57 protein-coding genes and 2 tRNA genes (1 of these 59 cut by a window edge) are annotated in these 55,250 nt (G+C 59.5%); 43 read left to right on the top strand and 16 right to left on the bottom strand.

Features of this window, described 5'->3' with window-relative positions; translation table 11 throughout:
• Positions 1-45, bottom strand: the beginning of a protein-coding gene (gene hemB / locus AC5YUO_RS01970; protein WP_269343950.1) for a porphobilinogen synthase. 969 nt of this gene lie to the left of the window's left edge; 45 of the gene's 1,014 nt are visible here — the first part of the coding sequence; the start codon lies at positions 43-45; the stop codon falls past the left edge of the window.
• Positions 46-169: 124 nt separating this feature from the next.
• On the opposite strand from hemB, the gene AC5YUO_RS01965 reads away from it, so the two are divergent.
• The 13 genes from AC5YUO_RS01965 (at position 170) to AC5YUO_RS01905 (ending at position 14,013) form a co-directional block, all read left to right on the top strand.
• Positions 170-1,267 (top strand): serine hydrolase domain-containing protein, encoded by a 1,098-nt coding sequence (locus AC5YUO_RS01965; RefSeq protein WP_496154890.1) that lies wholly within the window; start codon positions 170-172, stop codon positions 1,265-1,267.
• Positions 1,268-1,450: 183 nt separating this feature from the next.
• Positions 1,451-1,888, top strand: a complete 438-nt coding sequence (locus tag AC5YUO_RS01960; RefSeq protein WP_400812066.1) for a DUF6163 family protein — start codon at positions 1,451-1,453, stop codon at positions 1,886-1,888.
• Positions 1,889-2,122: 234 nt separating this feature from the next.
• Entirely contained in the window at positions 2,123-2,632 is a 510-nt protein-coding gene (ldtR, locus tag AC5YUO_RS01955) for a transcriptional regulator LdtR (RefSeq protein ID WP_026363448.1), read from the top strand.
• Positions 2,633-2,996: 364 nt separating this feature from the next.
• On the top strand, positions 2,997-4,328 hold the full coding sequence (locus AC5YUO_RS01950; protein ID WP_496154065.1) for a L,D-transpeptidase family protein: 1,332 nt from the start codon (positions 2,997-2,999) through the stop codon (positions 4,326-4,328).
• Positions 4,329-4,721: 393 nt separating this feature from the next.
• Positions 4,722-6,011 carry a serine hydroxymethyltransferase gene (glyA, locus tag AC5YUO_RS01945; RefSeq protein ID WP_496154064.1) on the top strand — a complete coding sequence of 430 codons (1,290 nt, stop codon included), beginning with the start codon at positions 4,722-4,724 and terminating at the stop codon, positions 6,009-6,011.
• Positions 6,012-6,023: 12 nt separating this feature from the next.
• The gene (gene nrdR / locus AC5YUO_RS01940) at positions 6,024-6,503 is read left to right on the top strand and encodes a transcriptional regulator NrdR (protein ID WP_003502218.1); all 480 of its coding nucleotides are present in this window, start codon (positions 6,024-6,026) and stop codon (positions 6,501-6,503) included.
• Between the two features lie 2 nt (positions 6,504-6,505).
• A complete protein-coding gene (gene ribD / locus AC5YUO_RS01935; RefSeq protein ID WP_496154063.1) occupies positions 6,506-7,750 on the top strand; it encodes a bifunctional diaminohydroxyphosphoribosylaminopyrimidine deaminase/5-amino-6-(5-phosphoribosylamino)uracil reductase RibD in 1,245 nt (414 codons plus the stop codon).
• Positions 7,750-8,361, top strand: a complete 612-nt coding sequence (locus AC5YUO_RS01930; RefSeq protein ID WP_496154062.1) for a riboflavin synthase — start codon at positions 7,750-7,752, stop codon at positions 8,359-8,361. Before ribD ends, AC5YUO_RS01930 begins: the two co-directional genes overlap by 1 nt.
• 295 nt (positions 8,362-8,656) lie before the next feature.
• Positions 8,657-9,289 (top strand): LysE family translocator, encoded by a 633-nt coding sequence (locus AC5YUO_RS01925; protein ID WP_496154061.1) that lies wholly within the window; start codon positions 8,657-8,659, stop codon positions 9,287-9,289.
• Positions 9,290-9,464: 175 nt separating this feature from the next.
• A complete protein-coding gene (locus AC5YUO_RS01920; RefSeq protein ID WP_020809943.1) occupies positions 9,465-9,911 on the top strand; it encodes a 6,7-dimethyl-8-ribityllumazine synthase in 447 nt (148 codons plus the stop codon).
• A gap of 4 nt (positions 9,912-9,915) precedes the next feature.
• Positions 9,916-10,413 carry a transcription antitermination factor NusB gene (gene nusB, locus AC5YUO_RS01915; RefSeq protein WP_010971444.1) on the top strand — a complete coding sequence of 166 codons (498 nt, stop codon included), beginning with the start codon at positions 9,916-9,918 and terminating at the stop codon, positions 10,411-10,413.
• A gap of 21 nt (positions 10,414-10,434) precedes the next feature.
• Positions 10,435-11,658 carry an MFS transporter gene (locus AC5YUO_RS01910; protein ID WP_496154060.1) on the top strand — a complete coding sequence of 408 codons (1,224 nt, stop codon included), beginning with the start codon at positions 10,435-10,437 and terminating at the stop codon, positions 11,656-11,658.
• Positions 11,659-11,874: 216 nt separating this feature from the next.
• A complete protein-coding gene (locus tag AC5YUO_RS01905; protein ID WP_400812081.1) occupies positions 11,875-14,013 on the top strand; it encodes a sodium-translocating pyrophosphatase in 2,139 nt (712 codons plus the stop codon).
• A 76-nt stretch (positions 14,014-14,089) separates the two neighbouring features.
• On the opposite strand, the gene AC5YUO_RS01900 is transcribed toward AC5YUO_RS01905, so the two are convergent.
• Entirely contained in the window at positions 14,090-14,620 is a 531-nt protein-coding gene (locus AC5YUO_RS01900) for an outer membrane protein assembly factor BamE (protein WP_400812082.1), read from the bottom strand.
• Between the two features lie 271 nt (positions 14,621-14,891).
• Here AC5YUO_RS01900 and AC5YUO_RS01895 point away from each other — a divergent pair, with 271 nt between their 5' ends.
• From AC5YUO_RS01895 to AC5YUO_RS01820, 16 genes are all read left to right on the top strand, one after another.
• Positions 14,892-15,431, top strand: coding sequence for a ubiquinol-cytochrome C chaperone family protein (locus AC5YUO_RS01895; protein WP_496154059.1), 540 nt, complete (start codon positions 14,892-14,894; stop codon positions 15,429-15,431).
• 8 nt (positions 15,432-15,439) lie between these two features.
• On the top strand, positions 15,440-16,003 hold the full coding sequence (locus AC5YUO_RS01890) for a YceD family protein (RefSeq protein WP_496154058.1): 564 nt from the start codon (positions 15,440-15,442) through the stop codon (positions 16,001-16,003).
• A 99-nt stretch (positions 16,004-16,102) separates the two neighbouring features.
• Positions 16,103-17,164 (top strand): phosphate acyltransferase PlsX, encoded by a 1,062-nt coding sequence (gene plsX, locus AC5YUO_RS01885; RefSeq protein WP_400812088.1) that lies wholly within the window; start codon positions 16,103-16,105, stop codon positions 17,162-17,164.
• 4 nt (positions 17,165-17,168) lie between these two features.
• Positions 17,169-18,140, top strand: a complete 972-nt coding sequence (locus tag AC5YUO_RS01880; RefSeq protein ID WP_003520812.1) for a beta-ketoacyl-ACP synthase III — start codon at positions 17,169-17,171, stop codon at positions 18,138-18,140.
• A 243-nt stretch (positions 18,141-18,383) separates the two neighbouring features.
• Positions 18,384-18,722 (top strand): integration host factor subunit alpha, encoded by a 339-nt coding sequence (locus AC5YUO_RS01875; protein ID WP_035260182.1) that lies wholly within the window; start codon positions 18,384-18,386, stop codon positions 18,720-18,722.
• A gap of 274 nt (positions 18,723-18,996) precedes the next feature.
• Positions 18,997-19,530, top strand: coding sequence for a MerR family transcriptional regulator (locus AC5YUO_RS01870; protein WP_400812090.1), 534 nt, complete (start codon positions 18,997-18,999; stop codon positions 19,528-19,530).
• Positions 19,531-19,693: 163 nt separating this feature from the next.
• The gene (locus AC5YUO_RS01865; RefSeq protein WP_496154057.1) at positions 19,694-20,422 is read left to right on the top strand and encodes a nuclease; all 729 of its coding nucleotides are present in this window, start codon (positions 19,694-19,696) and stop codon (positions 20,420-20,422) included.
• A gap of 232 nt (positions 20,423-20,654) precedes the next feature.
• Positions 20,655-20,740 (top strand) — tRNA-Leu (locus AC5YUO_RS01860).
• 163 nt (positions 20,741-20,903) lie between these two features.
• The gene (locus tag AC5YUO_RS01855) at positions 20,904-23,408 is read left to right on the top strand and encodes a heavy metal translocating P-type ATPase (protein ID WP_496154056.1); all 2,505 of its coding nucleotides are present in this window, start codon (positions 20,904-20,906) and stop codon (positions 23,406-23,408) included.
• A gap of 12 nt (positions 23,409-23,420) precedes the next feature.
• On the top strand, positions 23,421-24,431 hold the full coding sequence (locus tag AC5YUO_RS01850; RefSeq protein WP_496154889.1) for a 2Fe-2S iron-sulfur cluster-binding protein: 1,011 nt from the start codon (positions 23,421-23,423) through the stop codon (positions 24,429-24,431).
• Positions 24,432-24,442: 11 nt separating this feature from the next.
• Complete coding sequence (gene cueR / locus AC5YUO_RS01845; RefSeq protein ID WP_003520818.1) at positions 24,443-24,931, top strand: Cu(I)-responsive transcriptional regulator; 489 nt, start codon at positions 24,443-24,445, stop codon at positions 24,929-24,931.
• Between the two features lie 72 nt (positions 24,932-25,003).
• Positions 25,004-25,948, top strand: a complete 945-nt coding sequence (locus AC5YUO_RS01840; RefSeq protein WP_496154055.1) for an ABC transporter permease — start codon at positions 25,004-25,006, stop codon at positions 25,946-25,948.
• Positions 25,938-26,843, top strand: coding sequence for an ABC transporter permease (locus AC5YUO_RS01835; RefSeq protein WP_400812102.1), 906 nt, complete (start codon positions 25,938-25,940; stop codon positions 26,841-26,843). The genes AC5YUO_RS01840 and AC5YUO_RS01835 overlap by 11 nt, the downstream gene beginning before the upstream one ends.
• A 139-nt stretch (positions 26,844-26,982) precedes the next feature.
• The gene (locus AC5YUO_RS01830; protein ID WP_496154054.1) at positions 26,983-28,050 is read left to right on the top strand and encodes an ABC transporter ATP-binding protein; all 1,068 of its coding nucleotides are present in this window, start codon (positions 26,983-26,985) and stop codon (positions 28,048-28,050) included.
• 12 nt (positions 28,051-28,062) lie between these two features.
• The gene (locus AC5YUO_RS01825; protein WP_496154053.1) at positions 28,063-29,073 is read left to right on the top strand and encodes an ABC transporter ATP-binding protein; all 1,011 of its coding nucleotides are present in this window, start codon (positions 28,063-28,065) and stop codon (positions 29,071-29,073) included.
• A 230-nt stretch (positions 29,074-29,303) separates the two neighbouring features.
• On the top strand, positions 29,304-30,797 hold the full coding sequence (locus AC5YUO_RS01820; RefSeq protein ID WP_496154052.1) for an ABC transporter substrate-binding protein: 1,494 nt from the start codon (positions 29,304-29,306) through the stop codon (positions 30,795-30,797).
• Positions 30,798-31,274: 477 nt separating this feature from the next.
• Here AC5YUO_RS01820 and AC5YUO_RS01815 read toward each other — a convergent pair whose 3' ends face one another.
• The gene (locus tag AC5YUO_RS01815; protein WP_003521591.1) at positions 31,275-31,529 is read right to left on the bottom strand and encodes a heavy-metal-associated domain-containing protein; all 255 of its coding nucleotides are present in this window, start codon (positions 31,527-31,529) and stop codon (positions 31,275-31,277) included.
• 106 nt (positions 31,530-31,635) lie between these two features.
• Complete coding sequence (locus tag AC5YUO_RS01810; protein ID WP_496154051.1) at positions 31,636-33,093, bottom strand: TrkH family potassium uptake protein; 1,458 nt, start codon at positions 33,091-33,093, stop codon at positions 31,636-31,638.
• An 80-nt stretch (positions 33,094-33,173) separates the two neighbouring features.
• On the opposite strand from AC5YUO_RS01810, the gene ilvA reads away from it, so the two are divergent.
• The 3 genes from ilvA (at position 33,174) to AC5YUO_RS01795 (ending at position 36,316) form a co-directional block, all read left to right on the top strand.
• Positions 33,174-34,448 carry a threonine ammonia-lyase gene (gene ilvA, locus AC5YUO_RS01805; RefSeq protein WP_400812112.1) on the top strand — a complete coding sequence of 425 codons (1,275 nt, stop codon included), beginning with the start codon at positions 33,174-33,176 and terminating at the stop codon, positions 34,446-34,448.
• A gap of 74 nt (positions 34,449-34,522) precedes the next feature.
• Entirely contained in the window at positions 34,523-34,834 is a 312-nt protein-coding gene (locus AC5YUO_RS01800; RefSeq protein WP_020811123.1) for an HlyU family transcriptional regulator, read from the top strand.
• Between the two features lie 216 nt (positions 34,835-35,050).
• Entirely contained in the window at positions 35,051-36,316 is a 1,266-nt protein-coding gene (locus tag AC5YUO_RS01795) for a GGDEF domain-containing protein (RefSeq protein ID WP_496154050.1), read from the top strand.
• A 40-nt stretch (positions 36,317-36,356) separates the two neighbouring features.
• Here AC5YUO_RS01795 and AC5YUO_RS01790 read toward each other — a convergent pair whose 3' ends face one another.
• On the bottom strand, positions 36,357-36,974 hold the full coding sequence (locus AC5YUO_RS01790) for an FMN-dependent NADH-azoreductase (RefSeq protein WP_400812117.1): 618 nt from the start codon (positions 36,972-36,974) through the stop codon (positions 36,357-36,359).
• A gap of 149 nt (positions 36,975-37,123) precedes the next feature.
• On the opposite strand from AC5YUO_RS01790, the gene AC5YUO_RS01785 reads away from it, so the two are divergent.
• Both AC5YUO_RS01785 and AC5YUO_RS01780 read left to right on the top strand, forming a co-directional pair.
• Positions 37,124-38,092, top strand: a complete 969-nt coding sequence (locus tag AC5YUO_RS01785; protein ID WP_400812119.1) for a LysR family transcriptional regulator — start codon at positions 37,124-37,126, stop codon at positions 38,090-38,092.
• Positions 38,093-38,481: 389 nt separating this feature from the next.
• On the top strand, positions 38,482-39,024 hold the full coding sequence (locus tag AC5YUO_RS01780; RefSeq protein ID WP_400812121.1) for a DUF2087 domain-containing protein: 543 nt from the start codon (positions 38,482-38,484) through the stop codon (positions 39,022-39,024).
• A gap of 166 nt (positions 39,025-39,190) precedes the next feature.
• On the opposite strand, the gene AC5YUO_RS01775 is transcribed toward AC5YUO_RS01780, so the two are convergent.
• The 3 genes from AC5YUO_RS01775 to AC5YUO_RS01765 form a co-directional block, all read right to left on the bottom strand.
• Positions 39,191-41,179, bottom strand: coding sequence for a bifunctional 2',3'-cyclic-nucleotide 2'-phosphodiesterase/3'-nucleotidase (locus tag AC5YUO_RS01775; RefSeq protein WP_496154049.1), 1,989 nt, complete (start codon positions 41,177-41,179; stop codon positions 39,191-39,193).
• Between the two features lie 215 nt (positions 41,180-41,394).
• Positions 41,395-41,730, bottom strand: coding sequence for a PilZ domain-containing protein (locus AC5YUO_RS01770; RefSeq protein ID WP_400812125.1), 336 nt, complete (start codon positions 41,728-41,730; stop codon positions 41,395-41,397).
• Between the two features lie 97 nt (positions 41,731-41,827).
• Positions 41,828-42,295: a DUF1203 domain-containing protein gene (locus AC5YUO_RS01765; RefSeq protein ID WP_496154048.1), complete on the bottom strand. Its 468-nt coding sequence runs from the start codon at positions 42,293-42,295 to the stop codon at positions 41,828-41,830.
• A gap of 163 nt (positions 42,296-42,458) precedes the next feature.
• Between AC5YUO_RS01765 and AC5YUO_RS01760 the strand changes: the two genes are divergently transcribed.
• On the top strand, positions 42,459-43,343 hold the full coding sequence (locus tag AC5YUO_RS01760; RefSeq protein ID WP_496154047.1) for a DUF4344 domain-containing metallopeptidase: 885 nt from the start codon (positions 42,459-42,461) through the stop codon (positions 43,341-43,343).
• Between the two features lie 52 nt (positions 43,344-43,395).
• Positions 43,396-44,040 (top strand): dihydrofolate reductase family protein, encoded by a 645-nt coding sequence (locus tag AC5YUO_RS01755; protein ID WP_496154046.1) that lies wholly within the window; start codon positions 43,396-43,398, stop codon positions 44,038-44,040.
• 247 nt (positions 44,041-44,287) lie between these two features.
• On the opposite strand, the gene sseA is transcribed toward AC5YUO_RS01755, so the two are convergent.
• The 4 genes from sseA to AC5YUO_RS01735 form a co-directional block, all read right to left on the bottom strand.
• Positions 44,288-45,709, bottom strand: coding sequence for a 3-mercaptopyruvate sulfurtransferase (gene sseA, locus AC5YUO_RS01750; protein ID WP_496154045.1), 1,422 nt, complete (start codon positions 45,707-45,709; stop codon positions 44,288-44,290).
• Between the two features lie 16 nt (positions 45,710-45,725).
• Positions 45,726-46,463, bottom strand: a complete 738-nt coding sequence (locus AC5YUO_RS01745; protein WP_496154044.1) for an alanyl-tRNA editing protein — start codon at positions 46,461-46,463, stop codon at positions 45,726-45,728.
• A 12-nt stretch (positions 46,464-46,475) separates the two neighbouring features.
• Entirely contained in the window at positions 46,476-47,513 is a 1,038-nt protein-coding gene (locus AC5YUO_RS01740) for a cysteine synthase A (RefSeq protein ID WP_496154043.1), read from the bottom strand.
• 122 nt (positions 47,514-47,635) lie between these two features.
• A complete protein-coding gene (locus AC5YUO_RS01735) occupies positions 47,636-49,090 on the bottom strand; it encodes a cryptochrome/photolyase family protein (protein WP_496154042.1) in 1,455 nt (484 codons plus the stop codon).
• A gap of 188 nt (positions 49,091-49,278) precedes the next feature.
• Between AC5YUO_RS01735 and AC5YUO_RS01730 the strand changes: the two genes are divergently transcribed.
• The 3 genes from AC5YUO_RS01730 (at position 49,279) to AC5YUO_RS01720 (ending at position 50,812) form a co-directional block, all read left to right on the top strand.
• Positions 49,279-49,560 (top strand): DUF982 domain-containing protein, encoded by a 282-nt coding sequence (locus tag AC5YUO_RS01730; protein WP_496154041.1) that lies wholly within the window; start codon positions 49,279-49,281, stop codon positions 49,558-49,560.
• Positions 49,561-49,697: 137 nt separating this feature from the next.
• Positions 49,698-50,255, top strand: coding sequence for a methylated-DNA--[protein]-cysteine S-methyltransferase (locus tag AC5YUO_RS01725; RefSeq protein WP_496154888.1), 558 nt, complete (start codon positions 49,698-49,700; stop codon positions 50,253-50,255).
• 113 nt (positions 50,256-50,368) lie between these two features.
• Entirely contained in the window at positions 50,369-50,812 is a 444-nt protein-coding gene (locus AC5YUO_RS01720; RefSeq protein WP_400812140.1) for a TIGR02594 family protein, read from the top strand.
• Positions 50,813-50,869: 57 nt separating this feature from the next.
• Here the strand turns inward: AC5YUO_RS01720 and AC5YUO_RS01715 are convergent, their stop codons facing one another.
• Entirely contained in the window at positions 50,870-51,109 is a 240-nt protein-coding gene (locus AC5YUO_RS01715; protein WP_400812142.1) for a hypothetical protein, read from the bottom strand.
• Between the two features lie 170 nt (positions 51,110-51,279).
• Here AC5YUO_RS01715 and AC5YUO_RS01710 point away from each other — a divergent pair, with 170 nt between their 5' ends.
• Complete coding sequence (locus AC5YUO_RS01710) at positions 51,280-51,684, top strand: DUF2934 domain-containing protein (RefSeq protein WP_496154887.1); 405 nt, start codon at positions 51,280-51,282, stop codon at positions 51,682-51,684.
• A gap of 86 nt (positions 51,685-51,770) precedes the next feature.
• Here the strand turns inward: AC5YUO_RS01710 and AC5YUO_RS01705 are convergent.
• Positions 51,771-51,845: transfer RNA gene (locus AC5YUO_RS01705), tRNA-Asn, on the bottom strand.
• Between the two features lie 176 nt (positions 51,846-52,021).
• On the opposite strand from AC5YUO_RS01705, the gene AC5YUO_RS01700 reads away from it, so the two are divergent.
• On the top strand, positions 52,022-52,300 hold the full coding sequence (locus tag AC5YUO_RS01700) for a hypothetical protein (protein WP_496154040.1): 279 nt from the start codon (positions 52,022-52,024) through the stop codon (positions 52,298-52,300).
• A 4-nt stretch (positions 52,301-52,304) separates the two neighbouring features.
• Here the strand turns inward: AC5YUO_RS01700 and AC5YUO_RS01695 are convergent, their stop codons facing one another.
• A complete protein-coding gene (locus tag AC5YUO_RS01695) occupies positions 52,305-52,949 on the bottom strand; it encodes an exopolysaccharide biosynthesis protein (RefSeq protein WP_400812144.1) in 645 nt (214 codons plus the stop codon).
• A 526-nt stretch (positions 52,950-53,475) separates the two neighbouring features.
• Here AC5YUO_RS01695 and AC5YUO_RS01690 point away from each other — a divergent pair.
• Together AC5YUO_RS01690 and AC5YUO_RS01685 are read left to right on the top strand one after the other, a co-directional pair.
• Positions 53,476-54,063: a YqaA family protein gene (locus AC5YUO_RS01690; protein ID WP_003502297.1), complete on the top strand. Its 588-nt coding sequence runs from the start codon at positions 53,476-53,478 to the stop codon at positions 54,061-54,063.
• A 138-nt stretch (positions 54,064-54,201) separates the two neighbouring features.
• On the top strand, positions 54,202-54,750 hold the full coding sequence (locus AC5YUO_RS01685) for a dual specificity protein phosphatase family protein (RefSeq protein ID WP_496154039.1): 549 nt from the start codon (positions 54,202-54,204) through the stop codon (positions 54,748-54,750).
• Between the two features lie 215 nt (positions 54,751-54,965).
• Here the strand turns inward: AC5YUO_RS01685 and AC5YUO_RS01680 are convergent, their stop codons facing one another.
• Positions 54,966-55,169 (bottom strand): hypothetical protein, encoded by a 204-nt coding sequence (locus tag AC5YUO_RS01680; RefSeq protein ID WP_496154038.1) that lies wholly within the window; start codon positions 55,167-55,169, stop codon positions 54,966-54,968.
• Between the last annotated feature and the right edge of the window lie 81 nt (positions 55,170-55,250).

Below are 55,250 nucleotides of genomic sequence, written 5' to 3'. Positions count from 1 at the left end.
GCGATGACCGGTGATCTCGTCGACCAGATGCGTTTTGTCCTGCATGTCAGAATGTCCTTCGATCAAATTTGGAAAGCTGCATAACACAGAGGAGGCGCGATGCGAATGCGGCAATTTTCCTGCGCAATTTTCCTGCAATGGTGCTGGGGGACAATGCCTCTTGGCCGGGATGGATCAGCTGTCGGTGATGGCGGAAACGAGCTTGGGCCCAGCGGGACGACAGATGCAAAAACCCAAACTTGAACGGATCGCGACGCGGTTTGCCAACGCGCCCGGCATAACCGGACTTTCCCTGGCAATCGAGCAACCATCTACTGGTTTCTCATGGCGATGCGGCGTAGAGCGACAGCCCTACTTCATCGCCAGCATTACCAAATTGTTCACCACGGCTCTGATCATGCAGTTATGCGAAGAGCAGGTGCTTTCACTGGATACCCGCGCCGCTGATGTGCTCGGATGGGAGGTGATGTGTGGTCTCAATATTTACAAGGGACATGATTTCGGATCGAAGGTCACGATCGGTGACCTTCTGGCCCACACATCGGGCATTCCGGACTATTTCGAGGAGACGCAACCGGATGGACGCATTGTCCTTGCCGATCTTCTGGAGGCAGACAGGAGCTGGAGCTTCGATGAGCTCCTGTCGATCTGCCGGTCCATGAAGGGGCATTTTGCTCCCTCCACGCCGGGAAAGGCATTCTACAGCGACACCAACTATATGCTTTTGGGTCGCATCATCGAGGTCCTGTCCGGTTGCAGTTACGAAGATGCGCTGCGTGAGCGTCTGCTTGAGCCGCTGGCGTTGAAGGATACCTGGCTCTTTACGGCGGCGACACTCCACCGCTTCTGCGAGGTCACGGCGGTCATGTATCGAGACAGGCCTCTGTATACGCCGAGGGCCTTGTCCTCTTTTGCGGCCGAAGGCGCCATTGTCTCGACTATCTCGGACCAGATACGCTTCCTGCGCGCTTTCGTGACGGGAGAGCTGTTTCCCAAGGCAGGCTTGGCGAGGATGACGGCACGGTGGCACTCGATTTTTTCACCGTGGGTTCCTCTTTCTTATGGTGTGGGTGTCATGCGGTTCAGCATTCCACGCTGGCAGTCGCCCTTTTTTCCTGTCCCGGCGATGATTGGGCATTCCGGCGCCTTCGGCACGATGCTCTTTTATGTGCCGGATCGTGATCTTTATATTGCCGGAACCATAAACCAGATGGTGCCTCGCAGTCTTCCCTATCGCCTGCTTCTGGGTCTTGCCCTGGCCATTTAAGAAGGAACCGCCTGCGCGGTGCCCATATCGCCAAAACGTGCCGGCGCTCGGGGCACCCATTTGCGCAGCTTCGTTTGATTTCAGCGGGTTTGCCAGTCTGGCTGACGATGATGTTTTGACAAGGCAGGCGGCGGGATTCAATATGGACTGGTCGCCCGCCCACCGAGACCGTATCTTCCGGCCATGGAACCTGATTCTCAACCTTTGCCGAAACGCCCGCTTACGGAAATCCTCTTTCTGGTCTTCATGAGGCTGGTCGCGGTTTCCTGTTTCTGGTTCGGCCTGCAATATTGGGCAATGCTGACGGGCTATTCGCTTGGAGGCCATGGACGCTTCGATATGCTGAACCTGCCATGGCGCGTGGCGGGCACCGCGCTGGCGGTTATCTTCCCGGTCGCGGCTCTCGGTCTCTGGCTTGGCGCCTCCTGGGGCGCCGTCATGTGGGTCATGGGCGCGGGCGCGCAGATCGCCATGTACAAGGTGTGGCCGCATATCTTCGGCGCCAACACGCTGGTCCCCGTCATGCACGGCCTTGTGGCAACCATTTATATACTATTCCTGGTCGCTTTCTGGCTGGATCACCGCCAGAATGAAGAACGCGCAAGAATTGATTTACCATAAGAATAAAGCAATTCGGCCTGATTTGCGGCCATATTTCGCGGCTAAGCTATTGATTTGTAATGGGTGACGTTGAGCCGTTCCCGCTTCGCCACAAGTTGGGCCCTCCAGGGAAAATGCACGTAACCATTTGTTAATCGTAGCTTTTAAGTAGAATTTTATGCGCATTGATTAGGTTCTCACTCAAGGCGGGAGACAAACAAACACACCGCCAAACAAAACAGTGAGGCAGTCATGATCAATAGCAAAGTTAAGCCGCAGGCCGTTGTTGCCGATGCACATGAAGATACCATCCGCTCGCTCTACATGGAGTCGCTGCATCTGGTGGAGCGTCTCCACCGCCGCCTCCTCGATGTCATCAAGGATGAGTTCGACCGTCAGGGTCGCGATGACGTCAACGCCGTTCAGGCCCTGCTGCTGTTCAACATCGGCAATTCCGAACTGACGGCCGGCGAGCTTCGTTCGCGTGGTTATTACCTCGGCTCGAACGTCTCCTACAACGTCAAGAAGCTGGTCGACCTCGGTCTCATCAACCACCAGCGCTCGCGTGTCGACCGCCGCTCGGTCCGCATCAGCCTGACGGAAAAGGGCCAGGAAATCGCCGAAACGGTTGCCCGCCTTTATGAACGCCACGTCGGTTCGATCGAAAAGGTCGGCGGCATCGGCACCGGCGAGTTCTCCGAAATGAACAAGCTGCTGCAGCGCCTGGATCGCTTCTGGAACGACTCGATCGCTTACCGCCTGTAATACCGCGACGGTTTCACTGTTTAAGCCGGGGGCATCCTTTGCTCCCGGCTTGCGGATTCCGCGACGCGCGTTTTGCCTGTCAAGCCCGTCCCTTCGTCAAGCCTTCGCCCTGTTTCTCAGGCGAACAAAGCTTCGTGAGGTGAGGGCCGTGACACGAATCGGCCATATTGATATGGGACCGGCAAAGATGAAGGAGCCGGCTGTTTCTCCTGCTGTCGCGGCAAGTCCCGACTGTTCTGCCAGACAAGTGCGCCCAACCGATGGGTGCTGAGTATGACCAGCCGGCAGACACGTTGTACGTGTTTGTTAATCATATTGATTTAGGCATTGTTGAGAATGCCGAAGAGAGTGGCTGGTAGGTAGAATGACAAAGAAATCCGTTTCCGATTCCGTATCGCGCCGCGCGCTTCTGCGTTCGGCCGTTTCCGTTGGTGCAGCAGCACTTGCCGCGCCGGCCTTTGCGCAGGATGCGTTCAACGATCTCATGGGCTCTTCGCGCCGCGGCAACTGGGATGACCAGTTCGACGCCAATACGTCGCGTTCGGCCGTGGGCGTCGTTTCCAACAATCCGGTTCTCGGACGCGAAGCCCCTGTCTACATGCAGCAGGCGATCATGCAATATCAGCAGATCGTGCAGAATGGCGGCTGGCCGGAAGTGCCGGCGTCCCAGCAGCGTCTGCAGATTGGCGTCTCCGATCCTTCCGTGCAGGCGCTGCGTCAGCGACTGATGGTATCCGGCGACCTGCCGCGCGAAGCCGGCATTTCCAGCGCCTTCGATTCTTACGTCGATGGCGCGCTGAAGCGTTTCCAGGCCCGCCACGGCCTTCCGGCTGACGGCGTCAGCGGCGAATACACCACGAAGGCGCTCAATGTTTCCGCGCAGATCCGTCTGGCGCAGCTGCAGACCAACCTCGTGCGCATCCAGTCCATGTCCGGCGATCTCGGCCAGCGTCACCTGATGGTGAATATCCCGGCCGCCGCCATCGAAGCCGTTGAAAACGAACGCGTCGTGCTGCGCAACACCGCCGTCGTCGGCCGCGCCAGCCGCCCGACCCATGTGATCAATTCCAAGATTTACGAAGTCATCCTCAATCCCTACTGGACCGCGCCGCGCTCGATCGTCGAAAAGGACATCGTGCCGCTGATGCAGAAGGATCCGACCTATCTGGAGCGCAATAACATCCGCCTCATCGACGGCAAGGGACAGGAAGTCTCGCCGACCGCGGTCGACTGGTTCGCCCCGAAGGCCCCGAACCTGATGTTCCGTCAGGACCCCGGCAAGATCAACGCCATGTCGTCCACGAAGATCAACTTCCACAATCCGAACAACGAATATATGCACGACACGCCGCAGCAGGGCCTGTTCAACAAGCTGATGCGTTTCGAATCCTCCGGTTGCGTGCGCGTGCAGAACGTGCGCGACCTGACGAGCTGGCTGCTGCGCGACACGCCCGGCTGGTCGCGTCAGGAAATGGAACGCGTCATCGCCACCCGGGTTAACACGCCGATCAAGCTGGCGCAGGAAGTGCCTGTCTATTTCGTCTACATCACCGCATGGTCGGCGAAGGACGGCGTGGTGCAGTTCCGCGACGATATCTACGGCAAGGACGGCAATGCCGAGCTGGCGCTCAACACCACGTCAGGCATGGAGCAGCCGGCCGGTGCGGTGGACGACGATCTGCTGCCGCGCAACTGATAGGGCTTAGCCGTCAGTTTTTCACCCCGGCTGGATGCCAGCGCTCCACCGGGTGCGGCGTGGTCCTCATATGCCGTCACCCCGGACTTGATCCGGGGTCCAGTGCGATCAAGTCCTTGATCGCGAAAAACTCCCTTCACGGCGCAGACGCGCCGTGGCTGGATGCCGGATCTAGTCCGGCATGACGGGAGAAAAGGTCGTAGCCTTTACTCGTAATTCTGGTCTTTCCCGACGGACGCGGCTTTTTTCTCGTCTCACCGCTGCTTTCATAAAAACATCTGTCGTTTTTTGTCGCAACGTCGCAGTTTGACGGGCAAATCTCGCTGCCCGTATTGCTCTTGTCGGGGCAGGGCGCTAAGACGCCATCGCATTACTGTTTCAGGAGCCTTCACCATGTCGAACACAGATGCTTTCTTCTCCCGTCCGCTTGCCGAAGTCGATCCGGATATTTTCGGCGCGATCGAGAAGGAACTGGGTCGCCAGCGCCACGAGATCGAACTGATCGCCTCGGAAAACATCGTTTCCCGCGCTGTGCTCGAAGCGCAGGGTTCGATCATGACCAACAAATATGCGGAAGGTTATCCGGGCAAGCGTTATTACGGCGGCTGCCAGTTCGTTGACATCGCTGAAGAACTCGCCATCGAGCGCGCCAAGAAGCTGTTCGGCGTCAACTTCGCCAACGTCCAGCCGAATTCCGGTTCGCAGATGAACCAGGCCGTGTTCCTCGCGCTCCTGCAGCCGGGCGATACCTTCATGGGTCTCGACCTCAACTCGGGCGGTCACCTGACGCATGGTTCGCCGGTCAACATGTCCGGCAAGTGGTTCAACGTCGTGTCCTACGGCGTGCGCGAAGGCGACAACCTTCTCGACATGGACGAAGTGGAGCGCAAAGCCAAGGAACACAAGCCGAAGCTCATTCTCGCCGGCGGCACCGCCTATTCGCGCGTCTGGGACTGGAAGCGTTTCCGCGAGATCGCCGATGAAGTTGGCGCTTACCTGATGGTCGATATGGCCCACATCGCCGGTCTCGTCGCCGGTGACCAGCATCCGTCGCCGTTCCCGCATTGCCATGTTGCCACCACCACGACGCACAAGTCGCTGCGCGGCCCGCGTGGCGGCATGATCCTCACCAATGACGAGGATCTGGCGAAGAAGTTCAACTCGGCCGTATTCCCCGGCCTGCAGGGCGGCCCGCTGATGCATGTTATCGCCGCCAAGGCCGTTGCCTTCGGTGAAGCGCTGAAGCCGGAATTCAAGGACTATGCCGCGCAGGTCGTCAAGAACGCCAAGGCACTGGCCGAAACCCTGATCGAAGGCGGTCTGGATGTCGTTTCCGGCGGCACCGACAACCACCTGATGCTGGTCGACCTTCGCAAGAAGAACGCCACCGGCAAGCGTGCGGAAGCAGCCCTCGGCCGCGCCTACATCACCTGCAACAAGAACGGCATTCCTTTCGACCCGGAAAAGCCTTTCGTCACCTCCGGTGTCCGTCTCGGCACGCCGGCAGGCACGACGCGCGGTTTCAAGGAAGCGGAATTCCGCGAAATCGGCAAGCTGATCGTCGAGGTTCTCGATGGTCTGAAGGTTGCCAATTCGGATGAGGGCAATGCCGCCGTCGAAGCTGCTGTGCGTGAAAAGGTCGTCGGCCTGACCGACCGTTTCCCGATGTATCCGTACATGTAAGGACAAGAGACGATGCGCTGCCCATTTTGCGGTTCCGAAGACACACAGGTCAAGGACTCGCGTCCGGCGGAGGACAACACCTCCATCCGTCGGCGGCGCATCTGCCCCGATTGCGGCGGCCGCTTCACGACCTATGAGCGCGTGCAACTGCGCGAGCTGATGGTCATCAAAAAAAGCGGCCGCAAGCTGCCTTTCGACCGGGAAAAGCTGGTGCGCTCCTTCGAGATCGCGCTGCGCAAGCGCCCGGTCGATCGCGACCGGATCGAGCGGGCCGTGTCAGGTATTGCCCGTCGTCTCGAAAGCTCCGGCGAGACGGAAATTCCCTCGGAAGAAATCGGTCTGCAGGTTCTGGAAGCGCTGAAGAGCCTCGATGACGTGGCCTTCGTGCGTTATGCCTCGGTCTATCGCGATTTCAGCCATGCCGAGGATTTTGAAAACGTGATTGCCGAAATCAACGCCAAGATCGCCCGTGATACGGATGGTGGAGCATAGATGTGACGAGCCGTGCCGATGACGAAAGATTCATGGCGCGGGCCATCGAGGTTTCGCTTCGCCACCAGGGCCAGACGCTGACCAACCCCTCGGTCGGCTGTGTTCTCGTCAAGGACGGGCAAATCATTGCCGAAGCCGTAACCGCCATTGGCGGCCGGCCGCATGCCGAACGGCAAGCGCTGGAAATCGCCGGCGAGGCGGCGCGCGGTGCTACCGCTTATGTGACACTTGAACCCTGTTCCCACTGGGGCAAGACCCCGCCCTGCGCCAATGCGCTGGTGGAATATGGTGTCGCCCGTGTCGTGGTGGCGGTGGACGATCCGGATGAGCGCGTTTCGGGCCGCGGTTATTCGATTTTACGCGATGCCGGCATCGTCGTGGAAACCGGTCTGCTGCGCGATGAGGGCAAGAGGGCGCTTGCCGGTTACCTCACACGCCAGATGAAAAAACGTCCGCATGTGATTCTGAAGCTTGCTGTTTCCGCCGATGGCATGATTGGCCGGGAAGGCGAGGGGCAGGTGGCGATCACCGGTCCCGAGGCTCGCCATGCCGTGCATGAGCTGCGAGCGCGTTGCGATTGCATTCTTGTCGGTATTCGCACTGCGATCGCGGATGATCCGGAATTGACGGTGCGCATTGCCGGCATGGAGAGCCGCTCGCCGGTGCGGATCGTGCTGGATCGGCAGTTTGAGTTGCCGCTGACGTCGAAGCTGGTGCGGAGTGCGCGTAAAGTTCCGGTAGTGGTTGCCGCTTTACCCCCCTCTGCCCTGCCGGGCATCTCCCCCTCAAGGGGGGAGATCGATGGAGCGTCGGTCCTTCCGGCATCGACCTTCAGAGAGGGTGGACCGGGGTCGCTATTTGAACGAGGGGATAGCCCCTTGCTGATCTCCCCCCTTGAGGGGGAGATGCCCGGCAGGGCAGAGGGGGGTAACCCCGACCACCGCCGCCAACTCCTCACCAACGCCGGCGTCCAGATCCTCGAAGCCCCGTCGCTCGAAAACCTCCTGCACATCCTCGCCGAAAGCGGCATGTCGGAACTTCTGGTCGAAGGCGGCGCCTTTGCCGCAAAATCATTCCTTGAAGCGGGGCTGGTGGACCGTATCATGCTGTTCGAAAGCCCTGTCGTGATCGGTGAAGGCGGCATTGAAACGCCGCTTCGCCGTGCCGATATCACGGGCGATTATGCTTTGGTCAGCGAGATAGCCTATGGGCCGGATCGCTGCTTCGATTATGAAAGGCCGATTTGATGTTTACCGGAATTGTCACCGATGTCGGAACCGTGTCCGAGCTGGAAGCGCTGCCGGAGGGTGTCCGCCTGCGCGTGGCGACCAATTACGATCCGAAGACCATCGATATGGGCGCCTCGATCTCCCATGGCGGCGTGTGCCTGACGGTGACGAAGCTGCCGGAAGATGGCAGCAATGAGCGCTGGTACGAGGTCGAGGCCTGGGAGGAGGCGCTGCGCCTGACAACGATCGCAGGCTGGCAGAAGGGTACGCATGTCAATCTGGAGCGGGCGCTCAAGATCGGCGACGAGCTCGGCGGCCACATCGTCTCCGGCCATGTCGATGGCAGGGCGGAAATCCTGTCGGTCGAATCGGAAGGTGAGGCGGTGCGCATTCGCCTGCGCGCACCGGAGCATCTGGCGAAATTCGTTGCCCCCAAGGGCTCCGTGGCGCTCGATGGCACCTCGCTCACCGTCAATGCCGTTGAAGGCACCGATTTCGACGTGCTGCTGATCCGTCACACACTTGCCGTCACCACCTGGGGTGAACGCCAGCCGGGTGATTTCGTCAATTTCGAGGTCGATACGATGGCCCGTTATGCCGCAAGGCTTGCGGAGTTTCCGTCTGCGTAAGCTGAGAAGGCTCGGCGCTTTATTGTGTTCGCGGACTCTTCCTTCTCCCGTCATTCCGGCCTTGAGCCGGAATCCAGCCAGCCTAAGTCCTTGGGCTGAAACAACTCTTCTCGCCGCGCAGACGCGCGTCGGCTGGATGCCGGATCAAGTCCGGCATGACGGAGGAGGAGCCGCGAGTTTGATCTTATTCGGTGTCGGTCGCCGCCACACTTCCGGTCGAACGTGGAAGGTTATACAGATATCGCTCGGTCGCCTGAAATCGACTGCTGGCCAAACGGGGTAGGGGAATTACATCATGCCGTCTTTTGAATTGCTGACAGCCTTTTTCATCACCACCGCTTTGTTTGCCTATATTCCCGGCCCGGCCATGCTTTATGCGGCCGCGCAAACCATGGCGCGTGGCCGGTTTGCCGGCTTGATGGCGGTGCTCGGTATCCATGTCGGCTGCTATTTCCACATCTTCGCGGCGGCTGCCGGTCTCTCGGTGCTGTTTCAGGCGGTGCCGTGGCTTTACCTCGCGGTGAAGCTGTGTGGCGCGCTTTATCTCATCTGGCTCGGTTTTTCGATGCTGCGCAGCAAGATGGAAGGCGAGGCTGTCAATCTGACCATCGAGCCGAAATCGGCGCGTCGGGCTTTCATCGACAGCATTATCGTCGATGTGCTCAATCCGAAAACCGCCCTGTTCTTTTTGGCTTTCCTGCCGCAATTCGTCGATCCGGCGGCCGCCTTTCCGGTCTGGCTGCAGTTCCTGATCCTCGGCGTCGCCGTCAATTTCATTTTCTCCTCCGCCGATCTCGTCGGCGTGCTTCTGGCGGGCGCCATGGTCGGGCGTTTGAAAAGGTCCAGTGCCGTGCAGGCACTGGCCCGCCGCGCCGCCGGAACGGTATTGATGGGACTTGGCGTGCATCTGGCTTTTCAGAAAAGCTGATTTTTCAGCCTTGCCGCACAGACATTCAGCCTTGCAGCAGCCCGTGCAAACGGGTCATGCTGCGCGGGCAATGCATGAAAATACTTGCCAAAAACGGCCAGCCGTGGTTTGACCGCCGCAAATGCCGGTATGATCCGGCGTAAAGCTTTTCGGGAAAATCCCCAGGAACCCTCACATGTCCAAACCCCATCTTCTTATCGTGGAAGCACGTTTTTATGACGATATGGCGGATGCCCTTCTCGAAGGCGCGAAGTTCGCGCTCGATGAGGCCGGTGCCACCTATGACGTCATCACTGTTCCGGGCGCGCTGGAAATCCCCGCCGCAATCGCCATGGCGCTCGATGGTGCAGACAATGACGGTACCGAATATGACGGTTTCGTCGCGCTCGGCATGGTCATTCGCGGCGAGACCTATCACTTCGATATCGTCTCCAACGAATCCTCCCGCGCCCTGATGGATCTCGCCGTCAGCGAATCGCTGCCGATCGGCAACGGCATCCTCACCGTCGAAAATGACGAGCAAGCCTGGGCGCGCGTGCGCCGCTCCGACAAGGACAAGGGCGGTTTTGCTGCCCGCGCGGCGCTCACCATGATCGAGCTGAAAAAGAAACTGGGTGGCTGAACGCATGTCGGATGTTGAAAACGGCGGCGAACCGCGCCAGCCTTCGGTAAAGCCCGCCAACCAGCGTGGCGCGGCCCGTCTTGCGGCCGTGCAGGCGCTTTACCAGATGGATGTCGGCGGAACCGGCGTGATGGAAGTCGTTGCCGAATATGAGGCGCACCGTCTCGGCCAGGAAGTCGATGGTGACACCTATCTGAAGGCCGATCCTTCGTGGTTCCGTTCGATCGTCTCGGGCGTCGTGCGCGACCAGACGAAGATCGACCCGCTGGTGCGCTCCGCCCTTCTGGAAGACTGGCCGTTGTCGCGTCTCGATGCCACCGTGCGCGCTATCCTGCGTGCCGGCACCTTCGAGATTCTCGAGCGCAAGGACGTGCCGGTTGCCGTCATCGTCACGGAATATGTCGAAATCGCCCGCGCTTTCTTCGAACATGACGAGCCCAAGCTGGTGAATGCGGTTCTGGACCGCATCGCCAAGCAGGTGCGCGGCGAGGCAAAACGCTAATAACAGGCAGGTGAGGAAGAGATGAGCGCGGTTTCCGTCCCCGGACTAGAGGTTCAACTGGACGAGGCGAAGCGCAACGTCTTTCTCCTCACCATGGCGCAGGCGATCATGGGATCGGCCGCGCCTTTGAGCTTCTCGGTCGGCGCGCTCGCGGGTTATCAGCTGCTCGGCGCCGACAAGTCGCTCGCGACGGCGCCGCTCACCGGCTTCAATATCGGCGTGGCACTCGGCGCCATCTGCGTTGCGGCTGCATCCCGTTTCCTGGGCCGCAAGGCCGGCTTCATGGTCGGCGCGCTGATGTGCTCCATCGGCGGCGGCATCGCCGCCGTCGCGCTCTTCCGCTCGGATTTCTGGCTGTTTGCCATCGGCCTGTTGCTGATCGGCATTTCCGGCGGCTTCACGCAGAAAATCCGCTTTGCAGCGGCCGACGCATCGCCGTCCTTTTACAAGCCTAAGGCAATCTCATGGATTCTGGCGGGCGGCATCATCTCCGCCATTGTTGGGCCACAACTGGCGATTCTCGGCAAGGACCTGCTTGCGCCGGTCACTTTTGCCGGCGCATTCATCGCGCTGGTGCCGCTCGGTCTCGTCTCGATCGCCATTCTGTCATTCCTGAAACTGCCCGACCCGAAGGCGGCGTCCGCCCATACGGAAGCGGTGAGACCCCTGTCGGAAATCGTCCGCACCCAGCGATTCGTTACCGGCATGATCTGCGGCATAGGCTCTTACGCCTTGATGACCTTCATGATGACGGGCGCGCCGCTCGCCATGGTGATTGGTTGCGGCTTCCCCACGGAACTCGCCACGCTCGGCATCCAGTGGCACGTTCTGGCCATGTTCGCTCCGAGCTTCTTCACCGGCATGCTGATTTCCCGATTCGGCGCGGAAAAAATCGTCGCGGCTGGTCTCATCGTGTTGATGGCCTGCGCCGTCGTCGCCCATATGGGCATAGAATTGTGGAATTTCTGGGCGGCGCTCATTCTGCTCGGGCTTGGCTGGAATTTCGGCTTCATCGGCGCAACCGCCATCATCACCTCCAGCTACCGCCCGCATGAGGCGGACAAGGTGCAGGGCTTCCACGATATCGTGCTGTTCGGCACGGTGGCGCTGTCGTCCTTTTCGTCCGGCAAGGTGTTCACGGCCTGGGGCTGGTCGGTGATGAACCTCGTCATCTGGCCGGTTGCGGGGCTTTGCCTTGTGCTTGTCCTCTCCCTGCTTCTGACAAGGCGCAAAAAAGCCGCCTGAGTCGCGCGCCGCACTCTACCCCTTTCAAGTTTCAGGCAAATTTGTGGGCTTGACGCGAGACCTCGCGCCAACGCAATCTCCGTGCGAGGACATTTTTCCTTGGGAGGGGAACAAATGCCCAATAGGGGATTTCGGACAGGCCGTCCGTCTCCCTCTGCACATGGTTCGCCGCGCCGGGGAGGGAGTGAGACCCGGCCTTTTGGGAGGTAAGTGCGCATGACCGTAATACCCATAGTAATTTTATGCGGTGTCCTGTCCGTGGTTTACGCGGTATGGGCGACCAAGAGCGTTCTTGATGCCGATCAGGGCAATGAGCGCATGCGTGAAATAGCAGGTTATATCCGTGAAGGTGCGCAAGCTTATCTCACCCGTCAGTATCTCACCATCGCCATCGTCGGCCTGATCGTCGCCGTTCTGGCCTGGTATCTTCTCTCATCCATGGCCGCCATCGGTTTCCTGGTCGGCGCGGTGCTGTCGGGCGTTGCCGGCTTCGTCGGCATGCATGTGTCCGTGCGCGCAAACCTGCGCACCGCGCAGGCCGCCTCGCACAGCCTGTCCGCCGGTCTCGACATCGCCTTCAAGTCGGGCGCCATCACCGGCATGCTGGTGGCCGGCCTCGCGCTGCTTGGCGTCTCGATCTATTATTACATTCTCACCGCGGTGATGGGCCATCCGGCCGGCTCGCGTGAGGTGATCGATGCGCTGGTGTCGCTCGGTTTCGGCGCGTCGCTGATTTCCATCTTCGCCCGTCTCGGCGGCGGCATCTTTACCAAGGGCGCCGATGTCGGCGGCGATCTCGTCGGCAAGGTCGAGGCCGGCATTCCCGAGGACGACCCGCGTAACCCCGCAACCATCGCCGACAATGTCGGCGACAACGTCGGCGACTGCGCCGGCATGGCGGCCGATCTTTTCGAGACCTATGCCGTTTCCGTGGTCGCCACCATGGTTCTCGCCGCGATCTTCTTTGCCGGAACACCGGTGCTGGAAAGCGCCATGGTCTATCCGCTGGCGATCTGCGGCGCCTGCATCCTGACCTCGATTGCCGGTACCTTCTTCGTAAAGCTCGGCACCAATAATTCCATCATGGGCGCGCTTTATAAGGGCCTCATTGCCACCGGTGTCTTCTCGGTGGTGGGCCTTGCGGTTGCCACCTATGCGACGATAGGCTGGGGAACGATCGGCACCGTCGCCGGAATGGAGATCACCGGCACCAACCTCTTCTTCTGCGGATTGGTCGGCCTCGTCGTCACGGCGCTGATCGTCGTCATCACCGAATATTATACCGGCACCAACAAGCGTCCGGTCAACTCCATCGCCCAGGCGTCGGTTACCGGCCATGGCACCAACGTCATCCAGGGCCTTGCGGTTTCGCTGGAATCGACGGCGCTGCCGGCCATCGTCATCGTCGGCGGCATCATCGGAACCTACCAGCTCGGCGGCCTGTTCGGCACCGGCATCGCGGTCACCGCCATGCTCGGCCTTGCCGGCATGATCGTGGCGCTCGACGCCTTCGGTCCGGTGACGGATAATGCCGGCGGCATCGCCGAAATGGCCGGCCTCGATCCGGATGTGCGCAAGGCGACCGACGCGCTGGATGCCGTCGGCAACACCACCAAGGCCGTCACCAAGGGTTATGCCATCGGTTCGGCCGGTCTCGGCGCGCTGGTGCTGTTCGCGGCCTATTCCAACGACCTGTCCTATTTCGCCGCCAATGGTGATACCTATCCCTACTTCAAGGACATAGGCGAGATCTCCTTCAGCCTCGCCAACCCCTACGTGGTTGCCGGCCTGCTGTTCGGCGGCCTTATCCCCTATCTCTTCGGCGGTATCGCCATGACGGCCGTTGGCAAGGCGGCGGGCTCGATCGTCGAGGAGGTGCGCCGCCAGTTCCGCGAAAAGCCGGGTATCATGGCCGGAACGGAAAAGCCCGATTACGGCAAGGCCGTGGATTTGCTGACCCGCGCGGCAATCAAGGAGATGGTCATCCCGTCGCTCCTGCCGGTTCTGGCGCCGCTCGTTGTCTATTTCGGCGTTCTGCTGATCTCGGGTTCCAAGGCGTCGGCCTTCGCAGCACTCGGTGCATCGCTGCTCGGCGTCATCATCAACGGCCTGTTCGTGGCAATTTCCATGACGTCAGGCGGCGGCGCTTGGGATAATGCCAAGAAAAGCTTCGAGGACGGTTTTATCGACAAGGACGGCGTGCGCCACGTCAAGGGTTCGGACGCCCACAAGGCTTCGGTGACGGGCGATACGGTCGGCGATCCCTACAAGGATACCGCCGGTCCCGCCGTCAACCCGGCCATCAAGATCACCAACATCGTGGCGCTGCTGCTGCTGGCGGTTCTTGCCCATTGAGGACATGCGGCATTGAGGGACAAAAAAAGCCCGGGGAGCGATCCCCGGGCCTTTGAATTTTCCACTCTCTCCGACGTTACGGGGTGTTGTCGCCCGAGCCGAGAATGCTCTTGGCGATGTTGGCGCCGGAGGTGCCGCCGGAAAGCAGCTGCTGCAGGAAGGTCAAATCCTTGCCGCCGGTCGGCGTGGTGCGCGAAATCGTGTCGAAGACCTTGCCGTCCTGCAGCGTGTAATTGGCCTTGCGCTCGATCACGCCGTCCTTGTTGAAATAGATCGCGAGAATGTTCTGTTCGACCAGCGCCGGCTTCATGAAGGCGGCGCGGCGCACGCGCTTCTGCGAGATGTAATAGAACACCTCGTTGCCGAAGGTCGCGGTGGTGGAGGGTGTGCCCATGGTCAGCAGAACCTGCTCGCGGCTCGAACCTTCCGGGATCAGCTGGAGCGACTGCTCGTCCATGACGTAGCCGTTATGGAAGACATCGGTGGTGCTGCTGCAGGCGGAAAGCAGGCCGGATGCGAGCACGATTGCGATGGCGGTCTTGCTCAGAATTTTGCCGTGACTTGCGGATTTCTGCTTGCTCAACTGCTTTTCCCCGACTGCGATCATGAATGGCACCTTCCGGCATTGCGTGGTGCACAGTGTCTGTGCACATGATTGTGTCAATCCGGGGACGGAAAACCCCGATCACTCCCCAAATTCAATGCTTTCCCGGTCTTTTGGAACGCCTCCGTTTCTCTTCGACTGTTTCAGGCGAAAGACGAACGTGACCGTGACAGCATTGCAATTCGTGGATGCTTCGGTAAACCAGCTTTGACGATCATGCAACAAGTGCGATGGGCGGTAAGCGCATTCACCCGTCCCGTTCGGAAAAAAAACGATGATATTCGGGCTGTTCAGACAGAAAAACAACAATCGCGCCATAGTCGACCGGCAATATGCGACCTTGACGGCGGCCGCGCGCACGCCCGGCTTTTATCTCGATCTGGGTGTTCCCGATACCGTCATGGGCCGTTTCGAGATGCTTTCGGTCATCATGATTCTCTATTTCCGCCGCACCAAATCATCCGGTGTCAGCGGGCAGGAGATCGCCCAGGAGATCGTCGATGCCTTTTTCCAGGATCTCGATCACTCCATCCGCGAACTGGGGATAGGCGATCAGGGTGTGCCGAAACGCATGAAGAAATTCGCCGGCATGTTCTATGGGCGGCTTGAATCCTATGCGGCGGCGCTGGATGCTTCCGACCGCGCCGCTCTTGCCGCAGCGCTCCGGCGCAATATATATCCGCAGGTAGATGACGAGGCTCCCGGGATGGAAGGGCTGGCGGGCTGGATGATGGAAACATCGCAAGCCCTTGCCGCCCAGTCCGAAGAGACGATAGCAACCGGAAGCCTGACGCTGCCCCTGCCTGGACAATGAGGTTCACGATGAACGCGCGACACCCCGCAAATGACGACCTGCCTTTTTCCTACCCCGTAAAGGTAGGCCATATTTCCGCCAATCCCGTCAGGATTGGTCTCGAAGCCAGTGCCGAGGAACTGAAGGCGCTGGCGAAATTCTGGGATGTGGCCTCCGTCGAATATCTCAAGGCGGAACTGCAGGTTTCCCGCTGGAAGAAGGATGGCGTGAAGGTCAAGGGCGAGGTGCATGCGGCGGTCACGCAATCCTGCGTCGTCACGCTGGAACCGGTCTCGAGCAAGATCGACGAGGCCATCGAGCAGATTTTCGTTCCGGAAGGTTCGAAACTGGCGCGAATGGTCACCAATGAGGAAGGCGAGATCGTACTTGATCCTGATGGACCCGATATTCCCGAACAGTTTACCGGCGACAGCATTGATGTCGGCGCTGTGGTTGCCGAATTTGCGGCGCTCGCGATCGATCCCTATCCTCGCAAGCCGGATGCGGAATTTCCCGAAACGGCCGACACGAAGCCCGAGGAAGAGAAGCGTCCATCGCCTTTTGCCGTGCTGAAAGATTGGAAAAAAGACTGAATGGCCCGACCGGGCTGAAATAATTTTATTGTAACAAGGGCCGGAAAAGGTATTTTCGCGCAAAACCGCCTGAGTGGCGGCAAGAAGGATAAGGGACGAGTGATCAGAATTGCAATTGACGTCATGGGTGGCGATTTCGGCCCAGATGTTGCCATACCCGGTGCCGCCAAGGCGCTTGAACGGCACAACGATGTAACTTTTCTGCTCTATGGGCAGAAGAGCAAATGCGAGCCCATTCTGGCACAATATCCCGCACTTCGGGAAAAATCGGTCTTTCACGATTGTGAAGTCTCGGTCAGCATGGATGAGAAGCCGAGCCAGGCGCTGCGCCGTGGCCGCTATGTTTCCAGCATGTGGCGCGCCATCGAGGCCGTGAAGCTTGGCGAGGCGGATGTCGCCGTTTCCGCCGGCAATACCGGTGCACTGATGGCCATGGCGAAATTCTGTTTGCGCACCATGGCGCGGGTGGAACGCCCGGCAATCGCCGGCATCTGGCCGACGCTGAAGGGCGAGAGCATTGTTCTGGATATCGGCGCGACGATTGGCGCCGATTCCCAGCAGCTTCTCGATTTCGCCCTGATGGGTGGTGCCATGGCGCGCGCGCTTTTCGATATCGACCGCCCGACCGTCGGCCTGCTGAATGTCGGCGTTGAGGAGGTCAAGGGCCAGGAAGAGGTGCGCGAGGCCGGACGGCTGATCCGCGAGGCCGATCTCGGTACCATCGATTATCGCGGTTTCGTTGAAGGCGACGATATCGGCAAGGGCACGGTGGATGTGGTGGTGACCGAAGGTTTCACCGGCAACATCGCGCTCAAAGCCGCCGAAGGCACGGCGCGCCAGATCACGACGCTTTTGCGCGAAGCGATCTCCCGCAGCTTCTTCGCCAAGATCGGTTATGTCCTGGCGAAAAGCGCATTCGATGTGCTCAGGGAGAAGATGGACCCGCGCAAGGTCAATGGCGGCGTGTTTCTGGGTCTCAACGGCATTGTCATCAAGAGCCATGGCGGCACGGATGCCATCGGTTTTGCCTCCGCCGTCGATGTCGGCTACGACATGGTCCACAACGGCCTGACGGCCAAGATTGAAAATGATCTGAAGATTTACCACGCAAGACGGCTTCCGCCCCCGGCGCCCGAAGCTCTCGTGGCTGACGAGGAATAAGGGAATGATCCGCTCTATAGTCCGTGGTTTCGGGGCAGCGCTGCCGAAGCGTGTCATGACCAACAGCGAAATCGAAGGTGTCGTCGAGACGTCAGACGAATGGATCGTGCAGCGCACGGGCATCAGGCAGCGCTACATCGCCGGCGAAGGTGAAACCACCGCGTCTCTCGGCGAGGCCGCCGCGCGTGCAGCGCTCGACAATGCCGGTCTCACGCCCGACGATATCGACCTCATCATTCTGGCCACCTCCACCCCGGACAATACCTTTCCGGCAACGGCGGTGAACATCCAGAACCGTCTCGGCATGACCCATGGTTTCGCCTTCGACATGCAGGCCGTCTGCTCCGGCTTCGTTTATGCCGTATCGACCGCCGATCTCTATATTCGCGGCGGCATGGCCAAGCGCGTTCTGGTGATCGGCTCCGAAACCTTCTCGCGCATTCTCGACTGGAAGGACCGCACCACCTGCGTTCTCTTCGGTGATGGCGCCGGCGCGCTGGTTCTGGAGGCCGGTGAAGGCGAGGGCACCTCTGCCGATCGCGGTATCCTGACCGCGCAGCTGCGTTCCGATGGCTCGCACAAGGAAAAGCTCTATGTCGATGGCGGGCCCTCCACGACAGGCACGGTCGGCCATCTGCGCATGGAAGGCCGGGAAGTGTTCAAACACGCCGTCGGCATGATCACCGACGTGATCGAACAGGCCTTCGAGGCGACGGGTACGACGTCGGATGATCTCGACTGGCTCGTTCCGCATCAGGCCAACAAGCGCATCATCGACGGTTCTGCGAAGAAGCTCAACATCGATCCGGAAAAGGTCGTTATCACCGTCGATCAGCACGGCAATACCTCGGCCGCTTCCATTCCGCTGGCGCTCGCCGTTGCCGCCGGTGACGGACGCATCAAGAAGGGCGATCTGGTGATGCTGGAGGCCATGGGCGGCGGTTTCACCTGGGGCGCGGTGCTGCTGCGCTGGTAATGGCGCATTCCCGCGTTTGACGGGGTGCGGGCGCAAAATCGGTTGTGTTTTTTTGCGCTCATACCCCGGCCAGATGCGCCCGAGTGGTGTGAGCCTGTGTCAAAACCGTATCAGTCGCTCTAAGCCCTTGCACTGATTGCCGAAAGCTCAAATGAATCTGGAACAATCCCTTGACCGGTCGCCACAAGGGAAATAATCTCGGCGGCTCCTAGAGAAGAGTTCAGACACGGTTTGCGGGGAAAAATGGCCGGGAAGACAGTGACACGCGCAGATCTTGCAGAATCTGTGTTTCGTAAAGTCGGGCTGTCCCGCACCGAATCCGCCGAACTGGTCGAGACGATCATCGACGAAATATGCAACGCGATCACCCGCGGCGAGGTCGTCAAGCTGTCGTCCTTCGCCACTTTCCAGATCCGGGAAAAGAACGAGCGTATCGGCCGCAACCCGAAAACGGGTGAGGAAGTTCCGATTTCCCCACGCCGCGTCATGACCTTCAAGGCCTCGAACGTGCTGAAGCAGCGCATTCTGAAGGCCCATACGGCCCGCAAGGCCAAGCAGAAGGGCCAGAAGGCCGGGACGTAATCTCTCTCTCAAGGTCCAGGCGACACGCCTTTTTTGCCGTATCGCAAGCCTTTTTCCCCATTCTTCTTGTGAACATACTTGAATTTCAACGTGCAAGCCGTTGAAATCCGGTCGACTCACATCATAATCAATTTTAGTGATTTGTATCTCGCCGCAACGGTGTCGGCGCGGAGTCTTAACCGACTTTGCGTGGTGTTTGACCGGTGAGTGAAAAGCGTTCTCGTTCAGTGTCCGGCCGGATGCATGGCGCTCCGGTTCGGATGGGAGTGGAAATTTGGATAAAAGCCCCGACGCGTTTCGGACGATCAGTGAAGTGGCGGATGAGCTGAACCTGCCCCAGCATGTGCTGCGTTTCTGGGAAACACGTTTTCCGCAGATCAAGCCGATGAAACGGGGCGGGGGCCGCCGTTATTACCGCCCTGACGATATCGATCTCCTGAAGGGCATTCGTCACCTTCTTTATGACCATGGTTACACCATCAAGGGCGTTCAGAAACTTCTGAAAGCCAATGGCAACCGCTTCGTGGCGGCAATCGCTTCCGGTGATCTCGCGACCATGGAAGCCATCATGGCGGCGAGCGGTGAAAAGGAAGTCGCCGAACCGCGCGTCGTCGATACCGATGGGGACGAGGTCGTCGGCCGCCCGAAGGCGAAGCCAAGCGGCCGTTTTTTCGGCTTCGGCGGCGGCAGCAGCGATGCCGAAATATCGGTCGGCAAGTCGAGCATCGGCAAGGACGATCAGGCGCTGTTGCAGGAAGCCCTGTTCGATCTGCTCGAATGCAAGCGGCTGCTCGATCAGGTTCGCTGACGGTTTATCCACAGCTCATTTGCGTGCCTTCCATTCTGAAATTCGAAAAAACAAGGCGTTAGGGCGTTTTCCCTTTTCCGGGAAAAGCGAAAACGCCAGGCAATGCCAACCTTTCGGAAACTCCTTTGGCCGATAATGCGGCTCCGTAAAAAGGAGTCCGATCGTGAGCAATCGAAAATCGACAGCACGACGCCGCACGGCGAAGAAGTCGGGTGGCGGCAGCGTTTGGCCCTGGGTGCTGATGCTGGGCGTCGTTGCCGGCGGCATTCAGGTTTACGAACATCGCGACAGTCTTCTGCCGCAGCGACATGTTGCGAAGGTGACATCTCCAGCCACGAATTCTCCGAAAGTTGCGACAGCGGCCAAGCGCGATTCCGTCACGCCGGAGAAAGTCGCATCCATTCGCCCCACATCGCCCATTCTGCCCGGCAATGGCCCGGTGCCGCCACGCCCGATCGCCATGCCGTCCGCCTCGCAGCCGAGCCAGGTCGCAGCTACCCTGCCGGAAACGCGCCCTTCGGTCGAAAAAATCTCGCTCGGTGAAAAAAGCGGTACGTTTGCCTTTTGCGGCCGTTCGGGTCTCAACAATTGCGTGGCCGATGGCAACACCTTCTGGATGAAGGGTGTGAAAATGCAGCTCGCCGGCATCGAAGTGCCCCAGATCGACCGGGCGCGCTGCATGGAAGAGCGCCAGCGCGGTTTCGTTGCGAAGGTCAGGCTTCGCGACATGCTGAATGCCGGCGCCTTCGATGTGGCGTCCTCCAGTGCTGCGGGCGGTCAAGCCACGGAAGGCAAACGGCTTTCGCGCTCGGGCGTATCCTTTGCCGATCAACTCGTGCGGGAAGGGCTCGCGCATCCGACATCGGCAAAAAATCAGTCCTGGTGTGGCTAGAGCTTTCTCGCTTTTCTTCGAAGCGTGAAAACGCTCCAGCTCTTTATTTGCCGCATTTCCGGACGGAAAACCGGGTTCCACTTTTCCTGGAAATGCTCCGAGGCCCCGTTGACCGAAACGGTTCGGCCTGTGTAGATGAGGCTCAGTCGTGTTTGGGACCGGCCCCTGTGCCGGATGCCCGAAGCATGACGATTTTGCAGCGCCCGGCCGGAACGGTACGCGGCGCGGCGATGCGGACGTGGCGAAATCGGTAGACGCAGCAGACTTAAAATCTGCCGACCATTGGTCTTGCGGGTTCAAGTCCCGCCGTCCGCACCACCTTTCCTTTGATTTGTCCTTTGTTTCCAGTCCTGAGCCGGCGCAAAACGCCCTTTCACGTGCACGGCATCGTCACTTGAAAATCATCAAAAAGACCCTATTGACCTTGCCACGATGGGAAGCCCTATCTTTTTTTTAACACAAGAAAAGAGGGGTCATACGCATGTCACAAATGGAGATCCGGGCGAGCCATCAGATTGCGATCGATGGCATGACATGCGCCTCCTGTGTGGGCCGCGTGGAAAAGGCGATCGCCAGGGTGCCGGGCGTTCTGAAAGCGTCGGTCAATCTCGCCACGGAACGTGCCGACATTTCCTTTTCCGGGCAGCCGGATGTGCCGGCCGTCATCGAGGCGGTGCGACAGGCCGGTTACAGCGTCGAAGAGCAAACCATCGAACTCGATATTGAAGGCATGACCTGCGCCTCCTGCGTCGGACGTGTCGAAAAGGCGCTGAAGGCCGTCTCCGGTGTTTCCAGCGCAAGCGTCAATCTGGCGACGGAACGCGCCACGGTTCGTGTTGCCGGCAACGCCGCCTCTGCGGCCAACCTCGCGGATGCCATCAAACGGGCGGGCTATAAGGCGAACGAGATTGTCGCCGACAAAGCCAAAGATGGCGAGCAGGACAAGCGCGAGGCGGAACTGCGCAGCCTGAAAATCAGCCTCGCCATTGCCGCTGTTCTGACGCTGCCGGTTTTCGTGCTGGAAATGGGGTCGCATCTGGTGCCTGCCATCCATGATTTGGTGATGGAAACGGTCGGCATGCAGGAAAGCTGGTATCTGCAATTTGCACTGACGACGCTGGTTCTGTTCGGGCCCGGCCTGCGTTTCTTCAAGAAGGGCATACCCGCGCTTCTGCGGCTAGCGCCGGACATGAATTCGCTTGTCGTGCTGGGCACTGCCGCCGCCTGGGGATTTTCGGTTGTCGCGACCTTCATGCCCAAAATCCTGCCGAGTGGCACCGCCAACGTCTATTACGAGGCGGCGGCGGTCATCGTCACGCTCATCCTTCTCGGACGGTTCCTCGAGGCGCGCGCCAAGGGCCGCACCAGCGAGGCGATAAAGCGGCTGGTCGGCCTGCAGGCGAAGTCCGCCCGCGTGTTGCGCGATGGTGAGACCGTCGATGTGCCGTTGCAGGATGTGCGCACCGGCGATGTGATCGTCGTTCGCCCCGGCGAAAAAGTGCCGGTCGACGGGCTGGTCCTCAGCGGCTCTTCTTATGTCGATGAATCGATGATCACGGGTGAACCGGTGCCGGTCACCAAGGCGGCGGGTTCCGAAGTCGTCGGCGGCACGGTCAACCGCAACGGTTCTTTCACCTTCCGCGCCACCAAGGTCGGTGCCGATACGCTGATCGCACAGATCATCCGCATGGTCGAGGAGGCGCAGGCCGACAAGCTGCCCATTCAGGCGCTGGTGGACAAGGTCACCAACTGGTTCGTACCGGCCGTCATGCTGGCCGCGCTCGCCACCTTCACCGTCTGGTTCATCTTTGGGCCTGATCCGGCCTTGACCTTCGCGCTCGTCAATGCGGTTGCGGTGCTCATCATCGCCTGTCCCTGCGCCATGGGCCTTGCCACGCCGACCTCGATCATGGTCGGCACCGGCCGCGCCGCCGAAATGGGCGTGCTGTTCCGGCGCGGCGATGCGCTCCAGACGCTCCGCGATGCCGATGTGATCGCCGTCGACAAGACCGGCACGCTGACACTCGGCAAGCCGAAACTGGTGCATTTTACCACGACCCACGGTTTCGATGCGGATGAGGTGCTGCGTCTCGTCGCCTCGCTGGAGAACCATTCCGAACATCCGATTGCCGAAGCGATCGTCGAGGCTGCGAAACATGGCGGCCTGACGCTTGCCGATGCGGAAGGTTTCGAAGCGACCCCCGGTTTTGGTGTTGCAGCCATGGTCGACGGCCGCAGGGTCGAAGCGGGCGCAGACCGGTTCATGGCCAAGCTCGGTTACGATGTCGCGATGTTCGCAGACGATGCCGAACGGCTGGGCAGGGAAGGGCAGTCGCCGCTTTATGCCGCCGTCGATGGCAGGCTGGCTGCGATCATCGCGGTTGCCGATCCGGTCAAGCAGACGACGCCGGAGGCGATTGCGGCGCTGCATGCGCTGGGCCTCAAGGTCACGATGATCACGGGTGACAATCGCCGCACGGCTGAAGCCATTGCCCGCCGTCTCGGTATCGATGAGGTGGTGGCGGAAGTGCTGCCCGACGGCAAGGTGGAGGCCGTCAAAAGGCTTGCCGCCGGTGGGCGACGTGTCGCCTTTGTCGGCGATGGCATCAACGATGCGCCAGCGCTTGCGGCCGCCGATGTCGGGCTCGCCATCGGCACGGGCACGGATGTCGCCATTGAGAGCGCAGATGTGGTGCTGATGTCCGGCGATCTGCGTGGCGTTGCCAATGCCATCGCGCTCTCCAAGGCCACGATCCGCAATATCGGCCAGAATCTGTTCTGGGCCTTCGCTTACAATGCCGCTCTCGTTCCCGTGGCGGCCGGAATATTGTATCCTGTCAATGGCGTTCTGCTGTCGCCTGTCCTTGCCGCCGGAGCCATGGCGCTTTCCAGCGTCTTCGTATTGACGAACGCGCTGCGCCTGAAAAGCTTCCGCGCGCCGCTGGTGGACAGATCGTCCGGCATGCAGCTCGCAGCGGCCGAATAGGAGGCGGACATGATGACGCCTGGCAACACAATCTATCTGCCGCAGATCGGACGCAGCATCATGGCGGCTGAGGGTGAGACCGTGCTTCAGGCCGCATTGGCCGCAGGGGTCACCTATCCGCATGGCTGTCGCATGGGTCGTTGCGGCGCCTGCAAATCGCATCTCATTTCCGGCGAGATCGACCTTCTCAAGCATACGCCCTTCTCCTTGACCGAAGAGGAAAAAGCCGATGGCCTGACGCTCGCCTGCCGGGCCGTGCCGTTGGGCGATATGACGATCAGCTGGCTCGACGGGGCGGATGAGATCGCCGATATTCCGACCGGCCGATTTGAGGGCGTGGTTGCGGAAGTGCTGGATGCCACGCATGATATCAAGCTCATCCGCATCCGGCTTGACGATCGCGGGCAGTTTACCTTCAAGCCCGGACAATATGTGCGCCTGCTTTACGCGGACTGTTCTCCGCGCGATTATTCCATTGCGAGCCGGGTGGATGAGGAACTGATTGAATTCCACATCCGGCATGTTCCCGGCGGCATGACGAGCGGCCGCATCTTCTCGCTCGCCAGCGCGGGTGACCCCGTCACGATCGTCGGGCCTTTCGGCTCTTCGTTCCTGCGGGAAAAACATTGCGGGCCGATCCTCGGCATCGCCGGCGGTTCGGGGCTTGCCCCCGTCAAGGCCGTTGTCGAGGCGGCGCTTGCAACGGGCCGTGAACGGCCGGTTCATGTCTATTTCGGCGCCCGCGCCGAGCGCGATCTCTATATGCTCGACCGCTTCGGAGACCTTGCCGCGCGGCATGGCAATCTGAACTTCGTTCCGGTTCTCTCGCATGAGGAACATGCCGATATCCGGTGCGGTTATGTCGGCGCGGCCGTGGCGGATGATTTCGACGATCTCGATGGCTGGAAAGCCTATATTGCAGGCCCGCCGGCCATGATCGAGGCGACGGTGCCGCAGCTTCTGGCGCGGGGCATGCGCACCGCCGACATTCATGCAGACGTGTTTTTCACCCCGGAAAGATAGGAGCAGGATCGATGAATATTGGCACAGCCGCCACCGCATCCGGTGTTTCTGCGAAGATGATCAGGCATTACGAAACAATCGGCCTGATCAAATCGGCAAACCGCACGGAGTCCGGATACCGGGTCTATACGGCCAATGATCTGGAAACGCTGCGCTTCATCCGGCGCGGGCGCGATCTCGGTTTTTCCATCGAAAAGATCAGGCAGTTGATGACGCTCTGGCGCGATCCGGGCGGCGCCTCCTGCGATGTCAAACGCATCGTTATGGAACATGTCGTCGATCTGGAGGCGAAGATGCATACGCTTCGCGAGATGGCCGACACGCTTCGAAACCTCGCAACCTATTGCCCTGACAATGGTGAGCCGGATTGCCCGATCATCCATGATCTCGCCCATGCCGAGGATATCGATTTTACGACCGTGGCCATCGTGCCCAAGCGTACCGGCATGCTGAAGGGCACCTCCGGTCCGGTGATGGATCTACAGCGCCCGGTGAAATAAGCGGCCGTTTTCCTTTGGGAAACGGGTGTGGAGTGCAGTGCAGACGCCAATTGTGGTGAAGGAGACCAAGCCATGTGGATACAGATAATACAGCGCTTCCTTGTTCTGTGCCTGATGCTGGCGATCGTGTCCGTCATCGCGTTTCTTTTGCCCTATATGGCGGGCGGCGATCCGGCCCGCACCATCCTGTTTTCGCGCATGCGCGACACGGCGCTCGATCCGCATGCGGTGGAGGCGCTGCGCGTCAGCCTCGGGCTCGACCGGCCGCTTTATGTGCAATATTTCGCGTGGCTGTCGAATGCGTTGCGTGGCGACCTTGGGTTTTCCTTCACCAGCAGCCAGCCGGTCGCCGCCGAACTTTTGCGGTCGCTCTGGGTGTCGGTGACACTGGCGCTGACGGCGCTGGCGGTCGCGGTGGCCGTCGCCCTGCCGCTCGGCACTCTGGCGGCGATGCGTCCGGGTGGGCGGCTCGATAATTTCGCGACGCTGATGATCCAGACCTTCGTCGCAACGCCCGAATACTGGTTTGCGCCCATGTCGGCGCTGGTCTTCGCACTCTATCTCGGCTGGTTGCCCTCGGCCGGGTGGGATAGCTGGCGTTCGCTGGTGCTTCCTGCGCTGACCCTGACGCTGCGGCCGCTCGCCTATTTCACCCAGGTCACGCGCGCCGCCATGGCCGAGGTTCTGCGCGCGCCCTATATCACGGCGGCCCGCAGCCGTGGTCTCGGCATGCATGGCACGGTCATGCGCCACGGCATCCGCAACGGCTCGCTGCCGGTCGTCACCTTCTTCGCTTTGTGGCTTGCCGGCCTGCTGGGCGGATCGGTGGTGGTGGAAGTGATCTTCGCCATTCCCGGCATGGGCCGGCTTCTCTACGACGCCGTGGTCAATCGCGATATTCCGATGCTGCAGGGCGGTTTCATCTGCATCGTGGCGCTCTCCATCCTGATCAATACCCTGGCCGACAGCTTTTATGTCCTGATCAATCCAGCAATGCGAGGTCACCATGACCATTAGCCACTTCCCGAGCGCGCCTGCCGCCGCCATGCCGATGACCACGCCCAAGCGTCCTTCGAACCTCGCCCGGTTCACGGATTTCATCCGCCGCCGGCACTGGACCTTCTATGCGGGATCGGCGATTTTTCTCGTCATCATTCTGCTGCTGGTGATCGCGCCGTGGATTTCGCCTTACGATCCGGCAAAGCAGAGCCTGCGGCTCAGGCTGAATGCGCCGAGCGCCGCCTATTGGCTGGGGACGGACCATCTCGGGCGGGATGTCTTGAGCCGGCTGTTGATCGGCGGTCGCTTCACGGTCACCATCGCCGCCATCACCGTCATTCTGTCGGTCGTGATCGGAACCTTTATCGGCATCATCAGCGGCCGCAGCCGCGGCATCCTCGATGAAGTGCTGATGCGCATCGTGGACCTGCTCATCGCCATACCTGATGTGGTGATCGCGATTTTCCTCGTCGCCATCTTCGGCCCGGGATATGGCACGCTGATCGCCTCGCTGACCATCGTTGGCTGGACGCCTTTTGCACGGCTGGCGCGTGGGCTGACGCTTTCGATCAATTCCCGCGAATATATCCGCGCCGCCGAAGTTCTCGGTTGCACGCGGCGCTTCATTATCTTCCGGCATATCATTCCCAACACGATCTGGCCCATTGCGGCCGTGGCCTTCCTGCGCTTTGGCCACAAGCTGATCACGGTGGGCGGATTGTCGTTTCTGGGCCTCGGCGTACAGCCGCCGGCCGCCGACTGGGCGCTGATGCTGGCCGATGCGCAGGCTTACGCGGAGCGGATGCCCGTTCTCGTCATCGCACCGGGTCTGGCGATTTTCCTGGCGGCGCTCAGCGTGACGTGGATCGGCCATGGCCTGAACCTGGAAACGAAGAAAAACAACGGTCATTGACGCCTGCCAACGGGCAATGGTCGATTTGATGATTGTCAAACATAGATGACGCAACAAAACCGGAAGGAGAGTAATATCGTCTGAAGCCGCATGAAGAATTCGCAATGCCTCCGATTCAATAAAAATAAGGGGAACTCTTATGAATATCGAAGGACAAACGCTTGCCAATACGGCCATATCCCCTGAATGCGCACCGCTTCTGGAGATAGAGGACCTGCACGTTTCGGTGCCGGCGCAAAATGGCCGCAAGTTTGTTATTTCGGGCCTGACGCTTTCCGTCAACGCCGGAGAAGTCGTCGCTCTTGTCGGCGAATCCGGGTCGGGCAAGAGCATGACGGCGCTGTCGCTGATGCGGCTTTTGCCGCAGGGCGCGGAAATCAATTCCGGCCGCATTTCCTTTGCCGGGCGCGACATTCTCGCTCTTTCATCTTCCGAACTCGATGCGCTGCGCGGCGCCGATATCAGCATGCTGTTCCAGCAGCCACAGGCCATGCTCGACCCGACAAGCCGGGTGAGGACGCAGGTGGCGGAGCCGCTCTGGATTCACCGTAAAATGAGCCGGCATGCGGCGCTTAACCGGGTCGTCGGTCTCCTGTCGGACGTCGGCATTCCCGATCCGTCGGCGCGGGCGCAGTGCTTTGCGCATGAACTTTCCGGCGGCATGGCGCAACGTGTGATGATTGCGGCCGCACTTTCCGGCAATCCGCAGCTTCTGATCGCCGACGAACCGACGACGGCGCTTGATGTCACCGTCCAGGCACAGATACTCCGTCTTCTCGACGACGAACGCCGCAAGCGCCGGCTTGCCACGCTGCTCATCACTCATGACCTCTCGGTCGTCGCCGCTTTCGCGGACCGGATCGCGGTCATGTATGCCGGCCGCATCGTCGAGGAGGGGCCGACACAGGCGATCCTCAAGGCGCCGCAGCACCCCTATACCAAGGCGCTCATCAGCTGTTCGCTGTTGACCACTGACAGCGAGGGACAGTTGCTGACGATCCCCGGCTCCAGTGCGCAGGCCCATGACATGTCCTGCGGCTGCCGGTTTCATCCGCGCTGCGCGCTTGCCAATTCCGCAGGCATGGGCGGCCGCTGCATGGCCTCGGAACCGGATCTGAATGCCTTGCCCGAAGGGCGCAAGGCGCGGTGCTGGGCGGTCGGCCAAGACCATGCCAGCCACGATCATGCCGGCCATACGGTCTGCTGAGGGAGGGCGACGATGTTATCGACAGCGACGACACAGACCCCGCCATCGGCGGAAAACAACAGGCGGCCCTTTGTGGTCGCGAAGAACCTCTGCAAATATTATCCCATATCGGGCTTCGGTCACCGTGTGGTGAAATCCGTCGACGATGTTTCCCTGACGATCGGCGAGGGGGAAGTGCTGGGCCTTGTCGGGGAATCCGGATGCGGCAAAAGCACGGTTGCCGGGCTGATCACGCGGCTGACCCACGCAACGAAAGGTGAGGTCAGCATCGGGCAGAACGATATGCTGCACATGCAGGGCGAGGCGCTCCGGCGTATGCGCCGGGTCGTGCAGCTGGTATTTCAGGACCCCTATTCCGCACTCGATCCGCGCATGCGTATCGGCCAGAGCATGGAAGCGCCGCTTGCCCAGCATGGCATCGGCACCCGCGAGGAGCGTACGGCCCGGGTTTTCCGGATGCTGGAAGAGGTCGGTCTCGACGGCTCTTTTTACGATCGGTATCCGAGCCAGTGTTCCGGCGGCCAGTTGCAGCGCGTCGTCATCGGCCGTGCGCTGCTTCTCAATCCGAGCTTCCTCGTCTGCGACGAGCCGACATCGGCACTCGACGCCTCGATGCGCACGCAGATCCTGAACCTCTTGATGGACATGAAGCGCCGTCACGGTTTGACGGTTCTGATGATTTCCCACGATCTGCGCGTGGTGCGTTATCTCTGCGATCGCATCGCGGTGATGTATCTCGGACGCGTCGTTGAAATCGCCGACCGGGAGGAGCTTTTCCGGGCGCCGAAGCACCCCTATACCAAGGCTCTCATCGCATCGTCGATGCTGGACGAGACGGGGTTATATGCACCGGAAATGCTTCTGGACGGCGATCTGCCGAGCCCTCTCAACCCTCCTGATGGATGCAAATTCCATACCCGCTGCAAATATGCGACCGAGATATGCGGCGAGGTGGAACCCGTTCTGGAAGGCGTTTCCGGCGAGCATTTCGCGCGCTGCCACCGCTGGCGGGAATGGGGCTGACGGACAACGCAGTTACAGTTTTCTGTTGCCGTAAAAACAGATGAATTGTGTGTTTTCGGATTAATATCGGAATAATATTTCGAGTACAAAACGTAAAATAAAGAATATTCGAATGGATGATCGAGAGATATCCATCGGGTATTCTTATTGTCTTTGTAGTGATTGAGTGAAATTTCGTGAAAATATACGAATTGTGAGCGTTGTCATCAAAAATAAAAGGGGAATCTTCTATGATGAAGCACGCACTTTTGGCGTCATGCGCCATTGTGGTTTCGTTTGGAACGCATGCGGCAGAGGCCGCCACGATTACCTATGACGATAATTTCGGTGTGAAGACCGGCTGGCAGATGGCCTCCGACGATGCCTATCTCGGCTCGCGTGCGGGTTGTTTTGAAAGTCTGGTGCGTGTCGGTTATGACATGAAGCTGGAGCCAAGCCTCGCCGAGTCCTGGAAGCAGACTGATCCCAAGGTGTGGGAGTTCAAGCTGCGCAAGGGCGTCAAGTTCCAGAACGGCGAGCCGCTCGATGCCAAGGCCACGGTCAATGCACTCAGCAATCTCCTGAAAGCACCCGTGCCCGCCCGTGCCTTCTCTCCGAAGCTGATTGCCGCCGTCGAAGCTGGCGGCGACGATGTGGTGAAGATCACGACAATCGAACCCTCTGTGCTGCTGCCGGCGCAGATGGCAAGCCCCGCCACTTCCATCCTTGCTCCATCCGCCTATAAGGACGGCAAGGTCGATCCGATCGGAACCTGCACCGGACCTTTCAAGATCACCGAGGTCGACCCCAGCCAGCATATGGTTCTGACGGCCAATCACGACTATTGGGGCGGCATGCCGAAACTTTCCGGCGGCCGTGTCAATTTCGTGCCCGATGCCGACACGCGCGCCACCCAGGCCCGAACCGGAGAGGCGCAGGTTTCGCGGCTCGTGCCACCATGGACGGTCAAGACCATCGAATCCACCGATGGCGTCAAGGTTGCGCCCATCCCGTCGCCGCGTATCACCGAGCTGCTGCTGAACAATTCAAAGCCGCCTTTCAACAATATCAAGGTGCGCCAGGCGATCCAGGCCGCCATCGATACGGGTGGTATCGCCGAGAGTATCTATGAAGGCGTGGTCAAGGGCGCGACCATGCCCTTTGCGGCCGGTGAACCATGGGCTGCAAAGGAAACCAAACCCGCCTATGACGTGGAAAAAGCCAAGGATTTGCTGAAAGAGGCGGGCGTCGCACCCGGCAGCCTGAAGGTGACGTTGCTTGCCTATACTGCAAAGACCGAACTCAAGGACGTCGCGGCGATCATCCAGGCGCAGTTGCAGGAACTCGGCATCAAGGTTGATGTCCGCGTTGCCGATTACAGTGCCATCGAGCCCGACATGCTGGCCGGCAACTTCGACATGGCGCTGCTGTCTCGCGGTTACGCCACCGATGTCGCCGAACCGGCCGGTTTCCTGAACGCCGACTACACCTGCGGCGGCAGCTACAACATCTCGCATTATTGCAATGCGGAGACGGACAAGCTGATCAAATCCGCCTATTCGGCTGGCGAGCCCGCCAAGCGTTATGCGATTTACGGCGAGGCGGCGAAGAAGATTTACGACGAAGCCGTCTCCGTCTTCCTCATCCACGAGACCGTGTTCGATGCCTATTCGGCCAAGCTCGAAAACTACAAGCCGCATCCGCTGAACTATTTTGTCATGACCAAGGATCTGGCGACGAAGTAAGTTGGCATGATGGTGCTGATGGAGAGGGACCCGTCTCGCAAGAGCCGGGTCTTTTTTTATGAGGGGCCCTTGAACCTCTCCTCCGTCATTCCGGCCCTGTGCCGGAATTCAGCCAGCCCAAGCCCTCGGGCTGAAAGGACTCTTCCCGCCGTGCAGACGCACGTCGGCTGGATTCCGGCTCAAGGCCGGAATGACGGAGGAGGGGAACGTACGAGTACAATAAATATTGTGCCTCGATCCACCGGGAGGGGGCAGACAGGTTCACAAGGCCGGTGTGAGGGCATTTGGATGATTCGCTTCATTAAGCCGGGAAGAACCTCCTCCGTCATCCCCGATTGAAAGGGAGAGGGCGTTCGCCATTGGGGAGGAAAGAGGGACGGATGCCGTCCAAAACCCGTCACATAATTCAGCGTGAAGCGGGGCAGGTGGGGCGATCCGGCGGCCGCAGGGATGAAGCGCCGCCGGTATCTCTTCGGATCAGGCGCGTGCTTCCGGCGTATAGCCTGCAGCGGTGATGATTTCGGCAATCCGCGCCGCATCGGAGACGCCGCCAACCACAACCGTGCGGCTTGCCGGATCGGCATGCACGGCAGCGCCGGGAACGGTCTTTTCGATCGCGCCCTTGATCACGCCGGCGCAGTGACCGCAGGTCATGTCTTCAACGTGAAAAGAAAGGTCTGCATCGACGGGTGCCGTGGTGGTTTCGGCGTGATGCTGGTGAGCGGTGCACATAGGCGGTTCTCCATGGTTTGGAATTCTAACAGGAGGAGCCTGGACTATTCCAACGTGGGAAGGTCAAGCGCTTTATTCGCTGGCGCTCAACAAGTGTGTCACGACATCAACTGCGCCAGAAGATCGGCATCAGCAGCACCAGAACAGTGAGGATTTCCAGACGCCCGAGCAGCATCAGGACCGACAGGAGATAAAGGGCGGGATCCCTGATGGTGGAGAAATTGCCAGCCGGGCCGATGATCGGGCCGATGCCGGGCCCGACATTGGCGAGCGAGGTTGCAACGGCCGAGGTGGCGGTCAGGAAATCATAACCCATCAGGCTCATGGCAAGACTGCCGGCGATCCACAGTGCGATGAAACAGCTGACGAACAGGAAGATCGTCCGGATCGTATCGGGATCGACCACCTGCTGGCCGTAACGCACCGAATAGACCGCATTCGGATAGATCAGCTTTTTCAGCCCGGCGCGCGCCACGTTGAACATGATAAGAAAACGATAGGCCTTGATCCCGCCCGCCGTCGAGCCGGAACAGCCGCCCATGAAGGTTGCGAAAAAGGCGACGACGACGACGAAAGGCCCCCAGAGCGTATAATCGTCGCTGGCAAAGCCGCCGGTCGAAAGGATCGAGGTTATATTGAAGAAGGAATGGCTGAGCGCATCATCCAGCGGCACGCCGTTCCTGAAATGATGGTAGACGCCGACCGCAATCGAGATCGCGCAGAGATAGCCGAGGAAGACGGCGATCTGCGGGTCGCGCAGCGTTTCCAGCCGGCGGCGCACGGCCAGCAGGATCATGACCGAGAAGGGCAGGCTGCCGAAGATCAGGAAGATGGTGGCGATCCACAGCAGCGCCGTATTGTTAAAATAGGCGAAAGACGCGTCATGGGTGGAAAAACCGCCGGTCGCGACCGTCGACATGGCATGGTTCAGCGCATCGAAATGCGACATGCCGGCAAAATCGTAAGCGATCGTACAGGCAAGCGTCATGATGATGTAAATGGCAACGAAAGCCCGGGTGAAGCTCGCCAGCCGCGCGAAAGGCCGGTCGTTGCCGGTATCGGAGGATTCCATGCGGAAGAAGGTCATGCCGCCGACGCGCAGCAGCGGCAGGATGAAGAGGCCGAGTGCGACGATACCGATACCGCCAAGCCAGCACAGCAGCGAGCGCCACAGAAGGATGCCCTGCGGCGCGTTGTCGAGACCGGCAATGGCTGTCGATCCCGTCGTCGTAATGGCGGAAACGGATTCGAACAGGGCCTGGCCGAGCGTCAGGTTGAGTTCGGACAGATAAAGCGGAACAGCGCCGATGATGGAAAAGACTAGCCAGAGCAGATTGACCAGCAGAAAGCCGAAACGTTTGTTGAAGGCCGCAATCGGCCCGCGTGTCGCCAGCGCGCAGGCAAGCGCAAAGCCTCCGCACATGAAACCCGACAGCGCAAACACCATCCAGTCGTCATTGCCGTAATAAAGATCGGTGAGCGCCGGCAGAAACATGGCCGTCGCCATGTAAAGCCCGAAGATGGATGCCACATAGATGACCGAGCGCAGAAGATTGCTGTTCAAGAAATCAAACCCATAGTTCGTGGCCGCGCTGAAATGAGTCTTTGTCTCGGACGCCTTCCTATGGCATAGCGGGTGCCATTATGAATTTCAATGGATTGACTATCGTGGACAAGCAGCTTGTGGAAGCAGCGCGGCGGGAAGTGCGGGAGATATTCCCGGAAACGCCGTTGCAGTTGAATGAACATCTCAGCCGTCGGTATGGCGCGTCGATTTGGCTGAAGCGTGAGGATCTGTCCCCGGTTCGTTCCTACAAGATTAGAGGCGCATTCAACTTCCTGCGCAAGGCGGTGGCCAAGGCCGGCAAGGGCAAGGTTTTCGTCTGCGCTTCGGCCGGCAACCATGCGCAGGGCTTTGCTTTCGCCTGCCGTCATTTCGGTGTTCACGGCGTTGTTTTCATGCCGGTGACGACGCCGCAACAGAAGATCGAAAAGACCCGTATCTTTGGCGGCGAATTCATCAGCATCCGTCTGGTGGGCGATATATTCGACCAGTGTTATGCCGCCGCGCGCCAGCATGTGCAGGATAATGACGGTTACATGGTGCCGCCCTTCGACCATGAGGATATCATCGAAGGCCAGGCGACGGTTGCCGCCGAGATCATGGATCAGCTCCCGGAAGGCACCAAGCCTGATATCGTTGTCATGCCCGTAGGCGGCGGCGGTCTTTCGGCTGGCCTGTCGGGCTTTCTGGCCGGCACGGTGAAGAAGGAAAACTTCGTGTTCTGCGAGCCGGAAGGCGCGCCAAGCCTGAAGAAAAGCCTCGAACGCGGCGAACCGGTGACGCTGAACAAGGTCGACAATTTCGTCGACGGCGCCGCTGTCGCCCGCATCGGTGACCTGAACTTCAAGGCGCTGAAGGATTTCCCGGCCGAGCAGGTGATGCTCATCCCGGAAAACGCCATCTGCGTGACCATCATCGAGATGCTGAACCTCGAAGGCGTGGTGCTGGAGCCGGCCGGCGCGCTGGCGATTGCCGCGCTGGAAAAGCTCGGCCGTGAAAGACTGGAAGGCAAGACGGTCATTGCCGTGGTTTCCGGCGGCAATTTCGATTTCGAGCGCCTTCCTGACGTGAAGGAACGCGCCATGCGTTACACGGGCGTGAAGAAATACTTCATTCTGCGCCTGCCACAGCGCCCCGGTGCGCTGCGCGATTTCCTCAACCTGCTCGGTCCGGATGACGATATCGCCCGTTTCGAATATCTGAAGAAATCGGCCCGCAATTTCGGTTCGATTTTGATCGGCATCGAAACCAGCGCCAAGGAGAATTTCGCCGGCCTGCTGGAGCGCTTCGAAGCTGCCGGTCTCGGCTATGAGGACATCACCGAAAACGACATCCTGTCGAACCTGATCATCTGATCAGGAAAAGACGGCAGGGAAGGGCGGATGACCTCCGCCCTTCAAACGTGACACAGATTGAGGGAGTGAAAGCCATGGCATCGTTTTTTTCCAAAATCCTCTCGGCCTTCGGCTCCGGCCAGCCATCCTCCGACGCGCCACAGAAGACGGCCCAGGCGGAGCCGCATGCGCATGGCGACTATCTGATCTATGCGACGCCGATCAAGGAAGGCGGCCAGTTCCGCCTGGCGGGCCGCATCGAAAAAAAGGCCGGCGACGAAGTGCTGGTGCATGAATTCGTGCGCGCCGACGTCTTCACCAGCATGGACGATGCGGTGGAATTCACGATCCGCAAGGCAAAGCTCATCATCGACCAGAACGGCGCGTCGCTTTTCCCAGGAAAATGATGACGTTTTCTTGCCCCGGATATTAAGATTCCGTTGTTTGCTTCGGCCTATCGTCTCTGGAGCATTTCCAGCAAAAGTGTACTCGGTTTGCGTCCGGAAATGCGCAGAACAAAGAGTTAGAGCAATTCCGGTGAGCCGCGTTCACCGGAATTGCTCTAGAGGGCATGGAGTCGCGCCAATCAACCCGCGCGATATGGATCGATAGGGCATGTGCCGATGCAATGGGCAAATCTGGCCCTCTTTCTGACGGAGGCCATCGTCTATTTTTCGGTAATGACGGCATTCCTTCATTACCGGCATATTCTCGGCATCGGTGTTTTTCTCACCGCGCTGGGCGTCATGCACTTCCTGGAAACCTATCTGGCGGCCGTCTTTTACGTCGAGCTGCCTTTCGGTGTGGCGTCGCCCGGCTCCTCGATCCTTTTTGCCGGCAAGCTGATGATGATCCTCATGCTCTATATGCGGGAGGATGCGGCCGTCGTGCGACAGCCGATCTACGGCCTGTTTCTCGGCAATATAATAACCGTCATCATGGCGCAGATCATCCGTTTTCACCAAACGGTGGCGATTGTTCCCGGACAGTCGGTCAGCACTGCGTTTCTGGATGATATGGGCGTGCTGATGGTCTGGGGAACCAGCCTGCTTTATATCGACGCCATCGCCATCATCCTGTTTTACGAAAAGCTGGGGCGCTATCTGCAGCGCCATATCGTGCTGCGCTTCGCGATCTGCGGCGTCGTTATCCTGAGCTTCGATCAGGCGGGTTTTTATGGGGCGCTGCGATTATTGTTCAACGCGCCCGTCGATGTCTTTTACGATGGCTGGAAGGCGAAGATGGCGGCAGTCGGCATCTATTCGCTGCTCTTTGCCACCTATCTCTGGCTGACATCGGCCAAGGGCCGCTTTCTGACACGCCGCAGCGTTGCCGATGTCTTCAACGATCTCACTTTCAGGGAACGTTACGAGGAGCTTCTGTCCCGCTCCGGACGCGATATGCTGACCGGCGTATCGGACCGCGCCCGCATGGAACTCGATGCGCCCTCGGTTGTCGTGGAATGCCTGGAGAAAAAGCGGCCGGTCAGCGTGCTGATCGTCGATATCGATCATTTCAAGACCGTCAACGATACGTTCGGGCACCTGCAGGGCGATGAGATCTTGCGGGAATTCGCCGCCGTGCTGAAGCGCGCCGTGCAGCCGCTGGGACATCTCTACCGTTTCGGCGGCGAGGAATTCGTGGCGCTCCTGCCGGCGATGACTCATGAAACGGCGCTTGCATTTTCGGACAGTCTCCGGGCCGCGATCCTTGCGGACCTGCAACGGCCGGACGGTTCGCCGCTCACCGTCAGCATCGGCGTCGCGACCGCTTTCGAGGATGGACAGCTTTTCCGAGCGCTTTTATCGGAGGCCGATGCGCGGCTCTATGCGGCAAAAAATAACGGCCGGGACCAGGTCCACGGCCGTCATGGCATGTGGGTCGGCTGATACCGGCGATCCGCCGGCATCGGCCTTCATTGAGCGTGCCTCAGGCGGCCTGCGCCAGTTCTGCAACCTTGGCTTCGGCGGCTGCAACGGCCTTTTCGACGGCTTCCGGACCAAATGCCAGGCCTTCGACATAGATGACTTCCACATCCGTCATGCCCATGAAGCCGAGAACGGTCTTCAGGTAGGGAACGGCGTGGTTCATCGAAACGGCCGGACCTTCGGAATAAACGCCGGCAGCGGCCAGAACGATGTAGACCTTCTTGCCGGTGGCAAGGCCGACCGGGCCGGTTTCGGTGTATTTGAAGGTCTGGCCGGCGCGGGCGACATTGTCGATCCACGACTTCAGGCCGGAATAGATGTTGAAGTTGATGAGGCCGGTGCCGATGACGACGGTGTCCGCAGCGAGAAGTTCCGTAACCAGCTTGTCGGAATAATCGGCGGCAACCGCTTCTTCGGCGGTGCGCTGGTCGGCCGGCTTGCGGATGGCGGCGGTCTTGACGGTGTCGAGATGCGGGATCGGATCAGCGGCGAGATCGCGGTGGACAAGGGTGTTGGACGCCGACTTGGCCTTCAGCTTGTTTGCGAGCTCACCGGCAAACTTGTTCGAAACCGATTCGTCGCCACGCGGGCTGGAGGTGATGAGAAGAATGTTGGACATGGTCTTTCCTTGCATATGCGATGAATTGACGGGCGCCTTGGGAGGGCGGGAGAGCGCGATGCCCTTCCTTTGCGCTTTATATGAAAAATTACTGCCATCAAGAAAACTGTGATAATGTGGAAGCAATCTATCGATGAAATGGATGGGACATGGACGCGAACCCGACGCTCGATCAATTGCAGGTGTTTTTGACGGTTGCCGAGACCGGCAGTTTTTCCGCCGCGTCACGGGCGCTCAATCGCGCGCAATCGGTGGTCAGCTACACCATCGCCAATCTCGAGGCGCAGCTTGAAGTCACGCTGTTCGAGCGCAGCGGCGTGCGCCAGCCGAAGCTGACGGATGAAGGCCGCGCCATGCTGGAGGATGCAAGGCGCATCGTCGCCGGCCTGCAGGAGATGCGTGCCCGCGCCAAGGGGCTGAAACAGGGGCTGGAGGCGGAGCTTTCGGTCGCCATCAGCACCATGGTGCCGGCGGAGGCCGTCGTGGCCGTGCTGCGGGATTTTCGCCAGCAATTCCCCACCGTCACCCTCAGCCTCAATGTCGGCGAGCTGGGCATGGTCATGGAGATGGTGCTCTCCCGCAAGGCGGGCATCGGCATTGGCGGGGCGGTATTGCGCCAGGATGATGAACTTGTCATGGAAAAGGTCGGCCATTCCTTCATGTTGCCGGTGGTTGCGGCCGATCATCCGCTGGCGCAGATCGAGCGGCCGCTGGTTCTCGCCGACGTGCGCGAGGAAATTCAGCTTGTCGTCACCGATGCGTCCGGCCTGACCAAGGGCCGCGATTTTAATGTCCTCTCGTACAAGACATGGCGGGTCAGCGACATCGCCACGAAATACCAGCTCATCAAGGGCGGCCTCGGCTGGGGCGGTCTGCCCGCATCGATCGTGCGCAACGATCTGACCAATGGCAGCCTGAAGGCACTGGAACTCGAGGCCTATGAGCAGGGCGAATATCCGCTCTTTGCGCTACGGCGGGTCGATTCACCGGCCGGACCCGCCGGCCAATGGCTGGCCGAAGCATTTCAGCAACGCCTCTCGGCCTGTCCGAACCACAAGGATTTCAACGGGATGCTGGCGGCTAGCAAACAGAGGAACATCGCTGTCGCCGCCGAGTGATATTGGCTGGAGCCGCGACAATTGTTTTTAGGCTGAGAGGGTACCGCGTATTTCTTCTCCCCGCCGGGGAGAAGTCCGCGGCAGCGGGATGAGGGGGCAAGGGTGGAGATATTCGGCAACGTTGCCCCCTCATCCGACCCTTCGGGCGACCTTCTCCCCGGTGGGGAGAAGAAACACGCGGCGATCCCGGTCCTGTGCCGAGGCAACACCAATTGACGGCAGTGACCGGCCTGCCTATACCTGAACCACGGTCAGCAGTTCACCGAGGCATCGCCGTCCCGCAAGGGAAGCTAAACCTGCATTTTGAAAGATTGACAGCACTTATCCCGTGCCCTGTCGGAAGCCGGCGATCAGCGACACCTTTTCGGAATGGCACGTGAGGATAAGTCATGCCACGTTCGATCCTTTCCATCGATATCGCCGATCTCTCGACCTTTGCCAAATCGCTGCGCGAACAGATCGGCAGGCTGGACCGCCAGCCGAGCCATGTGGAGATGCTCAATCTTCTGAGCCGGGCTGCCGGGTTCCGCAATTTCCAGCATCTGCGCGCTTCACGCACCCCATCCGCCGAAAGCGGACCTTCCCGGCCTGAGATCCTGCCGGCCGTGAATGAGGGCAGGGTGCTGAAGACCGTCCGTGTCTTCGATGCCACCGGCCGGCTGATGCAATGGCCAGCCCGGCGCTCGCATCAGGAACTGTGCCTCTGGTATCTATGGGCGAAAATTCCCGCCGGGCGGAGCTTTTCCGAACGGGAATTCAGCAGCTTTCTGGATAACCTGCACCTGTTTGGCGATGCGGCGATGCTGAGGCGCGACATGGTCGGCCTGAGGCTCATCCGCCGCAACCGCGATGGCAGCGATTATAGACGTGTCGAGCAGAAGCCGCCGGCGGAACTGGCGCTTCTGCTGCGAACGCTCGGCGGACGTGATTGAGGGGATAGCTTCGGTATTTAGTTTCCATCAAACTCGGCGTCATCCTCGGGCTTGTCCCGAGGATCTGCTGCGGATTGATTTTGTTGACGTGGTTAGATTCTTGGGACAAGCCCAAGGATGGCGGCAGAGCTTCCCCCTGCCGCCAGCAGCCGAAAGGCCGAAGCCCTCAAAGAACGAGACGGAACTTCGCAAAACCTTCCGCGCCGTCACCGGCATCCTCGATTTTCGCACCCTTGATATCGGCCGCGTAATGGCGACCCTTGGGGCCGGTCTCGAAGATCGCCGTGGTATTGGCGACAGGTGCGAAGGACCAGTTGGCGTCCGCCGACGGGTTGATGGTGCCCTGATCGATGATATAGCGCACGATCACGTCGCGGTTGGTATCGGGGGCGACGAAGATCACCTTGTCGCCGGCGATATCGGGGAATTTGCCGCCGCCGCTTGCCCGGTAATTATTGGTCGCCACCACGAATTTTTGCTCGGGATCGATCGGCTTGCCTTCAAATTGCAAGTTGACGATGCGGTTGCTGTCCGGATTGACGGCCTTGCCGTCCTTGTCGAATTTCGCCGGTTTGGAAATGTCGATCTGATAGGTGACACCATCGATGACATCGAAATTATAGGAGGGGAAATCCGCATTCAGCAGCGGCGCGTCCTTTGCGCCGGCCTCGACCGTGTTGAACATGCCCGCCGACATTTCCAGCCAGTTCTTCACCTGCGCGCCGTTGATCAGCACCGCCTGCACCGTATTGGGGTAGAGGTAAAGATCGGCGACGTTCTTGATGGCGATGTCACCGGCGGGGACATCGGTATAATAATCCGCACCGCCACGACCGCCGGACTTGAAAGGCGCCGCCGCCGAAAGCACGGGCAGATCCTTGTATTGCCCTTCCTTCAGCATGTCCTTGATGTACCAGGTCTGGGCATTGGAGACGATCTGCACGGACGGATCGTCCGCTACCAGCGCGAAATAGGAATAGAGCGGAGCGGACGTCTTGCCCACCGGGCGGCGCACATAGGCAAGGGTTGCCTCGTGATCGGCCTTGGCGGCGGCGAGGACTTCCGCCTTGTCCGTGAAATCGGCGACGACCTTGCGGTTTTCGTCGCGGTGATAAATCGGCCGGGCTTCAGAGGTGAAGTCGACGATCTTCCAGCTCTTGCCGTCCTTTTCGAGCAGCAGGTCGATGAGGCCCATATGCGAGCCCCAGAAACCGCCCATCACCGCCGGCTTGCCCTGCAGCGTGCCCTTCAGCGCATCCACGCCCTCGATACCGTCCCAGGTCTTCGGACCCGGGAAGACGAGATGCTGGTGGCCGGTGAAGATGGCGTCGATGCCTTCCACTCCCGCCAGGTAAAGCGAGGCGTTTTCCATGCGGTCCGTCTGGCCCTTGCCGTCGATGCCGGAATGGGAAAGGGCGATGACGATATCGGCGCCTTCTTCCTTCATGACCGGAACCCAGGCTTTCGCCGCCTCGACGATGTCGCGCGTTTGGGCTTTGCCCTCCAGGTTCTTGGAATCCCACATCATGATCTGCGGCGGCACGAAACCGATGATGCCGACCTTGACCGGGCTCGTTACGCCGCCGCCGTCGCGGATCTGCTTTTCCAGAATGACATAGGGCTTGAAGAACAGCTCGTCGTTTTTCGGATCGGAAGCGAGCTGACCCTTGGTGAGGTTGGCGCAGACGTAAGGGAAACCGGCGCCCGCCAGCGTGTTCGACATATAGTCGAGGCCGTAATTGAATTCGTGGTTGCCGAGCGTGCCGCAATCGTAACCCAGCACGTTCATGGCATTGATGACAGGGTGCTTGTCGCCAGCCTTCATGCCGCGCTCATAGGCGATATAATCGCCGAGCGGATTGCCCTGCAGGAAGTCGCCATTGTCCACCAGCATCGAGTTTCCGGCTTCGGCGCGGATGGTGTCGATGATCGAGGCGGTGCGCGCCAGTCCCATCGTGTCGTTCGGCTTGTCGGCGTAATAATCATAGGGAAAGACATGAACATGGATGTCGGTCGTTTCCATGATACGCAGATGCGCCTGATTGGTCGCCGCGCGTGCAGCAAAAGGATGCAGCATCACCAGCGCCGAGGAGGCTGCGATGCCGCCCAGCAGCGACCTGCGGGTGATGGGGTGGAGAGCGAGAAGCGACGACATGGGAACTCCTTCGGATGAAGCTTGCTCTGTCAGGAAAAATGACAGGGTAGAAGCAATCGCAGAGGAGTCCATCACCAAAATGACAGGCCCGTGACAGATGGGCCTGTTTTCAACCGTTTGATAAATTTTTTGTCATGGGCGCGCGGCGCGGGTGTCGCCGTGCCGGAGAATGCGCATCGTCTGCTCTGCGCATTCCTGTTTTCTGCACCAGCGGGTCAGCGTGCCAGCGTCGGTTTTACTTCTTCGTGGAAGAAGCGGAAATAGGAGGAAAGCTGCGCCAGCGTGTTGGTGGAAAGCTTGAGCTGCAGGCCGAGGCGGTTCATGTGCTGCCACTGAACGACACCCTCGATGAAGCCCAGATCGTCGCTCTGCACCTTGACCCGGCTGCCCTTGGCGGCAGCGAAAGGCCCGTCCAGTTCGAGTGCCATTCCGGTTGCCGAAAGATCGACCACGCGTCCTCTGGTCGACTGGCTGAAATAATGCACGGTCGCAAAAATTCTGGTCTTGCTGCGGGGCGCGGTCCGGGTCGCCATGTTGAGGTTGTTTGTCATCTTGCTGCTCAAATCAATTGTTTCCGATACCCGCATCATGGCCCGGAAAGCTTGAGAGCCGTTTAGTTCTTCTCTTAAAATTGCAGGTAATTGCCGATTATGCTGTATCGATACGGCACTGGTAGCAATTGTTGCGGGCGGATCGCACATGCACATAGGCGACGTCAGCGCGCTCCAGAAGGTGCCGCGCGCGCGAAACGATCTCGCCCGTCGCGGTTACCGCGCCGGTGCCGTAGACGATGCGGTCATCCGCCCCATAACCGCGCACGATGTAGTCAGGGCTGTCCAGCATTGGCGGGACGGTCTCCGTCTGCGGATAGCGTTCACAGGCGGCGGCATGCAGAAACACCGGCCCCGTTTCCGCATAGGGCTGCAGCGAAGGAAAGGGCCGGTAGGCGAGGACCAGCATCCCTTCGCCTTTTCCGATCTGGGAAAGGCAATGGCGGCAGGGCATGCCGCCCGGAGAAACGGCCTTTTCCGGCGGGTTGCCATAGGCATCGGCGGCTCCCGCCCGGAAGGCCCCGGCTTCTTTAGCCGGCATTGCAGTAAAAACGAGATCGGTCATGGTCGGGCCTCCCGGGTTGGCATCGGCGTTGCTTCTTTGCAGCTATGGTCCCGAAACGGATCACTATCCACCCGATTCTTGACAGGCGATGCAACCAGCCCATTGCGTGACTCGTTAGCTTCGGGAATCAGTGACGCTCCTCGTTACCGGAAGGTCTGATTTTATGTTCCGTCGTTTTCTGGCCGCCGTTCCGCTGGCTTTCGTTTCGTTGACGGTTCCGATTGAGGCCGAGGCACAGGTCGCCTCCGGTCTGGATGGCCTGTCCGACGAACAGCTGCAGCAGGCGGTCAATTTCGTCATCGGCAACGCGATCTTCTCGCTTTATCATGAGGGCGCGCGCATGCTGATCTCGGATTTCGGGACGGCGGAAACAGCAAGCGCGCAGGCACCGGCCGATCAATTGGCGGGCACGCTCATCCTGCAGGCCAACGAGGAATGGCTCGACACCGCGCTCGTCAACGCCACCGACAGCTGGTATTTGGCGCGTGAGGCGGAGACTTTGCCCGAGCACGAAGCGCCGGTCTTCTCCGCGCTGGTGCCCGACAGGAGCCGCGATCGCAACATGGCCTGCCTGATGGTCGGCCGCGACAAGGACGGTTATGGCGATCTGGCCGCCATGATGGGGCTTCCCAACGCCGAGTTCGACAAATGTGCTGCCGCCTATCCGGGCGTCGCTTCTGCCTGGGAGAAATTTCTCGCCCCCCACCGCAGCCAGACATCTTCCAGATTTTCCGTCAGCTACGTGCCGCCGCGCGATCCTGACCTTGAGCCCTATGCCATCATGGTCAGGGAATCGAAGGTTCTCGATCTCATCAGCCGCAGTTTCGGCGCTTATGCCCTGAACGGCGACGTCAAGCTGACAGCCAAATCCTGTGGCCGTCCGGATGTCTATTGGTCGGCGGAAAAGCGCGAGATCACCTATTGCTACGAACTTGGCAAGTTCCAGGCGGAGCTGATTGCCGATCACCTGTTGAACACTGTCACAGAAGACAAGGGTGCCGCCGGCGGGCAAATTCCGACGGCGGTTAATCTGGAACGGGAAATCTGAGGTCGATTGCCGGACGCTGGTGATCTGCCTCCTGAATGGGGAGGAGAATGCCATGCCGAAGGTCGTCGTTCGCAATTTCGCCATTTCGCTTGACGGCTATGGCGCAGGACCGGACCAGAGCCTGCAGAACCCGCTGGGCGTGAACGGCGAAGAGCTGCACCAATGGGCTTTCAAGACCCGCACCTTCCACCGCATGTTCGGCAAGGAAGGCGGCTCGACCGGTACGGACGAGAATTTCTCCGAAAAGAGCTTCGAAAATATCGGCGCCTGGGTTTTAGGTCGTAACATGTTCGGCCCTGTGCGCGGCGCTTGGCCGGATGAAAGCTGGAAGGGCTGGTGGGGCGAGGAGCCGCCCTATCATGTCCCGGTTTTTGTCCTGACCCACCATGCACGTCCTTGCTTCGCGATGAAGGGCGGCACCGAGTTCCATTTCGTCACCGATGGCATCGAAACGGCGCTCGACCGGGCGCTGACGGCGGCGAATGGCAAGGATGTCCGCATTGGCGGCGGCGTTTCCACCATCCGGCAATATTTGGCGGCGGGCATGATCGATGAGTTGCATCTGGCCCTTGCGCCGGTGTTTCTCGGCAAGGGGGAGCTGCTTTTCGAAGGGCTGGATTTGCCCGCGCTCGGTTATCGCTGCACCGGAACGGTGGCGGGAGAGGGCGCTACGCATCTGATGATCGAGAAGGCTTGAGCATTACGCTGTTTTGGGGCTTCGCACCAACCGGTCAACGGTTTACGAGGCTGGCACCTGCCTCCGCCCTCATTCCTGTGCTTCTCACAGGAATCCAGTCGACGCGCGTCTGCGCGACGGGAAGAGTCTTTTCAGCCCAAGGATTTGGGCTGGCTGGATTCCTGTGACAAGCACAGGAATGAGGGGGAAGGAACGGCACACACTCCGTATCGAAGAACGGCGTGTGCCGCTCTCGAAGGCCGAAGCCTCAATTACGCAGCGATATCTCCAGAAGCTCCGTATCGGCAAGCGGCTCAACCCAGGCCTCATAGGTGCCGACGGGTGAAAAGCCCATCATCTGGTAAAGCTGCAGCGCGCGCGGATGGTCGAGCGTATTGGTGGTCACCGTCACCCGCTGCGGATTGTCCTGCCAGGCGGCGTAAAGCGCCTGCAGCAGGAACCACTTGCCGACGCCCGCGCCAATCGCCTCTTCGAGCAGCCCGAAATAGGAAAGCTCGGTCACGTCGTCGCTCGCCTTGTTCAGCTCAAAGAAACCGGCGGGTGCACCGTTCATATAAAGAACCGTGACGCTGTTTTTCGGATCGCGCAGGATGGCGGAAAGCTCGGCATCGCTCATGCGCATGCGCTTTTGCCAGTGCCAGCGTTTCCCCACCCGCCAGTAAAGATAGCGGTAGAAATGCAGGGGAATATTGTTGACCCGCATCAGCGCCGTCTGGATGTTGACGGGGATCGGCAGGCTGACCTTTGGCGGTGCGGTCATTTCCAGCTGCGTCACATGCGCCTTCAGTGGTCCGTGCGACAGCGTGGGGATCGCATCTGCCGGACCGGTAACCACCGGCGTATCCTGCAATCCGCCCCATTCCGACCATGAGCCGTCATAAAGCGAATTATCCTGATGGCCGAGCGATTCCAGCGCCAGCGTGATAACGGCGGCGGTGACGCCCGAGCCGCAACTGGTGACGACGGGCTTCGAAAGATCGATGCCGGCATCGGTCACCATCTTGCGAATGGCGGTGAGGTCCTTGAAGTGGCCGTTTTCGGAAAAGGCCGTCGCGGGCAGGCTGCGCGCGCCGGGCATATGGCCAGAGCGCATGCCGGCACGCGGCTCGGCCTCGTCGCCGGTAAAGCGTCCGGCGCCACGGGCGTCGGCGACCTGCTTTTCGCCGTTGTCGACGATGCCGCGCATGGCGCCCAGCGACGTCACGCGCTTTTCGTTGAAGTCAGGCGTAAAGGTCGCCGGCTCGATTTCCGGTGTGCCCGTTTCGAGCGGCCGGCCTTCGCGTTTCCAGCCATCCAGGCCGCCATCCAGCACATAGGCCTTGCGCACGCCCATCACCCTGAGCATCCACCACACACGCGGTGCGGAAAAGAAGCCGGGGCCGTCATAGACCACAATCGTATCGGCATCGCTGAGGCCGAGCGCGCCGGCCTGTTCCGCGAAGAATTCCGGTGAGGGCAAGGAGTGCGGTAGGCCGGTCGTATGATCGGCGATCTTGTCCTGATCGAAGAAGACAGCACCGGGCAGGTGACCGGCCGCATATTCTTCCGCGCCGTTGCGCTTGTGCGCCGGCAGATACCAGGAGGCATCAACGACACGAAACCCTGATGTGCCGAGCTGTTTTTCCACCCAGTCCGCCGAAACGACGAAACGGCTCTTATCCGTGCTCACGATGTCTCTCCCAATCTCAGGCAACAGCTTCAGGCGCGCCGAAACGAATGCGGAACCGCCTGTTCTCCTTGCCCTTCTTTTCTATCTTGGCAATGTAAATATCGCCCACTTCCTGCGTTTCGGAAACATGGGTGCCGCCGCAGGGCTGGCTGTCGATGCTGGAATTTTCGCCGATGCAGACGAGGCTGACCCGGCCAAGGCCCATTGGCGGGCGCACATTCTTGGATTTGACGATGCCCGGATTGGCAGACAACTCGTCGTCGGTGATCCATTGCAGGAAGACCGGATGGTTGGCTTTCACCAGCTCCATCAGCTTTGCCGTCACCTCGTCCTTGTCGATGGTTTCCGACATGTCGAAATCGACACGCGATTCATCCTCGCCGACGGCCGCACCCGTGATCGGCCACTGGCAGACGACGGAGAGCAGGTGGCACGCCGTGTGCATGCGCATCAGCTTGTAGCGGCGCGGCCAGTCCACATGCAGGGTCAGCTTCTCGCCGATGTCAGGAGAAGGCTGGCCTTCGAGCGGCACATGGATGATGACGCTCTTGTCGGCACCGTTTTTGGTGACGCCGAGGTCGATGCGCGAACCATCGGCCCGCTCGAGAAAGCCGCTATCGCCCGGCTGGCCGCCGGACGTCGCATAAAAGCAGGTCTGATCGAACTCAATGCCACCATCCTCATGCACCGCCGTGACGATTGCTTCCACAGTTGAGAGATAAAAATCGTCACGGAACAGGGCATTCACAGGCATTTCGGCATGTCCTCAAACGGTTTCGTACGGAACCGCAATCTCGCTTTTCGTCGCCAGCCACTGCGGAATCGGCAGCCCCTTGGAGCGCAGGAAAGCCGGATTGAACAGCTTCGACTGATAACGATTACCGTAGTCGCACAGTATCGTCACGATTGTATGCCCCGGACCGAGCTCGCGGGCAAGGCGGATTGCGCCGGCAATATTGATACCGGAGGAGCCGCCGAGGCAAAGCCCTTCCTTTGTCACCAGATCGAACAGCACCGGCAGCGCTTCCGCATCGGAGACGCGATAGGAAAAGTCCGGCGTGAAACCTTCCAGATTGGCGGTGATACGGCCCTGGCCGATGCCTTCCGTGATGGAAGAACCTTCGGACTTCAGGACGCCGTGCTTGTAAAACTCGTAAAGGGCCGCACCTTCAGGGTCGGCAAGGCCGATCTTGATATCAGGGTTGAAATCGCGCAGGCCGTCGGCCACGCCCGCCAGCGTTCCGCCTGATCCGACCGAGCAAATGAAACCGTCGACCTTGCCGTCCGTCTGGTCCCAGATTTCCGGGGCTGTGGTTTCGATATGCGCCTGTCGGTTGGCGATATTGTCGAACTGGTTGGCCCAAATCGCGCCATTCTCATCGGTGGCGGCAAGCTGTTTTGCCAGCCGGCCGGAGACCTTCACGTAATTGTTCGGATTGGAATAGGGAGCGGCCGGAACCTCGACCAGTTTTGCGCCGAGAAGCTTCAGCGCGTCCTTCTTTTCCTGGCTCTGGGTCTCGGGAATGACGATCACGGTCTTGTAGCCGAGCGCATTGGCGACCAGCGACAGGCCGATGCCGGTATTGCCGGCCGTGCCTTCGACGATGGTGCCGCCCGGGCGCAATTGCCCGCGCCGTTCGGCATCACGAATGATGTAGAGCGCGGCGCGATCCTTGACCGACTGGCCGGGATTGAGGAATTCCGCTTTTCCGAGGATTTCGCACCCCGTCGCTTCAGAAGCGGCTTTCAGACGGATGAGCGGCGTGTTGCCGATGGCACTGAGCGCAGAGGAATGAATGGTCATGATCGAGCCTTCTTGTCTGAGCGGAAATTAGGTGCCGTTATGTCCCGTTACAACCGCTTCAAGGCAAGAAATTATCTTCCCGGCTTCGGCTTAGCCACGCAAAATTTTGCCGATACCCAATTTTATGTGTCCTTCTTCACCGCGCCATAGGCGGCAAGCGCTCTTTCCCGCGCCTTTGCATGATCGACGATGGGCAGCGGATAGGTTTCGCCGAGCGTGATGCCCGCCTTTTTAAGCACCTCTTTCGGCGCTTCGAACGGCTTGTGGATGTATTTCCGCTCCAGCTTCTCAAGCTCGGGCACGAAACGGCGCACATAATCGCCGTCGCCGTCGAATTTCTCACCCTGCAATATCGGGTTGAAGATGCGGAAGAACGGCGAGGCATCCGCCCCTGAACCGGCCACCCATTGCCAATTGGCGGCATTGGAGGCGGGATCCGCGTCAACAAGCGTATCGCGGAACCATTTCTCGCCCTTCCGCCAGTCGATCAGCAGATGTTTGATGAGGAAGGACGCCACGATCATGCGCACCCGGTTGTGCATGGTGCCGTGTTGCCACAATTGCCGCATGCCGGCATCCACGATGGGGTATCCGGTCATGCCGCGGGTCCAGGCCTTGAAGGATTTTTCATCGTCTCTCCAGGCAAAGGCATCGAAACTGTCGTTCCAGTTCTTCTCGTCCAGTTCGGGAAAATGAAACAGCAGGTGATAGCAGAATTCCCGCCAGACGATTTCCTTGCGGAAACGGCTGATATCGTTGGCAGCGATATGACGCGAAAGCCCTTTCGTGGCGTGCCAGACGGCCGCCGGTGATATTTCGCCTGCGGCAAGATGCGGTGAAAGCAGCGAAGTCGCGGGTTTTGCCGGAAAATCCCGGCCCTCTTCATAACCTTTCAGGGCGCCATCGATGAAATCATCGAGTTTCTCCAACGCGCCGTTTTCGCCGGGAGTCCAGATGTCACTGAAATCCTTTGCCCAGTCCGGCTTGGTCGGAAGCAGCTTCCAGTCGGAAAGTTTCTCGGATTTCGGCCACACCTTCGGTGCCTTCAGGCTCTTCGGCGCATCCGCCGGTGCGTGTGGCTCCTCGCCACCCTCCAGCGCCCGCCAGAAGGGCGTATAGACGCGGTAAGGCCCGCCCGATTTCGTCTGCAGACGCGATGGCTCATGCAGCAACTGTCCGGAGAAGCTTCGAACCGTCAGGCCATCGTCGCGCAGCTTCTGTTTGAGTGCCTTGTCGGTGGCCATGCCGGAAGGATCATAACGGCGGTTCCAGAACACTGCCTCTGCGCCGGTTTCGGATATAAGGTGCCGAAGCGTCTGCTCGGCATCGCCGCTCAGAAGCACCAGACGGCATCCGGCTTTTTCAAGCGCCGCCGAGAGGGCGACAAGCGAATGATGAAGCCACCATTCCTGCGCGCCGCCGAGCGGGCCTGAGGATTTTTCCCTGATATGGACGGGCCTGATATAGACGGGAATGACGGGCCCGCCATGCTCCACGGCGGCAAGCAAAGCAAGATTGTCCGAAAGGCGCAGGTCCTTGCGGAACCAGACGATGGCGGGGGAGGCTGTTGTCGGCATGAAAGGACCCGGTTCACTTCCGCTTGAACGAGTGTTGAACCGCTTTGTTCCGCAAATCGGCTACAATGGGAAGATGGGGCACATGGTTTCTCGAGGGTTATTTTTTCGCTCTTGAAACCGCAGGTGAAGGGAACCAACTGGAGGAGCCGGCGTTTGTCGCGGGTTAATGAAGCATGGAAGTGCAATCAATGTTGCTGAATGATGTTAAGTGGGAAAAGCCCGTTACCATATCCCTTGAAAACGGTGCTCCCCGGATTTTCAACGGCGTTTACGAAGCCTTCGATTTTCTCCAGCACGAATGGCCTGAGCGCGGCGACAAGGCGCATGAGCAGGCGCTGCGCCTGTGCCGCGCCTCGCTGATGGGCGACGTGGCGGGCGAGATCGCCCGCACCGCCTTCGTCGCCGCCAGCCGGCAGGCACAATGCCTGATGGAGGACAAGGTTGGGGAGAAGAGCAAGATCGCATCCTGAGCGTATTTTCAGGATTGATGCACTGGAAGGCCACCCGGCAAAAACGGGTGGCCTTGTTTTTTTAGCGATCAGGAAACGGGTTGTTTCGGACGCAGGATATGGCATCGTATGCGCCCGGAAGCGGATGAATGAATGCGATGACCAACCACTATGGCTATATTGTTTTTCCCACGGCACTCGGCCATTGCGGCCTCGCATGGGCAGGGCGTGGCATAGCCCGTCTGCAATTGCCCGGCGCGGACGCAGGCGAAACCGAAAGACTTCTCCTCAGGCGTCTGCCGTCATCCACGATTGCGGTGCCGGAAACACGCACGCGTGAGGTGATCGCGATGATCACCCGGTATTTCAGCGGCGAAGCGATTGATTTTACCCCCGTAGAGCTCGATCTGGCCGGGCAGGAGCGCTTTTTCCTCGATATCTACGCGGTTGCACGGCAGATCGGCTGGGGTCGCACGACGACCTATGGCGGTATCGTGAAAGACCTCGGCCTCGGCATGGAAAAGGCCCGCGATGTCGGGCAGGCCATGGCGAAAAATCCGGTGCCGCTCATTATCCCCTGCCACCGGGTTCTGGCCGCCGGCGGCAGGCTGGGCGGCTTCTCCGCGCCCGGCGGAACCACCACCAAATTGCGTATGCTGGATCTCGAAAATGCCGGCCGCAACCGTGCCGATGAGGCACAGGGCAGCCTGTTTTGAAGCAATGACAGATCAGGCCGCATGAATAGGCGTCTGATTTCTGCCCATTTCTCGTCAAATTGTCGCTAAATTGTCACAATACACGGGCGCCCTCTAACATAAGGGCGAGACGTTTGAGAGTATCCGCGTTAATTCTATCGGTTGCCTTGTCTTTTACAGTCGTTGCATCGGCCTCGGCCGGCATGCTGAACCAGGCAGAAAAATACACTGGGCTTCACGAGTCCAAGAACAATAAGAGCCTCAAGACTATTCTTGGTGCCAATCCCCGCAGCACCCCATGGTGTGGCCTTTTCCTGCATGCGGTCGCCAGCAAGGCGGGCCGGCAGTCTCCCAAGTCCTATGGATTTGCGAAGTCCTGGACATCCTTCGGTTACGCCGTTCCCGTCAGTCAGGCCAAGCCGGGTGATGTCGTCGTCATTCGCAACGGCCGTGGTTATCACGCCGGCATCTTGAAGAGCTTGAGCGGCAAGACCGCTCAGATCCTCGGCGGCAACCAGTCCGGTCGGGTGCAGGTATCGAACTTCAACCGCAAGGCAATCGTTTCGGTTCGCCGATAAATCTCCTGATATTTCCTGGATAAAGGCGGGCTCTGACCCGCCTTTTCCATTTTGGGCCTATGGTTGCTCCCTGGTGCCGGGTGCCGCCTCGCGCTGGTCGTCGTCCTCAAGGTCGGTGGCGACGATGAAGGCATCCTCATGCTGCCTTGCCGCTTGCCGGCGCGCGCGCAGGCTCATGCTCTCATCAGGGTAAATCTCGCCATCCCTGGCTTTCAGCTCTCTGTCCGTTTCGAAACGGGCGACATCCTCGTCGCGAATGTCCAGTGCTCCGGTTTTCGGCTTTTGCGGTGTGTTCATGGAATGGTCTCCTGCGAATGTCTGCGGGGCAAACGATCTGCGGTCGATGACGGTTCCCTTTCACGCGGAAATGCTCATTCGTCATGGGTTTGCGCGGAACAAACTCTGGCTTTTTTTGTTTTTTCAGTGGCACAATCAAAATCAGTGCAACACGAAAAGGGAGGCCCGTTATGAGCCATGATCGCGAAGCCGCAATCCGTGAAAAAGCGCGCGCAATATGGGAGAGGGAAGGAAGACCCGACGGGCATCATGAAAGACACTGGATCGAGGCGGAACGGGAAGTTTCCGCAGACGCGGCAGCGGTAAAACCCAAAAGGGCCAATGGCGTGAAGAAATCCGCTGCCACGAAGGCTTCAGCAGAAAAGGTGCCCGCGAAGAAGACGCCAGCGAAAAAGGCGGCCTCGGCTAAGGCCAAGTCTCCGGCAGTGAAATCGCTTGAGAAGGAGCAGAAATCCGCCGGCAAGAACAAGGAAGACGATCTGACCGAGAGCCTGGAAGAAAGTTTCCCGGCAAGCGATCCACCGGCGCTCACCAATACAACTCAGGCAACGAAACGCGCACCGAAGAAAGCCTGAGGCCTTTCAGGCGCGGAAAGCGCGATACGTCTATCCGGCCGGGAAAAAGCCGTCTTACGCTCTTTATGGGGTGTTTTTAAGAGAAATGGCTCCCCGGGCCGGATTCGAACCGGCGACCTGTCGATTAACAGTCGAATGCTCTACCGCTGAGCTACCAGGGAACGTCCACCGCTTGGCGCGGTGTGAGCGGGGTAATACAAATGCTTTTCCGATTTGCCAAGCGGTTTTTTCAAAAAAAACGCATTCCCCTTGTTTTATCCCTCCAGAGTCCCGATTTTCCGGGCTTATCGCCGGTGAAAAAATTATCCACAGGCCAGATGCAAAAGGGCAGGATGGAATGAAATTCGGTATCGACCACAGAACGCATCGCCTCCATGTCGGAAAATGGAGCCTCGCCATGCCGCGTTCGCGCGTCGGCAGGATTGCGACGGGCTCCGCTCTGGTGGTCGGCGGAACGCTGGGTTTCCTGCCCGTGCTTGGTTTCTGGATGATTCCGCTCGGTCTCGTCGTGCTTTCCCACGATCTGCCGGCGGTTCGCCGCCGGCGGCGACGGCTGGCGGTCTGGTGGGCATCGCGACAGAACCGCCGCGACACCCGCAATGGCGGCCGGCAATAGGATATTATGCGCCGATGGAGCTGCTGATGCCCTGGCCGGCCCAGAACGCCGCATAAGCGAGCGCTGCGAAATAAATCGCCGTCAGACCCAGGAAAAGATAGCCGCCGAGCACGGTGACGCCGTCTCTCTGAATCATCCCGGCCGAAAAAAGCAGGATCGCGACGCCCGGAAGGGTGTTGGAGAAGGGAATGAAACCGAGCGGCATCATCAGCAATACGCCCGCCGTCATCAGCGCAAGTCCGTTTATGCGGTTGGCGATGATGCCCGTCGTCAGCGCGGGAATGCGCGGGCGGATGAAACCATCGAGCTTGGAGACGATCGCGATGCCTTTTTGAAGGGCGGGAACGAGCTTTGCCGTCTCCATCTGCCGGTCGAGGATTTTGGCGGGCAGCCATGGCAGGCGATTGAGGGTGATGGCCAGGCTGACAAGGATGATCGCCGCGCCAAACACCGTGCTGACGCCGGGAATGGAAACCGGGATGAGAAAGGGCAGGGAGGCGATGGCACAGATAAGCAACAGGCCCTGTTCGCCGATTGCTTCCATCAACTCGCGCAACGTGATCGTCTGGCCCTGCAGTTTTCCTATCAGCTTCTCAAGCGTCGTGCTGAGCTTTTCAGACGTATCAGTGAATGCGAATTCGTTCGTCATGCGGCTTCCCGGAAGTTGATTTAACTCCGGGATTGATACCATTCATCCGGCCCGATGCCTATCGCTGATAGAAAGGAGCCTCTTCACATTTGGTCGTGCGGTTCCGCGTTGTTTAATGCGAAACCCAGCTGCTGTAGGCGCCTGCAAGAAGAACCACCAGCAGAATGACAAGTATGACCGGATTGATCGATGTAACGAAGTTTACATAGTCCATGATAACTTCCTCCTCATTCCTCCACCGCTTATTCTACAGCAAAAAGGCGAGTATATCTACCGCAGGATGAAATTTCGCACCGCAACAACCGGTCTTCGGTGAGGACTGGAAATGCTTGCGTTTATGATTTTTTGCGATGCAAAAATAAATCTTCCAACATTTGCCATTCTCTTGCGTTGTCTCTAATCCTCATTCGTGGAAGGGCTTTGCGGCCCGCCGGCTGCCGTCGGCAACCACGTGGATCACCGCCAATATGCCTTGGCTCCCGCCGCCTTGCCTTCTCTCCGCAACACTTTTCCCCGGGGACATGAAATGCTGAAAAACATCTATGCCTGGACGATGGCGCTCGCCGCGCGCAAAACCGCCGTATGGTGGCTGGCGATCGTCGCTTTTGTGGAAAGCTCCGTCTTCGTCGTGCCAGCCGATGTGCTTTTCCTGCCCATGGTGTTGGCCAAGCCGAAAAAGGCGATGTTTTATGCGCTCGTGGCAACGGTCGCCTCGGTTCTCGGCGGCATCGCCGGCTGGTTCCTCGGTCACTATGCCTTTGAGAGCCTCGCGCGGCCCATTCTTGAGTTTTACGGCAAGCTCGACAGTTTCGAGCACCTGAAAAACTCGGTGGACTACGAGACCATCGTTCTCCTGCTGGTGACATCGGGGCTCGCGCATCTGCCGCCGATCAAGGTCGTGACGATCCTTTCCGGCGCGGCCAATATCAGCCTTGGCCTCTTCATTCTTTCGGCGGTCGTCACGCGCGGCGCTCGCTTTTTCATCCTTGCCGGATTGCTGCAGAAATACGGTGAACCGGTCCGCCATTTCATCGAAAAACGCCTCGGCGCCATCACCGCGGCGGCCGCCGCCGCGCTTATCGCGGTCTATGCGGTCTACGTTTTCGTGCGTTGACCAAGCGCAATTTTTCTACTCTTACAATACTGTCGCATAACTTTCAGCTTACTGTCAGAATCCACCTGTATCGGTTCTCTCGTCGAATAAGGGAACCGTTTTATTATGCGAAGATTCTGGAAGTGCTCCTTTGGGGGCATGGGTATTGCTGTGCTTGCCGCAGGCGGTTATCTCTATGCCATTCAGCTCCTCGGCAATTTTCACGAGGTTGTCGCGGGGCAGCTTTATCGCTCCAACCAGCCGAGCAATGAGCAGCTTGTCCGCTATACCAAGGACCACGGTATCAGGACGGTTATCAATCTGCGCGGCGCGAACGAATCCAAGTCCTGGTATCGCGACGAGGTCGAAACCGCCCGCGAGCTTGGCTTGAATCACATCGATTTCGGCATGTCGGCAAGCCAGGAACTCGACATGAACAGGGTCAACGAGCTGGTCGCGATCATGCGCGATGCACCGAAGCCCATTCTCATCCATTGCAAGGCCGGCGCGGACAGGACAGGTCTTGCCACCGCGCTCTATCTCAGCCGCGTGGCAAAGCTTGATGAGGAACAGGCGGAAAGCCAGCTTTCCTTCCGCTTCGGCCATATCGGCATTCCCTACCTCTCGGAAACCTATGCCATGGACCGGACCTGGGAAAACGCGGAAAAGATGCCTATCGTCGACGATTTCGCTGTCGCCTCCAACTAATATTGAATGGGGTTTAGGGCAGGCGGTGCAGGCAGCAGATGCCGGCGCCGCCTTTTATCTGGCCATCCGGTGGGTCACAGCGCAGCCTTGAACTTATCCATTCGCCCCGGCTGCCTCCAGCCGACGCAGCGCCGGGCTTTTGCCTGAAGAACCAAATCCATCATCAGGCTTGCCGGCATATGTCATGGCGCCAAAGAATGGTGGCAGGGATGATTCTAGCTCCGTCCCGCGCCGGGCGTCCATCCGCGCGTATATCCCTTTCCCATGATGGCAACCGCAAGGGAAAGCTGTTCCTGCAAATGCTCGATTTCGCCGAGAAGAGCTTCGACAGCAGCCTTGGCATCGCCGTTGTGACACTGGATGACATAGCCCGCTATGTCGTCAGGCCTTATGGGGGTGATTTTTTCAGCGTCGGACATATTGGATGACCTCTCTTTTGTTCACTAAATGTTCTAATTTTAGCAGAGAGTCAACAAGGCAATGCGCCTCATCGTTCGACG

The sequence above is a fragment of the Agrobacterium sp. LEGMi-208b genome (assembly GCF_059511785.1).
This window is presented reverse-complemented; position numbering and strand designations above follow the sequence as displayed.

What these genes read in the sequence shown, in the direction of transcription:
- AC5YUO_RS01965 (WP_496154890.1), top strand. Translation starts at nt 170, where the DNA reads ATGGATCAGCTGTCGGTGATGGCGGAAACGAGCTTGGGCCCAGCGGGA.
- AC5YUO_RS01960 (WP_400812066.1), top strand. Translation starts at nt 1,451, where the DNA reads ATGGAACCTGATTCTCAACCTTTGCCGAAACGCCCGCTTACGGAAATC.
- AC5YUO_RS01950 (WP_496154065.1), top strand. Translation starts at nt 2,997, where the DNA reads ATGACAAAGAAATCCGTTTCCGATTCCGTATCGCGCCGCGCGCTTCTG.
- glyA (WP_496154064.1), top strand. Translation starts at nt 4,722, where the DNA reads ATGTCGAACACAGATGCTTTCTTCTCCCGTCCGCTTGCCGAAGTCGAT.
- nrdR (WP_003502218.1), top strand. Translation starts at nt 6,024, where the DNA reads ATGCGCTGCCCATTTTGCGGTTCCGAAGACACACAGGTCAAGGACTCG.
- AC5YUO_RS01930 (WP_496154062.1), top strand. Translation starts at nt 7,750, where the DNA reads ATGTTTACCGGAATTGTCACCGATGTCGGAACCGTGTCCGAGCTGGAA.
- AC5YUO_RS01925 (WP_496154061.1), top strand. Translation starts at nt 8,657, where the DNA reads ATGCCGTCTTTTGAATTGCTGACAGCCTTTTTCATCACCACCGCTTTG.
- AC5YUO_RS01920 (WP_020809943.1), top strand. Translation starts at nt 9,465, where the DNA reads ATGTCCAAACCCCATCTTCTTATCGTGGAAGCACGTTTTTATGACGAT.
- nusB (WP_010971444.1), top strand. Translation starts at nt 9,916, where the DNA reads ATGTCGGATGTTGAAAACGGCGGCGAACCGCGCCAGCCTTCGGTAAAG.
- AC5YUO_RS01910 (WP_496154060.1), top strand. Translation starts at nt 10,435, where the DNA reads ATGAGCGCGGTTTCCGTCCCCGGACTAGAGGTTCAACTGGACGAGGCG.
- AC5YUO_RS01905 (WP_400812081.1), top strand. Translation starts at nt 11,875, where the DNA reads ATGACCGTAATACCCATAGTAATTTTATGCGGTGTCCTGTCCGTGGTT.
- AC5YUO_RS01900 (WP_400812082.1), bottom strand. Translation starts at nt 14,620, where the DNA reads ATGATCGCAGTCGGGGAAAAGCAGTTGAGCAAGCAGAAATCCGCAAGT.
- AC5YUO_RS01895 (WP_496154059.1), top strand. Translation starts at nt 14,892, where the DNA reads ATGATATTCGGGCTGTTCAGACAGAAAAACAACAATCGCGCCATAGTC.
- AC5YUO_RS01890 (WP_496154058.1), top strand. Translation starts at nt 15,440, where the DNA reads ATGAACGCGCGACACCCCGCAAATGACGACCTGCCTTTTTCCTACCCC.
- AC5YUO_RS01880 (WP_003520812.1), top strand. Translation starts at nt 17,169, where the DNA reads ATGATCCGCTCTATAGTCCGTGGTTTCGGGGCAGCGCTGCCGAAGCGT.
- AC5YUO_RS01875 (WP_035260182.1), top strand. Translation starts at nt 18,384, where the DNA reads ATGGCCGGGAAGACAGTGACACGCGCAGATCTTGCAGAATCTGTGTTT.
- AC5YUO_RS01855 (WP_496154056.1), top strand. Translation starts at nt 20,904, where the DNA reads ATGTCACAAATGGAGATCCGGGCGAGCCATCAGATTGCGATCGATGGC.
- AC5YUO_RS01850 (WP_496154889.1), top strand. Translation starts at nt 23,421, where the DNA reads ATGACGCCTGGCAACACAATCTATCTGCCGCAGATCGGACGCAGCATC.
- cueR (WP_003520818.1), top strand. Translation starts at nt 24,443, where the DNA reads ATGAATATTGGCACAGCCGCCACCGCATCCGGTGTTTCTGCGAAGATG.
- AC5YUO_RS01840 (WP_496154055.1), top strand. Translation starts at nt 25,004, where the DNA reads ATGTGGATACAGATAATACAGCGCTTCCTTGTTCTGTGCCTGATGCTG.
- AC5YUO_RS01835 (WP_400812102.1), top strand. Translation starts at nt 25,938, where the DNA reads ATGACCATTAGCCACTTCCCGAGCGCGCCTGCCGCCGCCATGCCGATG.
- AC5YUO_RS01830 (WP_496154054.1), top strand. Translation starts at nt 26,983, where the DNA reads ATGAATATCGAAGGACAAACGCTTGCCAATACGGCCATATCCCCTGAA.
- AC5YUO_RS01825 (WP_496154053.1), top strand. Translation starts at nt 28,063, where the DNA reads ATGTTATCGACAGCGACGACACAGACCCCGCCATCGGCGGAAAACAAC.
- AC5YUO_RS01820 (WP_496154052.1), top strand. Translation starts at nt 29,304, where the DNA reads ATGATGAAGCACGCACTTTTGGCGTCATGCGCCATTGTGGTTTCGTTT.
- AC5YUO_RS01815 (WP_003521591.1), bottom strand. Translation starts at nt 31,529, where the DNA reads ATGTGCACCGCTCACCAGCATCACGCCGAAACCACCACGGCACCCGTC.
- ilvA (WP_400812112.1), top strand. Translation starts at nt 33,174, where the DNA reads ATGAATTTCAATGGATTGACTATCGTGGACAAGCAGCTTGTGGAAGCA.
- AC5YUO_RS01800 (WP_020811123.1), top strand. Translation starts at nt 34,523, where the DNA reads ATGGCATCGTTTTTTTCCAAAATCCTCTCGGCCTTCGGCTCCGGCCAG.
- AC5YUO_RS01795 (WP_496154050.1), top strand. Translation starts at nt 35,051, where the DNA reads ATGCAATGGGCAAATCTGGCCCTCTTTCTGACGGAGGCCATCGTCTAT.
- AC5YUO_RS01790 (WP_400812117.1), bottom strand. Translation starts at nt 36,974, where the DNA reads ATGTCCAACATTCTTCTCATCACCTCCAGCCCGCGTGGCGACGAATCG.
- AC5YUO_RS01785 (WP_400812119.1), top strand. Translation starts at nt 37,124, where the DNA reads ATGGACGCGAACCCGACGCTCGATCAATTGCAGGTGTTTTTGACGGTT.
- AC5YUO_RS01780 (WP_400812121.1), top strand. Translation starts at nt 38,482, where the DNA reads ATGCCACGTTCGATCCTTTCCATCGATATCGCCGATCTCTCGACCTTT.
- AC5YUO_RS01775 (WP_496154049.1), bottom strand. Translation starts at nt 41,179, where the DNA reads ATGTCGTCGCTTCTCGCTCTCCACCCCATCACCCGCAGGTCGCTGCTG.
- AC5YUO_RS01770 (WP_400812125.1), bottom strand. Translation starts at nt 41,730, where the DNA reads ATGACAAACAACCTCAACATGGCGACCCGGACCGCGCCCCGCAGCAAG.
- AC5YUO_RS01765 (WP_496154048.1), bottom strand. Translation starts at nt 42,295, where the DNA reads ATGACCGATCTCGTTTTTACTGCAATGCCGGCTAAAGAAGCCGGGGCC.
- AC5YUO_RS01760 (WP_496154047.1), top strand. Translation starts at nt 42,459, where the DNA reads ATGTTCCGTCGTTTTCTGGCCGCCGTTCCGCTGGCTTTCGTTTCGTTG.
- AC5YUO_RS01755 (WP_496154046.1), top strand. Translation starts at nt 43,396, where the DNA reads ATGCCGAAGGTCGTCGTTCGCAATTTCGCCATTTCGCTTGACGGCTAT.
- AC5YUO_RS01745 (WP_496154044.1), bottom strand. Translation starts at nt 46,463, where the DNA reads ATGCCTGTGAATGCCCTGTTCCGTGACGATTTTTATCTCTCAACTGTG.
- AC5YUO_RS01740 (WP_496154043.1), bottom strand. Translation starts at nt 47,513, where the DNA reads ATGACCATTCATTCCTCTGCGCTCAGTGCCATCGGCAACACGCCGCTC.
- AC5YUO_RS01735 (WP_496154042.1), bottom strand. Translation starts at nt 49,090, where the DNA reads ATGCCGACAACAGCCTCCCCCGCCATCGTCTGGTTCCGCAAGGACCTG.
- AC5YUO_RS01730 (WP_496154041.1), top strand. Translation starts at nt 49,279, where the DNA reads ATGTTGCTGAATGATGTTAAGTGGGAAAAGCCCGTTACCATATCCCTT.
- AC5YUO_RS01725 (WP_496154888.1), top strand. Translation starts at nt 49,698, where the DNA reads ATGACCAACCACTATGGCTATATTGTTTTTCCCACGGCACTCGGCCAT.
- AC5YUO_RS01715 (WP_400812142.1), bottom strand. Translation starts at nt 51,109, where the DNA reads ATGAACACACCGCAAAAGCCGAAAACCGGAGCACTGGACATTCGCGAC.
- AC5YUO_RS01710 (WP_496154887.1), top strand. Translation starts at nt 51,280, where the DNA reads ATGAGCCATGATCGCGAAGCCGCAATCCGTGAAAAAGCGCGCGCAATA.
- AC5YUO_RS01700 (WP_496154040.1), top strand. Translation starts at nt 52,022, where the DNA reads ATGAAATTCGGTATCGACCACAGAACGCATCGCCTCCATGTCGGAAAA.
- AC5YUO_RS01695 (WP_400812144.1), bottom strand. Translation starts at nt 52,949, where the DNA reads ATGACGAACGAATTCGCATTCACTGATACGTCTGAAAAGCTCAGCACG.
- AC5YUO_RS01690 (WP_003502297.1), top strand. Translation starts at nt 53,476, where the DNA reads ATGCTGAAAAACATCTATGCCTGGACGATGGCGCTCGCCGCGCGCAAA.
- AC5YUO_RS01685 (WP_496154039.1), top strand. Translation starts at nt 54,202, where the DNA reads ATGGGTATTGCTGTGCTTGCCGCAGGCGGTTATCTCTATGCCATTCAG.
- AC5YUO_RS01680 (WP_496154038.1), bottom strand. Translation starts at nt 55,169, where the DNA reads ATGTCCGACGCTGAAAAAATCACCCCCATAAGGCCTGACGACATAGCG.